Source organism: Flavobacterium sufflavum (assembly GCF_004016525.1).
In the GTDB taxonomy this organism is placed as follows: domain Bacteria; phylum Bacteroidota; class Bacteroidia; order Flavobacteriales; family Flavobacteriaceae; genus Flavobacterium; species Flavobacterium sufflavum.
The window spans coordinates 1-57,671 of the sequence record NZ_SACJ01000011.1 but is presented as its reverse complement, the minus strand read 5'-3'; the positions used below and the strand labels follow the sequence as shown (position 1 = coordinate 57,671).

The following is a 57,671-nucleotide window of genomic DNA, read 5'->3' as shown; positions in this document are numbered from 1 at the left end:
AATCCAGCCGAAGAAACAGGCAAAAAATGGTTTAGAGAATACAACTTTGGACACTCCGTTTTAAATTTTGGGATAAATTATCCATTCTAATGCTAATAAATTCTTATTTTTGCGGTCTTAATCTAAAAACTAAAAATCTAACTAAAAACAAAAAACAAAATGGGACACAACATTAAAGCTGGTGTAGCAACTGGTGATCAAGTACAGGAAATTTTCAATTATGCCAAAGAAAAAGGATTTGCACTTCCTGCTGTAAACGTTACAGGATCTGACACAATTAATGGTGTACTTGAAACAGCTGCAAAATTAAACGCACCGGTTATTATCCAATTCTCAAACGGAGGAGCACAATTTAATGCGGGAAAAGGACTTTCTAATGCGGGAGAAAAAGCAGCGATTGCCGGAGCGATTGCCGGAGCAAAAAGCATCCACACTTTAGCAGAAGCTTACGGAGCAACTGTAATTTTACATACTGACCACTGTGCAAAAAAATTATTGCCTTGGATTGATGGTTTATTAGATGCATCTGAAGAGCATTTTGCTGCAACTGGAAAATCATTATTCAGTTCTCACATGATTGACTTATCAGAAGAGCCAATCGAAGAAAACATCGAAATTTGCAAAACTTACTTAGAAAGAATGAGCAAAATAGGGATGACATTAGAAATCGAACTTGGAATTACAGGTGGTGAGGAAGATGGTGTTGACAACTCTGATGTAGACAGCTCAAAATTATACACTCAACCAGAAGAAGTAGCTTATGCTTACGAAGAATTATCTAAAGTAAGTCCTAAATTCACTATTGCTGCTGCTTTTGGAAACGTTCACGGGGTTTACAAACCAGGAAACGTAAAATTGACTCCAAAAATCTTAAAAAACTCTCAAGATTTCGTTCAAGCTAAATTCAACACTGGACACAACCCGGTTGATTTTGTTTTCCACGGTGGATCAGGTTCAACTCTAGAGGAAATCAGAGAAGGAATTAGCTACGGTGTAATCAAAATGAACATTGATACTGACTTACAATTTGCTTTCACTGAAGGAATTCGTGATTTCATGGTAAACAACATTGATTACTTAAAAACTCAAATTGGTAACCCAACTGGTGCTGATGCTCCAAACAAAAAATATTACGATCCAAGAAAATGGTTACGTGAAGGAGAAGTTACTTTCAATGCGAGACTTGAGCAAGCTTTTGCTGACTTGAACAACGTAAATACACTATAAATTTTAGATTGCAGATTTTAGATTTTAGATTTCTTGAAGTCTAAAATCTAAAATCTTAAGTCTAAAATCTAAAATCTAAAAAAATGGCTTGGTTTAAAAGACACGAAAAAGGAATCACAACTCCTACCGAACAGAAAATGGATGTTCCAAAAGGACTTTGGTACAAATCTCCTACTGGAAAAATTATTGATGCCGAAGAGCTGGAACGTAACTTATTTGTAAGCCCTGAAGATGGTTTTCACGTAAGAATAAGTAGTGCTACTTATTTCCAAATCTTATTCGACAACAATGAGTTTACTGAATTAGACCCAAACATCACTTCTAAAGATCCTTTGCACTTTGTGGATACAAAGAAATACTCGGAGCGTTTAAAAGATGTTATGGAAAAAACCAAACTGAAAGACGCTGTGCGTACCGGAGTTGGAAAATCCAAAGGGAAAGATGTAGTAATTTGTTGTATGGACTTTGCCTTTATCGGAGGTTCTATGGGAGCTGTAGTAGGTGAAAAAATCGCCAGAGGTATTGATTATGCCATCAAACACAAATTACCTTTTGTGATGATATCAAAATCAGGAGGAGCCAGAATGATGGAAGCTGCTTATTCTTTAATGCAATTAGCCAAAACATCTGTAAAACTAGCTCAATTATCTGAAGCGAAATTACCTTACATTTCTTTGTGTACCGACCCAACTACTGGAGGAACAACTGCTTCTTACGCTATGTTAGGAGACATCAACATCGCTGAACCTGGTGCCTTAATTGGATTTGCCGGACCACGTGTTGTAAAAGATACTACAGGTAAAGATTTACCGGAAGGTTTCCAAACTGCAGAATTCCTTTTAGAACACGGTTTCTTAGACTTTATCACGCCTAGAAAAGAATTAAAAGACAAGATCAACTTGTATATTGATTTGATTCAAAACAACGAAATTAGATAATTTTCGAATTTCTATAAATACAAAATCCCATTTGCTAAAATAATTGCAGATGGGATTTTTTATATTCAAAACAAATCAAAGATTAATTCCCAAATAAAGATTCTGCTTTCTGAAATCTAATCCCGAAGCTATCGGGACTGCAATCTAAAATCACATCCCCGTTCTAATTGCCTCTACAGGATCTAGTCTTGAAGCCGAAATAGCTGGTAAAATACCGGAAATCAACCCTATAATTCCGGCTAATCCGGTTCCTAAAAGTATATTACCCAAGCTTAAAACAAATTCAAAATCCAAAGCTTTGGTTAAACCAAAGGCAATTCCCCAAACCAACAATAAACCGATTGCCCCACCGATAACCGACAAAATAATCGCTTCGAATAAAAACTGAAACAGGATGAATCTATTTTTAGCACCTAATGATTTTTGGATTCCAATTAAATGTGTGCGTTCTTTTACCGAAACAAACATAATATTTGCAATTCCGAAACCACCTACCAAAAGAGAAAAACCACTTATCACCCAACCTCCCAACTTCATACTGCCAATGATCCCATCTATCAAATCAGTAAATCCAGAAAAAACATTAATGAAAAAATTGTCAATTTCTCCAGCTTTAACTCCTCTATAAGCACGGAGTTTTTGCGAAATCTCAGCCTTATACTCCTCCATATCCACCCCATCAACCGGCTTGAAAATAATCACATTGGTGAGTGAAGTATTATTGTCTCCAAACTTTTGTCGGACAAAATTAACCGGAATAAATACCGCCGAATCATTACTATTACCAAAAAGTCCCGCTCCTTTTTTAGCGAGAACCCCAATAACAGTAAAGCGCTGCCCATAAAGCCTCACATCTTTTCCTATTGGATCAGCATCTTCAAATAAATTAGTCGCAATATCATTTCCCAGCACAATAACCTTAGTTGCTGAATTAGCCTCCGATTCAGTATAAAATCGTCCTTTTTCAAATTCAAGTCCCTGAATATCTATAAATTCATGAGAAACCGGAACAATATTTACATCGCTCACAATCTTAGAATCGTATTTAATATTTTCCATCTTGGTGAAAATTTGATAACCCAATTCGGCAGTATTAGTCATTGCGCCTTTCAGATAAATATACTCATCATATTTCACATTTGGGAACTGTTCTCTTTTCCATTTTGGAATATCTGAAGGCCCAAAAGAGAATTTCATTAAATAAATAGTATTCTTGTCCAGACCACTCAAGTCACTGGCAATTCTTCTGTCTAATGAATCCACGGCAGCCAATACGGCTATAATAGAAAAGATTCCAATAGTCACCCCAAGCAAAGAAAGAAGCGTTCTTAACTTATTATTTCGCAGTGCATTTAGCGCAAAAGCAAAACTTTCTTTCAACAATCGAAGATATAGCAGCATAAAAACTATTTTTAACAAGGTAAAATTCTGTAAATATTATTCAAAAACCTAATACAAAAGACATTTAACATCATAAAACACAGCTATTTTGCTATGATTTTAAAAAAGCACAACTAAATGCAAATTATCTCTTTTCCAGATAGCTTAATTTTCACATTAAAAAACTATTTTTGCATTTTATAATTAAAACTATACATGAGCACATCTAAAACAATTCAATCTGCATTAATTTCGGTTTTTTCGAAAGAAGGTCTTGAGCCTATTGTTAAATTTTTACACAGTCAAAATGTTACTCTTTATTCAACAGGAGGAACAGAAGACTTTATAAAGAATTTAGGCATTCCTGTAGTACCAGTTGAAGAGGTTACTTCTTACCCATCAATCCTTGGAGGAAGAGTAAAAACATTACACCCTAAAGTTTTTGGAGGAATCCTAAACCGTCAGGACAATGAAAGTGATGTGCAACAAATGGAAGAATTCAACATTCCACAAATTGATTTAGTTATAGTTGACTTGTATCCATTCGAAAAAACAGTTGCTTCAGGAGCTAGTGAAGCTGATATCATTGAAAAAATTGACATCGGTGGAATTTCATTAATCCGTGCTGCTGCTAAAAATTTCAAAGACACTGTAATTGTGCCTTCAATGAATGAATACAGCTTGTTCTTAGACTTGATTACAAAACAAAACGGAGCAACAACTCTTGAAGACAGAAAATTATTAGCTACTAAAGCTTTCCACGTATCTTCTCATTACGATGGAGCTATTTTCAGCTATTTTAATACTGACGAAACTATCTATAAAGCAAGTATTGCTAATGGTCAGGTATTGCGTTACGGAGAAAACCCACACCAAAAAGGATTCTTCTTTGGAGATTTTGACGCCATGTTCCAAAAATTACACGGAAAAGAATTATCATACAACAACTTATTAGATGTAGATGCTGCAGTTAATTTGATTAACGAATTCAAAACTGACGGACCTACATTTGCCATATTAAAACACAACAATGCTTGCGGATTAGCTTCAAGAAAAACAATTAGCGAAGCTTACTTAGCAGCATTAGCTTGCGACCCTACATCAGCCTTTGGAGGAGTATTAATTTCGAATACTACAATTGATGTAGCAACAGCAGCAGAAATCAACAAATTATTCTGTGAGGTTGTAATTGCTCCGGCTTATGATGCTGAGGCTGTAACTATTTTACAAGAAAAGAAAAACAGAATTATTTTAGTTCAAAATGATGTTGAATTACCACAAAAACAAGTTCGTACTTGTCTTAACGGATTGTTAATTCAAGAAAGAAACAACATCACAGACAATAAAAAAGATTTAACTACCGTTACCATTACAAGTCCAACCGAACAGGAAATCGAAGATTTAATTTTTGCTTCTAAAATTTGTAAAAACACTAAATCTAACACAATTGTTTTCGCTAAAAACGGAACTTTAATCTCATCTGGAACAGGTCAAACTTCAAGAGTAGACGCTCTACAACAAGCTGTTGAAAAAGCAAAACATTTTGGATTTGATTTAACTGGAGCTTCTATGGCAAGTGATGCCTTCTTCCCTTTCCCAGACTGTGTAGCTCTTGCAAAAGAGGCTGGGATCACAGCGGTTATTCAACCAGGAGGTTCAATTAAAGACCAATTAAGCATTGACTATTGTAACGAAAATAATTTGGCAATGGTATTTACAGGAACGCGTCATTTCAAACATTAATTTGATTAACTTTGTACGCTCCTAATTTTTAACTTATAAACCCTTAAAAAACTTATGGGATTTTTTGATTTCATGACCGAGGATATTGCGATAGACCTTGGTACCGCAAACACACTAATCATTCACAATGACAAGGTAGTTATTGATAGCCCGTCAATCGTTGCCAGAAACCGAATAACGGGAAAAATCATTGCTGTTGGTAAAGAAGCCAACCTAATGCAAGGTAAAACGCATGAAAACATTAAGACGATAAGGCCTTTAAAAGACGGTGTAATTGCTGATTTTGATGCATCAGAGCAAATGATAAAAATGTTTATCAACAGTATCCCTGCATTGAAAAAAAGAATGTTTACTCCTGCTTTAAGAATGGTGGTTTGTATTCCTTCCGGAATTACCGAAGTTGAGATGAGAGCCGTAAAAGAATCTTGTGAGCGTGTAAACGGAAAAGAAGTTTACCTGATTCATGAGCCAATGGCAGCCGCAATCGGTATTGGAATAGACATCATGCAACCTAAAGGAAACATGATTGTTGACATCGGAGGTGGTACTACTGAAATTGCTGTAATTGCTTTAGGTGGGATTGTATGTGATAAATCAGTAAAAATTGCCGGTGACGTTTTCACTAATGATATCGTTTACTATATGCGTACGCAACATAACTTATTTGTTGGAGAAAGTACTGCTGAAAAAATAAAAATACAAATTGGTGCTGCCATTGAAGATTTAGAAACTCCTCCAGAAGATATGTCTGTACAAGGTCGAGATTTGTTAACTGGAAAACCAAAACAAGTGGATGTTTCTTATAGAGAAATTGCTAAAGCTTTAGACAAATCTATCCAAAGGATTGAAGATGCTGTAATGGAAACTTTGTCTCAAACCCCTCCTGAATTAGCTGCTGACATCTACAACACAGGGATTTACCTTGCGGGTGGAGGTTCTATGCTTAGAGGATTAGACAAACGTATTTCTCAAAAAACTGACTTACCTGTATACATTGCAGAAGATCCATTAAGAGCAGTAGTTAGAGGAACAGGAATGGCGTTGAAAAACATTGGAAAATTCAAAAGTATTTTAATAAAATAAAATTTCTAAAGTAATTTTATAGCTTAATAATTTATAAGATTAACATTGAAATACATTATTAGCATATCCTGAAATTAATAATCAAACAAGAGAATGCAGCAAATATTTAATTTTATATTCAAAAACAGTACTGGAATACTGTTTTTGCTGTTATTAAGCATATCGTTATCACTTACGATACAGTCTCATTCTTTTCATAAAAGCAGAATCATTAGTTCTGCAAATTTCTTAACAGGAGGTGTTTATGAAGAAATCAATAGCTTTACCGAATACTTAAATCTTAAAACAGAAAACGATGCTCTGGCACTTGAAAACGCCAGACTTAAAAGCATCCTTTTCAACACTAAAGATACCACAACTATAGAAAAACCACAGAACCTTAAAGGTGTTGCCCCGGATGACATTGTAGTATCAAAAGTGATTCACAACTCTTATAATACCCATGAAAACTTCCTGACTTTAAACTCCGGCGCAAACGACGGGGTTAAACCAGATATGGGAGTTATCAATAGTTTAGGTATTGTTGGTATTATTGACAGAACCTCTGCTAAATACTCAACTGTTGTAAGTATCTTAAATACTAAATCACAGATTAATGCCAAAATCAAAAAATCAAATCACTTTGGCTCATTAACCTGGAATGGCAAAAGCACTGGTTATGTTCAATTAGTTGATGTTCCCAGACTGGCTTCAGTTAGAAAAGGAGATACAATTGTAACCGGAGGACAATCGGTAATTTTCCCTGAAGGAATAAACATTGGAACAGTTGACAAAGTTTACAAGGAAGAGGAAACTAATTATTACGTTTTAAATATTAAACTATTTAATGATATGACTAATTTAGGTCATGTTTACATCATTAAAAGCAAAGACAGGGACGAAGTTAATAATTTAGAAAAAGAAATTAAAAAAGATGAGTAGCACTTTTTTCATCAATATTTTAAGGTTTATTTTATTATTAACCCTTCAAATAGTCATATTCAACAACATGACTTTTTTAGGTTTTATAATGCCATTACCTTATATTCTTTTTATCATTTTATACCCTGTAAACTCCAATAAACCAACTTTAATAATAAGTAGTTTTTTACTGGGTTTGATTATGGATTTATTTTCCAACTCTGGCGGAATCCATACCACAGCCTGTTTAATTTTAGCCTATTACAGACCTTATCTATTTAAATTTGCATTTGGTGTCAGTTACGAATACCAAACCATAAAACTAAACGAATCCATAACTCCCGAACGATTTTCATTTATACTTCTGGCAGTTGTAATACATCATTTTACGCTGTTCATATTAGAAGCTTTTCAAGTGACTTTCATTTTCGATATTCTAATCAGAACCTTACTGAGTACCATATTCACAATCATTAGTTGTATTATAATAATATATCTTATTAAGCCTAACAAACGATGAGAAAACTTCTGCTGCCTTCTATCATTATTGTTGCAGCATCCTTGCTACTAATTCGGATTTTTTATTTGCAGGTAATTAATGATACTTTCAAATTAAAATCAGAAAACAACGCTATTAAAATACAATACGAATATCCTGAAAGAGGCTATATCTACGATAGAAACGGGAAACTTTTAGTAGCTAACCAGGCTTCTTATGACATCATGGTCATTCCAAGGGATATAAAGAATTTAGACACCTTAGAATTTTGCCAGTTATTAGATATTACGAAAGAAGATTTTTTAAAAAAAATAGCCAAAGCTAAAATCTATAGTCCGCGACTGCCTTCAGTTTTCTTAGCGCAATTAAACAAAAGCGAATATGCCGCTTTTCAGGAAAAAATCAGAAAGTTTGAAGGTTTTTATGTCCAAAAACGTTCACTACGTGATTACGAAGTAGATTTTGGCGCTAATATCTTTGGTTCTATAGTTCAGGTAAATGACAAAATCATTGAAAAAAATCCATATTATAAAAGTGGCGATTTAATAGGAAAACAAGGAGTCGAAGAATACTACGAAGAAATTTTACGCGGAATAAAAGGAGTTAAATATTTCCAAAAAGACAAATACAACCGTGAAATAGGCTCTTATAAAAACGGTAAATACGATACCATTTCCGTACAGGGAGAAGACATCAATCTAACCATTGATGCCGAAATCCAACGCTATGGAGAACAATTGATGGTTAACAAAAGAGGAGGTATTGTAGCTATAGAACCAAAAACAGGAGAAATTCTAGCATTAGTTACTGCTCCGTCTTATGATCCGGGAATTTTGGTAGGCAGACAGCGTTCTAAAAACTATACGCTTTTGTATCACGATTCGATTGCAAAACCATTATACGACAGAGGTTTATTAGCCGAATACCCTCCAGGATCTCCATTTAAACTACTTACCGGATTAGTAGCCCTGCAAGAAGGTGCCATCGATGAGCAAACCACCGTTTTTTGTCACCATGGTTTCAGTTATGCCAGAGGACGATTTATGAGATGTCACTGTCATGGAGGTGCTTTGCAATTGCATCGCGGAATATACGAATCCTGTAATGCTTATTTTGGAACAGCTTATATGCGAACCATTAATAAGTATGTAAAACCTGCTTATGCAGTTGACGTTTGGAGCAGTCACGTTAAGAGTTTTGGTCTTGGCCAATTTATGGGCTATGACTTACCAACAGGAAGAAAAGGAAGCATTCCGACCTCAAAAACCTACAAACGTATTTATCCTAACGGAGGATGGAGAAGCACCGCCATTGTTTCGAATGCTATTGGACAAGGGGAAGTTTTGGCAACTCCAATTCAACTTGCTAATATGATGGCCACCATTGCTAACAAAGGTTATTATTACACTCCTCATATTATTAAGAAAATAAAAGGAGAACAAATTGATCCAAAATTCAAAGTTAAACACAAAGCAACTATTGATAAAAAATATTTCGACCCTATAATAAGCGGATTATTCGATGTATACAACTTAGGAACCGCAAGAGGACTTAGAGTTGATGGAATTGATATTTGTGGAAAAACAGGAACGGCTGAAAACTTTGCAAGAATCGGAGGTAAAAAAGTACAACTAGAAGATCACTCTATCTTTGTGGCATTTGCACCAAAAGACAATCCGAAAATTGCCATTGCAGTTCTTGTTGAAAACGGAGGATTTGGAGCTTCGATAGCGGGTCCAATAGCGAGTTTGATGATTGAGAAATATTTGAGAAAAAAAATCACCAGAACTGATTTAGAAAAAAGAATTCTTGAAAAAAGCTTAAGGGACGAATATGCTAAATTAGGCGGAATGAAAGAAGCTAGCACTATTGAAACCACACCAAAAGATTCGATACGCAAATACAACGAAGTTAAAACAAATTCGGCAATAGATACTACTAAGAAAAAAACTAATTAAGAGATTCATTTACTGATGAAAAATCAAAGTGTAAAAAAAAATATTGACTGGATATGTGTTATTATTTATAGCACCTTGGTGATTTTAGGATGGTTGAATATCTATTCTTCGTCTCTATCATCTCTTGAAGACACTTTTCAAAAGCAATTAATATTTATTGCATTAACAATTCCTTTGATTTTCGTAATCGTATCTGTCGATGCTAAATTTTATGAAAAATATGCCAGTGTTATTTATATCATAGGTTTACTATCACTTGCAGGTTTATTTGTTTTTGGTAAAACAATTAAAGGACAAACTAACTGGTATTCATTTGGATCCTTTGGTTTACAGCCATCTGAATTTGTAAAAACAGCAACAGCATTGGCAATTGCCAAATATTTAAGTGATAGCCAGATCAATTTAAAAGACACCAACAAGCAAATGCAGGTTCTTGCTATCTTAGGCTTACCTATATTGCTGATAATTCCTCATGACCCCGGGAGTGCATTAATCTATACCATTTTCCTAATTGTTTTGTATCGCGAAGGTTTACCGGCCTGGTACATCTGGACCGGATTTATAGCTATCACCTTATTTGTATTCACCTTAATATTCGAACCACAATATGTTATATTAATGGCTTTAATAGGCATACTTCTTGTTTATTGGAGGTCAAGATTAGCCGATAGAAACATTATAGCTAGCAGTATTATATTTGTACTTATTTCAGGTTTCGTCTTGTCAGTAAACTATGTTTTCGAAAATGTTTTTAAACAACACCACAGGGATCGTTTTAACATCTTACTTGGTAAAACCGTCGATTTAAAAGGTATTGGTTATAACACCAATCAATCTGAAATTGCCATTGGATCAGGTGGGTTATTTGGGAAAGGCTTTCTCGAAGGAACACAAACTAAGGGAGGTTTTGTCCCTGAACAGCACACCGATTATATCTTTACCACTGTAGGTGAAGAATGGGGCTTTATAGGTTCATTAGTTGTAATTGGGTTATTTGTAACCTTATTTCTAAGAATTATTTTTTTAGCAGAGAGACAAAAAACAAAATTCAGTAGAGTATACGGTTATTGTACCGCCGGAATTTTATTCATCCACTTCTTTGTAAATATCGCTATGGTAATTGGAATTTTCCCGACTATTGGTGTACCGTTGCCTTTCTTTTCGTATGGTGGTTCCGGTCTGTGGGGATTTACAATTTTACTTTTTATATTCCTTAAAATGGACGCTAATAAGGTAAACGAATGGTAATTATTTCTTGGCTAACAAATCTATTTTGAAAGCCAGGAATTCAAATTCACATTCTTCTCTAAGCTATTTTCTAATCGATCTTCCAGCCTAGGAAAAAAATCAATTCCAGTAATCGATTCTAATTTATCAACGGAAACTACATATTCAAAAATGGCTTTGCTACTTTTTTCATTGGGCACCAAGAAAGCAATCATCTTGTAATTCCCATTTGAGTTGCTAAGCAAGACTTTATAAAAGTATTTCGGAACAAGAACATCTTCTTTACCAATTGATTCCAAATTGCCTTTTAAAACACCACCTGTAACCACGAACAGACCATCATACTTAACAGCCCAAAAGCGAGTTTTTTGTTCTAATCTGTTCCAAATACCGCCGTTAAAATCACGATTTTGCGGACTTATATTTGAAGTAAAAAAAGTATCGTTATAAGCGTTTATATTAAATTCCATATCGGCAGCCGGACATAAATGCCCTTTATCATAACCTGATTTTTTATAGTTTCTCCAATCGGCTGATTGAGTTGTCACCTTTGGATCTTCAATAAAAAAAGGACGTTTAAAATCGCTCCTTTTGATATAATCCTTCTTTAACTCATAAGCCACCCACTCTGCCTGTTCTGCTTTTTCGTTATATGATAAAGTATAATATCGATGCTTTACAATTTGCGAAGTAGTCGATGTAGGCAAATAGAAATTCAAATCTTTATTAGTTTTATTCGAATCAGAATTTTGCACTTCTACATTTGTCGAACTCAAAAAAACAACTCCTAAAACAATTGTACTCAAAAAAATTCTACTATTCATTGGATTAATTTTAATAAAAAACGCTCTGAAAATTAAATTAATTCCCAGAGCGGTTTTCCTTTATCGCTAAAAGTTTTCTAAAATGTTTTAGCCAACTTTTCTTTTTTTAATTTACTTACCGGAAGTGCAGTATTCTTCAAATTCACTTTAGTTTGCAAATCATCCAAAACATTCAACGCCTCTTCCACATAAATATCTTTAGACAAACTTTCGTGCCAACGATCTCTCTTTTCTTTCAAAACATTGTCCTTAGTTATTTGCTCCATTTCATAAGGCAAGGAAGTAAACTTCAATTCATTTTTATAATCAAAAATAGGTTTGAATTTTTTAGCTTTCTCTTCAATCGCAGTTTGAGCTTTTCTAAACTTATCAATGTTTAAACTATATTCATTTTCCTCGCTTCTGGTATCAATCCATTTTGCATTTTCCTCAATCAATTTAAACTGTGGATTAGCAGCAATACGTTCTTTACTTTGTAAAATAGCTTTAGCAAAATTGGCGTTATTTTTCCAAACTGTATAATCAGCAGGATCTATTTTATCCCAAGGCATAGCATTTTCTACATCGCGTTCTCCCATTTTCAAATAAGAATAACGATCCGGCATCACCACATCACTGCTCACACCTTCTAATTGTGTAGAACCACCATTGATTCTATAAAATTTTTGAGTAGTTGTTTTAAGCGCTCCTAAATCGCCTAATTCATTGCTACGTACAAACTGATTCAAATCGATTACATTTTGAACTGTTCCTTTTCCATAGGTCTGTTTGCTACCAATAATAACTCCACGTTTATAGTCTTGAATTGCCGCTGCTAAAATCTCTGAAGCAGAAGCAGAAAAACTGTTTACCATAATTACTAAAGGCCCGTCCCACTCTATTTTTTTGTCCTTATCATACAAAACTTCTTTCTTTCTTCCAGCTGATTTAATCTGAACAATTGGCCCTTGCTCAATAAACAATCCCGCAATATCCACAACTGTAGACAAAGATCCACCACCATCATCACGAACGTCTAAAACAATTCCATCTACCTTAGCCTGTTTTAATCTCTCTACTTCTAAAGCAATATCTTTACCTGCGTCTCTACCGTCTTTGTTTTCAAAGTTGATATAAAATTTAGGCAAATAAATGATTCCGTATTTCAATCCGTTTTTATTAACGATACTTGATTTAGCATAAGTTTCTTCAATTTCAACAATATCTCTGATAATTGAAATTACTTTAATTGTCCCATCAACTTTTTTAATAGTTAAACGTACTTCAGTACCTTTTGGACCTTTGATTTTCTTCACTACATCATCAAGACGCATTCCTACAACATCAACTGGCTCAGCATTTCCCTGGGCTACTTTCATAACCAAATCCCCAGCTTCTAATTGTTTTCCTCTCCAGGCTGGTCCTCCCGAAATCAATTCAGAAATTTCAGTATACTCGTTTTTCTTTTGCAAACGGGCACCAATACCTTCCAATGTTCCGCTAATACTTACATCAAAACGCTCTTTTTCTTCTGGCGCAAAATAATTAGTATGAGGATCAAAACGAGCTGTAATAGAATTAATATAAACCGAAAACCAATCATTACGATCTAAATCTTTCATAAACCCAAAATATTCATCCAAAGATTTAGAAGTACTTTCACGCGTACTTTTTTCTAATTCTTCAAACGATTTTGGCTTACTATCCTCCTTAGAAACTTCTTTTTTAGTTGTTTCCACTGCATTGTCTTCAACTTCTTCTAAAGGGTTTAACGGAATTGAAGTCGCATCATTAGAAACTTTCCCTTTGTTTTCCTGCATTTTTAAACGATCCGTCAATGAAGAAAGAGTTGTCAATTTTAATTGTTTTCTCCAACGTTCTTTTAATTCGGCATTAGTTTTAGCATAAGGTGCTTTTTCATAATCCGTATTAAAACTTTCATCTACAGTATAATCAAAAGGAGTTTTTAAAATCTCTTTATACAAGCCTTGACTTTCCTTCATTCTTTGCATCAAACGCTCATAAGTCAAATTAAAAAAGGTCAAATCTTTATTAATTAACTCATCGTCTAACTCTAATTCATACTTCGAAAACTCATCAATATCCGATTGTAAAAAGAAACGCTTTGATGGATCTAAGGCCTGAATGTAATCTTTGTAAATTCCCTTAGAAAGATTATCATCAATAGTGGCAGGATTATAATGTCCTTTTTCAAGTACAAAAGTCAATAATTCTAAAAGTAATTTATCTTTATCAGGATCAGCCTCAGAAGCCGACTTTAATTTAAATGCAAACAGTGTTACCGATAAAAAAACAACGGCAAGAAGTATTTTATAATTTCTCTTCATAAGACTAATAATAGTATTCATCCAAAATTTTTAAACTAAGTTACGGGAAAAACCAAGTCAACAATGACAAGCCCTGCATAATTTTTTGTTAAAGATATAAAATTGTTTTTTTCTTAATCACAATAATCATGCAACTAAATAAAATTTGTTTACTTTGTTTAAAAAAAGTAGTATTTCATCTATTTATAAATTCGAAAAATCCTTTTTTCTCATAATAAACTCGCCATGAATAAAACCAAACCCTTAATACTGATTACTAATGACGATGGCGTAGCTGCTCCAGGAATCAAGGCCTTAATTGAAGTTATGGCTCAAATTGGAGAAATTGTGGTTGTCGCCCCAGACAAACCACAAAGCGGAATGGGACATGCAATTACCACTAATGAGACCTTGTATCTCAACAAAATTTCGACAGAAAACGACACAATTACCATTTACAGCTGTTCAGGAACTCCTGCTGATTGTGTAAAAATAGCCACTAACGAAGTCCTGAAAAGGAAACCTGATTTATGTGTTTCGGGTATCAATCATGGTTCTAATTCTTCGATAAACGTTATTTATTCGGGAACAATGAGTGCCGCAATTGAAGCTGGAATTGAAGGAATTCCAGCTATTGGTTTTTCGCTTCTAGACTTTGACTGGAATGCCAATTTTGAAGAAATCAAACCTTTCATTCGAAAAATAGTTTTAGAAGCATTAAAAAACAAACTTCCGCAAGATGTAGTTTTGAATGTTAATTTTCCAAAATTAGAACAAGAGCAAATCAAAGGAATTAAAATTTGTCGTCAGGCCAAAGCACTTTGGATGGAAAAATTCCACAAGAGAAAAACACCACAGGGACGTGATTATTACTGGTTGTCGGGCGAATTTGTAAACCAGGACCAGGGCGAAGACACCGATGAATGGGCATTGAAAAACGGATACATTTCTATTGTTCCGGTACAATTTGACTTAACAGCATATCATGCCACAAAACAACTCAACACCTGGAACTGGAACGAATAAATTAAAATTAGCTTTATTTGATTCCTCAATATGGAATGGTTAATTTTGGTTGGCATAAAAAAAGAAACTGTATAAAATGAAATACTACATTATAGCCGGAGAGGCATCAGGTGACTTACATGGTTCTAATTTAATGAAATCACTTTTGAAAGAAGATCCCAATGCCGAAATCCGTTTTTGGGGTGGTGATTTAATGCAGGCTGTAGGCGGTACTTTGGTCAAACATTACCGCGATTTGGCTTTCATGGGTTTCGTAGAAGTGCTGTTTAACCTGAAAACAATCTTAGGAAATATTAAAATTTGCAAAGAAGATATTGGCAAATTTCAGCCCGATGTAATTATTTTTATTGATTATCCCGGTTTTAATATGCGCATTGCCAAATGGGCTAAAGAAATTGGAATTAAAACCCATTATTATATTTCACCACAAATTTGGGCCTGGAAAGAAAACCGAATCAAAGCCATTAAAAGAGATGTGGACAAAATGTATGTGATTTTGCCTTTCGAAAAAAAATTCTACGAAGACAAACATCATTATCCAGTGGAATTTGTGGGACATCCATTGATTGATGCCATTCAAAATCTAAAACCAATTGAAGCAGTAACTTTTAGAGCCGAAAATAATTTAGACGAGAAACCTATTATTGCCTTACTTCCGGGAAGTAGAAAACAGGAAATTACTAAAATGCTTTCGGTAATGCTGAGCGTAGTTGATGATTTCCCTGATTATCAATTTGTCATTGCTGGCGCTCCCAGTCAGGAATTTGCTTTTTACGAGACTTTCATCACCAATAAAAACATTAAATTCATCTCCAATAAAACCTACGATTTATTAAAAATTGCTCACGCAGCCTTAGTCACTTCTGGAACAGCTACTTTAGAAACGGCTCTTTTTAAAATTCCTGAAGTGGTATGCTATAAAGGGAGTTCGATTTCGTACCAAATTGCAAAACGCATTATTACCTTAAAATACATCTCATTAGTCAATCTAATTATGGATGAAGAAGTGGTTACGGAACTAATTCAAGATAACTGCAATACTAAAACCATAAAAAAGGAGTTAAATAAAATACTGGATCCCGAATACCGCAAAAATCTTTTGGCTAAATACGACGCTTTAGAACAAAAATTAGGCGGAGCTGGAGCCAGCGAAAAAACAGCTCAATTAATTATTGCCAATTTGAATGCGTAGAACAGCCCTTTTAAAACATTTTCTATTCTTAGTCCTAATAACATTATTTTTTGTTTCCTGTAAATCTACAGCGGTATCAACCAACGGAAGCAATAAACTTGCCGAACAAATAATTGAATCGGCATCTAAAAACCTTGGCGCACCTTATAAGTATGCAGGAACCACTAAATCGGGATTTGATTGTTCGGGCTTAGTTTTTACAATCTTCAATCAATTTGATATTAAATTACCCCGAAGCTCTGCAGAACAAGCCAAAGTGGGAATTGATTTAGGCAAAAACATTTCGAAAGCTCATAAAGGCGATTTAATTTTTTTTAAAACCAATAATCGAAGCCAAATCAATCATGTGGGAATTGTAGTTGAAACCAAAGATGATGAACTGCAATTCATCCATTCTTCTACTTCTAAAGGCGTTATAATATCCTCAACTAAAGAGGCTTATTACGAAAAAACCTTTAGTCAACTCAACAGAATTTTACCCTAAAAAAATACTTTGTTGCCGAAAATTCGTACTTTAGAATAATGAAAGTACTCGAATTTCCTTTGGCAAAAATCACATTAGCTTTCCTGCTGGGAATCCTAATTGCTTTCTATATCCATCCCAATCCGAAATTAGTTTTCGGGCTTCTTTTTATTTCCTTAGCATTATTAGCTGTTTTATTTTTTGGGTCAAAAACTAATCAGAATACTAAATTTTGTTTTTCCACACTCAGCTATTTTGCTTCCTTTTTAATCGGGATGAGTAGCTTGATTATCCAAACCGATTCTTTTCAAAAAAATAATTACAGTAATTTCAACGCTGCTTTTGAAAAAGAACACAACATCACGCTAATTCTTAGGGAAAAATTAAAAAACAGCATGTACAATGAACGCTACATTGCCTTAGTACAAACTATAGACAACAAAAACTACAGCGGAAGAATTCTATTAAATATCCCAAAAAACACAACTTCCAAGTCCTTTGGAATTGGAACAATGGTAAGCATTAAAGGGAATTTACAGAAAAACAAAAGGCCTGACAATCCTAATCAATTTGACTACAGCAGCTATCTCAACAGCAAACAAATTTATGCACAGCTATATGCCAATTCAGAAAACATAAAAATAAGTCCTGAACCTCAAAAAGACATTTGGTTTTACATTGCCAAAATCAATTCCCGGATTATCCATAATTTAGAAAAATCGCATTTTAACAACTCGGCTTTAGCAGTTGCAACAGCCTTAATTTTAGGACAACGGCAGGATATTTCTCCCGAAATAATACAAGACTATCAATATGCTGGAGCCGTACATATTTTATCAGTTTCGGGTTTGCATGTAGGTTTTATTTTTCTGTTCTTAAACTTCATACTAAAACCGATTCCAAATACCCGAAAAGGTTCATTTATAAAACTAACAATCCTGCTAACAAGCTTATTCTTTTTTGCATTACTAGCCGGACTGTCTCCTTCTATTGTTCGTTCAGTTGTGATGTTTTCCTTTGTTGCCATAGGATTGCACCTTCGAAGAAGCGTCAATATTTACCACACCTTATTAGTTTCAATACTATTGATTTTACTTTTTCAAGCCTATTTTCTATTTGATGTCGGTTTCCAACTCAGCTATCTTGCCGTATTTTTCATTGTTTGGTTCCAACCCATTCTGGCTTCTTATTGGAAACCAAAAAACAAAATATTGAAATACTGCTGGGACATTCTGACAGTTTCATTTGCGGCTCAAATAGGCACTTTGCCATTAAGTCTGTATTACTTTCATCAATTTCCCGGATTGTTTTTCATTACTAATCTAGCGGTCATTCCACTACTCAGCATAATCATGTTTTTAGGCGTTGTTGTTATGTCATTTGCCGCAATGGGATTTACAGCTTTTTGGTTGACAAAACCTTTAGAATGGAGCATTCTATTGTTAAACAAAATCATCAATACCATTGCCTCTTTCGAACAATTTATCATCAAAGACATTCCATTTAACTTTGTCCTGCTTAGTTTTTCTTATGTTCTGATTATTTCAACCATTATTTGGCTAAAAAAACCTCATTTCAACAAACTTGTTTTTGTTCTAATATCAATCATCACACTGCAATTGGCCTTTTTGTTTAACCAATGGCATATTCAAAATCAAGAAGAATGGATTGTTTTTAATTCGAAAAGAAAGACACTAATCGTTCAACGTCACGGCAATGAAGTTTGTCTTTACGCTAATGATAGTGCTTCCGCAAAAAACAAAATGCTGAATTCCTATTTAGTTGGTAATTTCAGCCACATACAAAAACAGGAATCGTTAAGTCACACGGCTTATTTTAAGGGAAATAAAATTCTGATTTTGGACAGCATTGGTATTTTTCCAAAAAATGCAAATCCAGATATTGTATTACTTACTCAAACACCAAAAATCAATCTGGAGCGAATGCTATTATCCTTAAAACCAAAATTAGTTATTGCAGATGGTTCTAATTACAAATACATTTTAAAACAATGGAAGCTGAGTTGTGAAAAACAGAAAATCCCTTTTCACGCTACTGCCGAAAAGGGATTCTATAAATTAAACTAAATTGTTTCTAATTTTATTTTTGATTTAAAATTCCATTAGCCACTTCTAACCAGGCCACTGGACCACCAGGAACGTATCCTGTTTTCCCTAAGCCTCCAAAAGCTGGTTTCCCATCTTTAATTTGAGCAGTCGCAAACCAAACTGTTGGATAACCTTGAACCCCAAAAGCATTTTGCAATTCGTAATTTTGTTGTTTAATTGCCGGAGTTTGCGGCACAGCTCTAGGATAATCTAATTCCACTAATATCACTTTCTCTTTTGCCCACTTCCTGAATTCTGGTGTCGTTAAGACTTCTTTTTGCAAACGAATACACCATCCACACCAGTCACTTCCTGTAAAAAACAACAACAAAGGTTTATGTTCTTTGCTCCCAATAGCCATCGCTTCTTTAACATCCGTATGCCATTTTAGTTCTTGAGCTTGCGTTGAAACAAGACCGATAAAGAAAACAAGGATTAAATATATTTTTCCCATTTGATTTTATTTTTCTGTAATTAACAACAAATATAATACCTAAATTCTATTTCACACCGTGCATTAACTTTTTCATAAGAGGATTCAATGCTATAACTAACAGCCCTGCAACTGTGGGCACTACTGTAAAAATTAAAAAGAAAGTAGATAATGAATAAGTATTGGTAATATTCTCGATTTGTCCTCCCAAAACTGCTGCCAATTTACTACCTATTGCAATGGCCAAATACCACATACCAAACATGAAAGCAACCATTCGAGCCGGTACCAATTTAGAGACGTAAGAAAGTCCTACAGGAGACAAAAACAATTCCCCTATTGTATGGAACAAATAAGCCAGCACCAACCAAATCATCGAAACTTTCACACCTGTACTTATCTCATAAGAACCATAAGCTAATAAACCAAAACCAATAGCCATAATAATTAATCCTAAACCATATTTGGCCGCAGCAGGCGGATTGTACTTACTTTCCCAAATTTTAGAAACATTCGATGCTAAGGCAATAATAAAAAAGGAATTCAAAATAGAAAACCAACTCGGATCAATTTCAGAGGCTTCTTTACTAAACTCGTTATTCAGCATCCATATTGAAATACCCCAAACCATAAAAAAAGTAATGGCTAATACAATATTAGATACTGTTATCTTTTTCCAAGTTTCTTTAGCCAATAAAAACAAAACCCACGATATGATTATTAATGGAACTACGGTTAATAAAGTATTAATAGAATTAAAAACAGTTAAAGAAGTTCCCTTTAAAGTTCTATCCACATTGTCTCTGGCAAAAATAACCAGTGAAGAAGCTGCTTGCTCAAAAGACATCCAGAAAAAAATAGTAAAAAATGCAAATACAATTACAGCAATCATTCTATCACGTACTATTTTTGTATAACGCAACAACCTTGAAATTACCAAATATAAGAACAAAGCTAAACCAATAAGTACCACAAAAATAGAACCATCAAGTTCGCCAACTTGAAAAGGAAATAAATTAATATGACCAATTTTTGAAAGCGGATCATTAAAAGCATACAACAAACCAATTGTTGTTGAAACAACTATTAAAACATAATCTACAATTACAAAAGGATTAGGTGTATCTTCAGCATCATTAGAAAGTCTTGATTTTGCAATGGCTGCCTCTCTTTTTTCTTTTGAAGGAACATTTCCAACATCACCAAATAATGGTTTAGCCATCCAAAACTGTAACGTCCCTAATAGCATAAAAACACCTGCTAAACCAAATCCCCAGCGCCATCCTAAATGAGCAGCTAAATAACCGCAAAGCATCATCCCGAAAAAAGCTCCTGCATTAACTCCCATATAAAAAATGGTATAAGCACTGTCTTTTCTTTCTGGGAATCCTTTATATATTTCGGATAATATTGAAGTCATATTGGGTTTAAAAAAACCAGTTCCAATTACCAATAAACTCAACCCAACATACAACATAAAAGGTGTATCCAAAAACATAGCAACATGCCCTAAAGTCATAATAATAGAGCCTACTACCACTGCCCTATTGTACCCAATATATCTATCGGCTATAATCCCTCCATATATAGGTGTGATATACAATAACAAAGCATAGGTCCCATATAAAGACCCCGCTTTTTCAGCATCCCAACCCCATCCCGGATTTATCCCTGTAATTGGAGCAGTTAAAAATAAAATCAACAACACTCTCATTCCGTAAAACGAAAAACGCTCCCACATTTCAGTAAAAAAAAGAACAAATAAACCCGCCGGATGTCCTAAAACGGAGCTTTTAAAAAAATTATCTTGAGTATCCTGATTCATAAATGAGATGTTAGTGGGTTGGTATTTCTAATGGTATTTTTTGGGGAATTAAAAATTCTAATCCAAATATACTTCTAAAATTCAAACTTCTTAATTTGATTTATAGATTTTCCTTTATAAAATTAGTCATCTTATTAAACAATTGAATTCGGGTCATTCCACCATAAATCCCATGATTGCAATCGGGATAAATTTGGGAATCAAATTGTTTATTCGCTTTAATTAAGGCATTCATCATTTCCATCGAATTTTGAACATGCACATTATCATCGGCACTTCCATGAATTAAAAGGTACTTTCCTTTTAGCTTAGCAGCAAAATTAATTGGCGAATTATCATCATAACCACTGGCATTTTCCTGCGGTGTATGCATGTATCTTTCGGTATAAACCGAATCATAAAATCTCCAATTGGTAACGGGAGCCACGGCAATAGCCATTTTAAAAATATCATTTCCTTTTAAAAGACAATTGGAAGCCATAAATCCGCCGTAAGACCAACCAAAGATCCCGATTCTGGATTTGTCGACATAAGGATAATTCCCAATAACTTTTGCAGCATCAATCTGATCTTCCACTTCGTATTTTCCTAGTTGCAATTGCGTTACTTTCTTAAATGCAGCACCTTTAAAACCGGTTCCTCTACCATCAACACAGGCCACAATATAACCTTGTTGTGAAAGCATTAAACACCAATAATCATCTATCGAATTCCATTGATTAGCCACTTGTTGCGAAGCCGGCCCTGAATATTGTGTCATAAAGACCGGATATTTTTTAGAAGCATCAAAATTTTTCGGTTTTATTATCCAGGCATTCAATTCGTTTCCTTTCTCGGTTTTTAAAACAAAAAACTCTTTTGTTGGCAAATTATATTCTTTTAATCGGTTTGCTAAAGCGGCATTATTCTCAATCACTTTCAATTCTTTCCCCGACTTCACTTCATTCAAAGTATAAGTTGTAGGCTGAATCACGCTGGAAAAAGTGCGGATATAATAATCGAAATTAGGACTAAAAGTTGCTTCATTAGTTCCTAATTCATTAGACAAAGCCACTTTATTAGTTCCTTTCAATCCTATTTTATAAACTCCTCTGTTGATCGAACCATTTTCGGTAGACTGATAAAAAACTGTATTTGTTTTCTCATCCAATCCATAAAATTTGGTCACTTCCCAGTTCCCTTTGGTCACCTGATTCTTTAATTTTCCTGTCTTATCATAATAGTAAATATGATTAAAACCATCTTTTTCGCTGGTCCAAATAAAACTATTGTCTTTTAGAAAAGTAAGATTATCGGTAACATCAATGTAAGCCTTGTCTTTTTCATTCAAAACCACATTTTTAGCTGCCGAATTCCCATCAATAAAAAGCAGGTCTAAATTATCCTGATGACGATTTAAAACCTGAGCCGACAACACATTGGCATCATTAGTCCATTGTATTCTGGCAATATAAAAATCAGTATAATTGCTCAAATTCACCGTCTTAGAATCTTTAGACGCAACATCATAAATATGTAAAGACACCTCCGAATTTTTCTCACCAGCTTTTGGGTATTTAAAAGTTTCCACCGCAGGATATAACTGCTGATTGAAAACAGTCATAGAAAATTCAGGCACTTCCAACTCGTCAAATCGAATGAAAGCTATTTTTTTACTGTCTTTTGACCAATCAAAAGCGCGAACAAAAGAAAATTCCTCTTCATAAACCCAATCACAAATTCCGTTGATAATGGCATTTTTCTTTCCATCAGTCGTAATCTGCGTTGTTGTTTTTGATTCTATATCATAAACATATAAATTATTCTCTCTGGCAAAAGCAATCTTCTTCCCATCAGGAGAAAAAGTAGGTTCCTGAATTTGGAAATCGAATAATGGTACCAATTCTTTCTTCGAAATATCATACAAATAATAATCAGCAGTAAATGAATGACGATAGATTTGACTGGAGTTACAAGCCAGTAACAACATTTTCTCACTCGAATCGAAAGTATAACTATCAATCGCCGGCATGCCTTTATGGTCTTTAGTATCGATAATGGTGGCTGTTTTTTGCAAAGTCTCAAAATCAAACAAATCAATCTGTGTGGACTGTGCCGCCTGATTGTAATTCAAAACCGTGTATTGATTCGATTTTTTTAACGAATGCAACTCATCCATATCCTGAGTTCGGAACATTCCCCGATAGATCGATTCGACAGAAATTTTTTGTTGTCCAAAAACACTAAGAGTCAACAAAAACAAAACGAAGGGTAGCAACTTATGCTTCATAAATTTGGAGGTATAAATAAAAGTATCCCAATTTTAATAAAAAAATCACAATTATCTCACATTTAATTGATTTAAATGTGTTTCACAAAATAACAACAATCCCATTTATTGACACTAAATTAATGGCAAATAAAAAGCTGAAAACGTATCTTTGCGCCACATTATACTATAATCCATTGAAAATGAACAAAGCCGTAGCAGGATTCTCTAAATTATCAAAAGAAGAAAAAATAAACTGGATAGCCTCAGCCTATTTTTCAAATCCGGAAAATGCCATCCAATTATTAAAAAAATACTGGAATAGCGACGAAAAACTCCAAAAACTACACGATGAATTTATAGAAAACACCATCAGTAATTTCTACATTCCACTTGGTGTTGCGCCAAATTTCCTTATCAACGGGAAATACCACACTATTCCAATGGCTATCGAAGAAAGCTCTGTGGTGGCAGCTGCTTCTAAATCGGCTAAATTCTGGGCAAGCAGAGGCGGTTTTAAAACTACAGTTATCAATACCGAAAAAATAGGTCAGGTACATTTTATCTTCAAAGGAGATGTTTCTAAACTGGAATTATTTTTTGTACAAACCAAAGCTAAGTTTTTCTCGGAAACAGAAAATCTTACCAAAAACATGCAACTACGCGGCGGTGGAATTCTGGACATTACACTGGAAGACAAAACGATATTGTTGCCTAATTATTTCCAACTTCATGCTACTTTTGAGACTAAAGACAGCATGGGAGCTAATTTTATCAACTCCTGTTTAGAGCAATTTGCCAATATATTAAAATCAGAAGCACAGGCTTACGAAATCTTTACCGAAGAAGAAAAAAACATCGAAGTGGTGATGAGTATTCTTTCGAACTATGTTCCTAATTGCGTTGTGCGAGCCGAAGTTTCTTGTCCTCTAGAAGAACTGGCCGAAAAACACATCCCAAATCCGGAAGCATTTGCCGAGCGTTTTGTTCGAGCGGTACAAATTGCCGAAGTAGAACCCTTTCGTGCCGTAACCCACAACAAAGGAATCATGAACGGTATTGACGCCGTAATCTTAGCTACAGGAAATGACTTTAGAGCCGTAGAAGCCGGAGTTCATGCTTATGCTGCCAAAGCCGGTCAATACAGTAGTTTGTCTCATGCTAAAATAGAAAACGGTATTTTCAGCTTTTGGCTCGAAGTTCCTTTAGCCTTAGGGACTGTTGGCGGATTAACGAGTTTACATCCTTTGGTTAAACTTTCATTGGAAATGCTCGAAAACCCATCAGCCAGTGAATTAATGGAAATTGTTGTCGTTGCGGGATTAGCACAAAATTTTGCTGCTTTACGTTCATTGACTACAACAGGAATTCAGGACGGACACATGAAAATGCACCTGAACAATATCCTGAATCAATTTGAAGCTACAACTGAAGAACGTCATTTGATACAAAAACACTTTAAAAATCATGTGGTATCACATAGTGGAGTTGTAAACTTTATTGAAAACTTAAGGCAAAAAATATAGTAGAACGAATTCTAATTCAATTCGAAAATGGATACAAAAAAAACATTTTACAGCAACGGAAAATTACTAATTACCGCTGAATATTTGGTATTAGACGGAGCTAAAGCATTTGCATTGCCTACTAAATTTGGTCAAAATCTAATTATTGAAGAAGGCGACTATCAGGAAATAAAATGGACCAGTTATGATGCCGATGGAAGTATCTGGTTTGAAGAGGAAATTCTTTTTTCGGAAATAAAAGAGCCTAAAAATCACGAAGTTGAATCTATAAAAAACACTTTAATACAGATTCTAAACGAAGCTTACTTTTTAAATCCTGTCTTCCTAAATCAGGAAAAAGGATATAAAATAAGTACCGAGTTAAGCTTTCCAAAAAAATGGGGATTAGGCACTTCTTCAACACTTATCAATAATATCGCCCAATGGTTAGACATTAATGCGTTTGAATTACTGAATAATAGTTTTGGCGGCAGCGGTTATGACATTGCCTGTGCGCAAAATAACAAACCAATTACATACCAATTAAAACACGGCAAACCAAAGGTGGAGACCATTAGTTTTCATCCTAATTTTACCGATAGCATTTACTTTGTGTATTTGAATAAAAAACAAAGCAGCAAAACTGCTATAGCCAAATACCAAAACAACAAATCCAGCGAGATAGAAAAAGACATTTCTAAAATAGACAAACTAACCCAGGAAATTATTCATGCTAAAAGCAGTGCTGCTTTGGCTCACGCCATTGCTAAACATGAGGCTACAATGAGTTATATTTTAGAAACAACTACCGTAAAGGAAAATTTATTTTCTGATTTTATGGGCGAAATAAAAAGCCTGGGAGCTTGGGGAGGCGATTTTATCATGGTGGTTTCTGAAGTGAACCCTATAACTTATTTTACTTCTAAAGGTTTTACGACAATTATACCTTATAAGGAAATGATATTGGAATAATACCCAAAAAACATAAAAAAAGTCCCGAAATTTTCATTTCGGGACTTTTTTATGAAATTAAAATTAATCTATACTATAAAACTAGTAATTAAATTGTTTTCTATTGTCTTTAATATCAGCAATATCTTTAAGAGCTGGCAACACTCTATTTACATCTCCAGCCGATTGTGCTTTTAATTTAGCAACATAAGGAGCAACATCTTTTACTGCCGGAGCTTTAACAATACTTGTAGTTTTCACTACATAAACACCTGTATTTCCTTCAATAGGAGCTGATATTTTGTTAGCAGCTAAAGCAAATGCATTTCCTACTACTCTTGGCTCTTGACCAACACCACCATTCAATACCGGATTTTCTAAAGTAACATTAGCTGCTTGCTCTACTTTAGATCCTGTAGCTTTAGCAATAGCTTCAAGAGAACTTCCGTTCATTTTAGCTTTAAGTATTTCAGCTTTCTTAGCATTTTTTAACTTAGTTTCGATAAATGGTCTTACCTGATCAATTGGAGCTAGTCCTGAATCGTCAATATTTTTAACTTTTGCAATTACGTGACCTAAATTAGCTACTTCAAAACGTTTTACCGAACCTACTTTAGTATCATCTTCAAATGCCCATCTTACAATATTTCTTTGATTTCCTAAAGCCCCAAATGTCTCATCCATTGCTTTTACTGAAACCGCAGGAGTTACAGTCAATTTCATTTCTTTTGCCACTTTATTGAAGTCTTTATCAGCAGCTTCCATTTCGAATTTAGTTGCCTGAGTAAAGATTTTGTCTGAAGTAGCTTCTGAAGCCTCTAATTTTTGAGCTACGGTAGCCAAACGAATTCCGTCTTGTTTATCAGTAACTTTAATGATATGGAATCCAAAAGGAGTTTCTACTAAACCAATTTTTCCAATAGGATTAGTGAAAACAAAATCGCTAAAAGGTTTCACCATTTGACCAGGTCCAAAATAACCTAAATCACCACCTTGCTGTGCAGATGAATCATCAGAATACTGGAATGCCAACATCATGAAACTATCCGGATTAGCATTAACCTGAGCTAATACTTCTTCAGCTTTAGCCTTAGCCTCTTCTTTAGTTCTTTTTTCTCTTTGGTTAGGAACCTGTGCTCCTTCATAACTAATCAAGATATGACTTGCCTTAGCATTTACACCTAATTTTTTACCCAAAGATTTTGAAATACAGTAGTAATTTCCAAAAACATAAGGACCATAAACTGCACCAGGAGCCAAATTAAATAATTGCTCAGCATCTACAGCAGGTAAATCTTTCTTAGGTACATAAGTAGAATCATAAGGAACATCTGAATTTGAGTTTACAAATTCAATTGCATTAGCAGTAGTTCTAAATCCTGCTACAGTATCATTTTTACCGGTTGCCTGATTGTAAACCACACTTCCTGATAACAAAGCATTGATTTTTGATTTTACCTCAGCAACATCTTCTTTAGATGGTTTGTCTTCTATTAAAACATACTCTAAAGCACGAGACTCTTCAGCTTTGTATTTCTTTTCGTTTTTCTTCATATATTCTAAAATCTCAGCATCAGTCACTTTTACATCACTGTCTTTGATTGAAGAAAACAAAGCTCCAACATAAGAGAAATTAGCCTTATCAGCTTCCATCTTATATTTCAATTTACCTTCAGCCTTTGTTGTATAAGAAGCCGCTTTTACTAATGTGCTGTAAATTTGGTATTTTGCATTTAACTCAGCATCTTTTTCTCTTTGTTTCAAATATTCTGCCTGTGCAGGATTTGCTTTAAAGTATTCTTTAAATTTTGCCAAATCAAACATCCCTGCAGCATTCAGGAACATTGGATTTTGACCAATATTTTGATCAGCTTTTAAGATTTCGATGATGTGTTTTTCACCCACTCTTAATCCTAATTTATCAAATTCAGACGTTAATAAAGCCACAGAAACTTCTTGTTCCCAAACTCTGTTAGCCGCTGCCGTAGAACTGATCCCCTGACCACTTTTCTCAACATCACTTACTTTAAGTCTAAAATCCTCAAATGAAATATCTTTTCCATTGATGCTTCCCACATCTTTTGAAGTACTGCTTAATGTACCACTTTTGAACAAATCACCTATTAGGAATGCAAATAAAGCAAGTGCAATTACTGCAATCATTAAGGCGGATCGTTGTCTAATTTTTGATAAAACTGCCATTTTTATTGTCGTTAATTTTATATTCAGTTTGCGAAAATACAATTATCTCGCTAATAACAATACAAGTAACGTTTTATTTTAAAAGATTTTTCAATTTTCTAAAAAAATTACTCTTTTAGTGTCATTTTTACTAATTCAATTTTTTTATTTGTCGCCTCTTCAATTACGAAATGATAGCTCCCAATGGTGATTACATCGCCTTTTTGAGGAATCTCTTTTGTAAAATCGACAATAAACCCACCCAAAGTTCCATAAGAATCACTCTCTGGAATTTGCAGTTTATACGTTTGATTTAAATACTCCACATCAAAACGCGTCGAAAAAAGATACACACCATCTTCCAGTTCTTTTTCGATTAATTCTTCGTCCGAATCGTGCTCATCTTCAATTTCACCAAAAAGCTCCTCTACAATATCTTCTACTGTAATGATACCCGAAGTTCCTCCGTATTCATCCAAAACTACGGCTACACTTTTTCGCTTTTTAGTAAGCAAATCCATGACTTCTTTTATATAAATGGTCTCAGGCACGTATTCAACCGGAATAACTACCGATTTGATATGCTTGGGCTTTTTAAACAAATCAAAGGAATGCACATAACCAAGAATTTCATCCAATGAATTCTCGTAAACCACAATTTTAGAATAACCCGTTTCCACGAATAATTCTTTAAGTTCTTCAACCGAATCATACAAATCCACCGCCACAATTTCTGTTCTCGGTGTCATGACGTCTCTTGCCTTTACTCCCGAAAACTCCAATGCATTTTGAAAAATCTGAATCTCCGAATCCACCTCTTGATCATCCTCCACCGTACTCATTTGCTCAGTGATGTAATTCCCTAATTCTACCTTAGAAAAATACAATTGAATTTGGTCGCCTTCGGTTCTGAAGAATTTCTTCAAAATAAAATCAGAAACCCAAATTAAAAATGTGGAAATAAAATAAAACAACAAATAGAAACCATAAGCCGGAACGGCAAAAAACTTGATTAAGCTATTCGAATAAATTTGGAAGAAAACCTTTGGGAAAAACTCCGCTGTAATCAAAACAATCATTGTTGAGATTACAGTTTGAATAAACAAACTCAGAAAATCTGAAAAATGATAATTCAAAGAAGTTACCCATTCCATAACGAGATCTCCCATGAAAAAACCATAAACCACTATTGCAATATTGTTCCCAATAAGCATTGCAGCAATAAACTTAGACGGTTTTTCAGTAAGCTTAGTAAGTATTTTTGAAATAAAACTATCTTGTTTTTTCTCGATTTCAAGATAAATTTTATTAGAAGAGATGAATGCAATTTCCATCCCTGAAAAAAAAGCAGATAGTATTAGACATAGTATGATAATACTAACTTCCATAAATTATGATTTACGGTTACGATCCTGCATTTTTTTTGCAAATCTTCTTCTAAAGAAAAACATAAAAACTGCCAAGCCCGCTATTAAAAGACTCAAAACTGGCGTTGCATTTACATCATTCCATTTTGTAATAGCATCGTAAGCAAAAAAAACAGCGAAAAGAAGATAAAGATAAGGAGTGTATTTTAAAAAACTCATAGTGTGTAAAATTGATAATTATTCGGCTGTTTCTACCTCGCCGGTTATTCTTTGGGAATTAATTACTTTAAAATCTTTGCTAAAATCGATTCCCTGACCGTTTGAAGCTCCTTTCAAACTCGTAAATTTAAACTTTTTCTCGGTAAAAAACCATTCATTTTTCTGGTCGTAATACAATTGTTCCGTCTCTAATATTTGTCCGTCCTGAGAAACAATTTTTACTTTCCCCTGCAAATCAATAATATTTGTTTGCTTATAAGAAACAGCATAATTTGAAGTTACGCGGGTTTTCTTAGCTTTTTTATCATACAAAGTAACGTCGATTCCTTTTGGGAATTCTGTAAACGGAAAATCTACAGTGGCATAATCCAGCATTTTTGAGCTAAGCAAAACTGCTTTTATCAAACCCGAGTCGGTGTATTTTAAATTAACATTGTCTGCATCTCCTGTTGGGGTAAACTCGGTAAAATTAATTTTCTGCACTTTCTTAAAATTACTCTCGCATCCAAAAAACAGAGTCACAGCTAAGGCCGTGACTACCGCAAACATTTTATTTTTTTTTAGTAAAAACATAGTTTTAAACAAGCAAAGTGAAACTAAGCAAATTTCCCTTATGACGATTATTAATCAAACTTTCTTTTAACAAACCATCTGTCATTAAGCGAAAGTCCTACGCTAAATTTAGCATAATTTTCCTGAACTAAAGACGCCGAAGTAGTCCCTCTCTTTCCTAATTCGAAACCAAAGTTTATATTAGAAAAACTACCCGTGATAGGCAATCCAAGTCCAAGACTGAAACCGCGGTCTTTAATAGATTGAGAATTTACAATTAAACCTGTTTGCTCATACTTAATCCCCGCTCTATAAACAATTCTTTTAAAATAATTTGAAAAAGAACCATAATTAGGAATAAAATATCCCCCTAAACTATATTTCATTGCTTTTTCATAAGACACATTATTCGTCGCATTATAAGTATTTACCAAATCTCCTTTACTTGCCGAAATAATTTGTGCCCCAACTAACCATTTTTTAGATTCTCCAATCCCTAAACCCAATCGCAATTCGCTAGGTAAAGTTAATTTTTCTGAATCTGTCTCCTCATCTGATGATTCTACCGTAGCCAAATCAAATCCTGAAGTATAACTTACTACAGATACATTTCGGGTACTAGTCGATGCTAACTTGCTTTCTAATTTATAACTCAAGCTACTGTAAAGATTCAACTTCTTGCTCAATTTTGCCTGGTACAAAGCACCAAAATTAAAGTTTACTCCAGACAAGCTGGCATTATTCAACTCGCGGCTTCCGAACACCACTCCATTTTGATATTGAAAATTAGTAGTCTCGATACGACCAAAACTATAATCTACATTAGCACCTACACTAAAATTAGGAACTATTTTATAAGAAGCTGCAAAAAAAGCTTTACTTACTCCACCAGTTCCAAATTTACGGGTATTTGTCCCATATAATACATCCGAAAGCTCTTCGGTTTTATAACCTACAGAAGAATAAGGAATCAAACCAAATCCCACTCCTAATTTACCCATAGGTAATCCTACAGCCAAATAGTCAAAAGTAGTTCTCTTGGCTTTTTCAGAACCAGAATCATTTTTTAAAGTGGTCAAATTATAAGTTCCACCAACAGTAAAAGTGGTTAATTTTAGATTAGAATAACTCGCGGGATTATCTAAATTGATATGAATACTATCCTGCTCTACTTGTACCCCTGCCATAGAACGACTTTCAATCGTTCCTTTAAATCGTACATCTCCAATTCCGTAAAAAGAATAAGGTGACGCAGTCCCCTCCTGAGCAAAAGATACCAGTGATAAAAGCAAACAGAAGCTTGTTATAATTTTTCTAATCATTTTTGATTTTATATTGAAATGTTTGGTTCAAACTCTCCAAAAGGAAATTTGAATTGGCAAATATGGTATTTTTTAATCGTTTAGCCAAAAAATCTGCATCACCACCCGTTAAAATTATGATAATTTTTGTACAAGCTGCCTTATATTCATCTATGAAACCGTCAATCTCATAGACCAATCCATTGACCACACCTGAATGAATGGATTCTGTAGTTGATTTCCCGATATAATCTTCAGGGCTCTGCACAGCCAATAATGGTAGCTTTGCCGTAAACTGATGTAAAGACTCATATCTTAATCGCAATCCCGGAGCAATGGCACCGCCCTGATACACATTGTTTTCATCAACAAAGTCATAAGTAACACAGGTTCCGGCATCGATTATCAATCTGTTTTGATTTGGATATAACAAAGTAGCTCCCGCAGCAAGCACCATACGGTCAATTCCTAAAGTTTTTGGGGTTCCATAATTATTGGAAAACGGAAAAGAATCTTCATTTGAAACAAAATAAACTTTAAGCTCTGTTTCGAATGCCAGAAAAGATTGTTTTTCGACATCTCCTACCGAAGAAACAACCAAATGAGCTATTGTTTTAAATCTTTCTAAAATTTTTTTAATCTTTTTTTCAAGCTCTATTTTATCAAAAACAAAACTTTCCAAAACGGTATCACCCTCAAAAACAGCCGCTTTAATTCGGGTATTCCCCACATCAATAGTTAATATCATATTTTGACTTTTGGTGTAGCGAAGGTACGAATAGATTTTTTCATAAAAATGTTTTGGATATATTAAAAATGGTTCTATATTTGCACCCGCAACAAGCACGGTACCTTAGCTCAGATGGTAGAGCAATGGACTGAAAATCCATGTGTCCCTGGTTCGATCCCTGGAGGTACCACAAAACCCGAATTCTTAGAGTTCGGGTTTTTTGTTTTTATAAGTTTTCATAAAAAATTATTTGGAACACAGACTAAACGGATTCTAGAAATTACCACAGATTAAAAAAACTCCACTCTTATCCGCTAAATCAGAATTATTTACATTCAAAACAAAAAAAAACCTCCCGTTCCCAGGAGGTCATTTCTACTACAAATTACTATTTAAAACTAAAACTATTTCATTAAACGCACTTCATAAATACCCGTAATCGACGAATTCAGTTTGGCCTGAAATTTCACTTCTAACTGCTTTGCATTCGATTTTAAAACCTCAACCGGAATTTCAATTATTTTATCAATAAACTGATTCCCTTCTTTTCCATCCATCGCAATCGAAGCAACTAAAACGGAATTCAGATAAACATCAAAATTTCTGTTTTTATCCGAACCAAAATAAGTGATTCTCAACTTACGTGCTTCCAGTTTTGGATTTTTCAAATCATAACTAAAGAATCCCGTTCCGTTTCTATAATGACGTTCCTTATAAATTCCGGTGTCGGTTTTTTCACCTTTAAAATTATGGTCATTTTCCGGTTGTTGTTCACCAGCCGTAACTAAATCTACTGTTAGCGCTTCCAATTTCATTTTAGCATCTTCTCTTTCTTTCATTGCAGCCTGCAACTCAGGTAACTTTTCCTTTGTGGTATAAGGCCAATACAACATGTATCGCGCATCGTGAATTTGGAAAAAAGGCACTAATTGCAAATTCTTAAATTGATCCTGATAAATAATATCCGAAGCAGAATAACTAAAAGGTTTGTCTTTTATCTCTTTTAAAGATTGTGCCAAATCATTTGAATTAGAAACCAACATTGGTGCTTCTTCAATTGGATAAATTGGCCCGCTGGCAATATGTCCCATTCGGCTTCCATCAGCTCTTAAACCTGTTAAATCGGTCTCACCTGTAACAGCAGCTAAAACAATTGGTCCATGTACAAAAGAAACCCAGGCTGACTTATCCGGAAGTTGTTCTGCGGTATTGTGCATTGGCAGCACCACCGAAATCACATCTCCCGATTTCCATTTTCGATTAATTGAAACATAAGAATTCGCATCTTTTTCAATCGCTACTTCTTTGCCATTTACCTTAATTTTCATTTCTCCGTTCGTTATCCAGGAAGGATATCTAAACTTTACAGCAAATTTTTGTGCTTTTTTCAAATCCAATGTAAAGACTGATTGCTCTTCGAAAGGAAACTTTGTATTTTGCGTTAGCTTCAAACCTTTTTCTTTCCATTCTAAAGTAGAAGGAATAAAAAGATTCACATACAAATTGGTCGCATCATGGGCGTAAATCATTTCGCCATATTTTCCGTGATTTTCTAAACCCGAACCCACACAACACCAAAAAGATTCCTGTGGCTCCGAATACACACGGTAATGACGCGGACGGATAGGCGTAAAATACACAAAACCGCCATCAGGATGCTGCGATGATAAAATATGATTGTAAGTGGTACGTTCGTAATAATCCATGTATTTTGCCTTAGGATGTGCCAGAAACAAATGCTTACTCAATTTAAGCATATTGTAACTGTTACAGGTTTCCGGTCCTTCCCTAGATTCTAACATCGACGAAAAATCATTCGAAGGATTAAAATGTTCTCTCACACTATTTCCTCCTATAGAAATGGTTCTGTTATCCACTACTGTATTCCAAAAAAAGTTAGCCGCATCAACCCATTTTGCATCACCACCTACTTCTGCAACACGCATAAAACCGATAACTTTAGGAATTTGTGTATTGGCATGAATGCCATTTAACTTGTCTTCATTTTTCAACAAAGGATCTAAAATGGTCTTGTGCGAGAATTTCTCAGCCAAAACCAAATATTTTTTATCGCCCGTAATTGCAGCCACATCAGCAAAAACTTCGTTCATTCCGCCATGCTCGCTTTTTAGCATCAATTGGATTTGCTCATCCGAAAGATTAGCCACTAATTTCAAACACCAATCAGATAATTTGATTAGCATCTTTTTAGCTTTTTCATTCCCCGTTAGCTTATAAGCATCCACAAGACCCGCGTAAACCTTATGAACATTGTACCAAGGCACCCATTTTCCGTTTAACGAAAAACCACCTGCATCAATCTTGCCTTTAGCAATATCTGCCCATAACGCCTTACTTCCCGGAACACCACCTACATAACCATCCCCGTTTTTCAACTGGCATTTTTCCAACCAATCCAACATGTAATCCAAACGTTCTTTTATTTGTTGGTTTCCGGTTGCGGCATACATCTCCGACAAAGCCGAAAGATAATGTCCGCCAATATGCCCATCCAATCCCGTATTTTCCCAATTGCCATAATTGTCTTTTAAAGGCGTGATTCCAGCTTCTTTTAAATAAGGCGCCAACAATCTATCGGCATCGAGTGACAAGATATATTTCATATCCGTTTGTTGCGCCTTTTGAAAAGGACTTTCTAACAAACGAACAGAAGTTAACGGAAAAGATTGCAATTGTCCCGACTGCCCATAAGAAGTAGCGCTTAGTGTCAGTAAAACAACTGACCACAAGTTGTTTTTCATTTTGTTTAATATCATATCTTTTGTTTTTGGTTGGTTTATAAAACAAACTCCTCCTTGGTTTGTTTCTTAAATTATTATAAAGCTTTCAAGCTTAATTGAAAATATTTCTTAGTCAGTCTGAGCCTGTCGAAGACCTCTTTAAAACAATAAACAAACACTTCGACAAACTAGCAACTACATTTTTCATTAAAAGTGAAAAATTAGATTCACTAATTTTCTTTTTTGCTTGATCAAAAAAGAAACAAAAAAATCAAGTCTTACGCTTCCTCGTCGGTCAAATTAGTTTTCGAATGCTAAAAGAAAAGAACTCGCTAACGCTCAAACAACTTTTCTTTTTACGCATTCTTCAAACATTTGACGCTCGACTGCGAAAGCTAAGGACAACAGAAAAGAAAATTATTTCGATTTCATACGAATAAGTGTAAACGAATACGCAGGCATAACCGCCGAAAAGGATTCACTTATAGCAATGCTATCCGTTTTTGGCAAAGCTGTTTTGCTGTCTGGTGTTCCAGTTAATAAAGTACGACTTGCCTGTGAAGCTATTACTCCTAAATTTTTCAAATTCAATTGCGTACTCACCTCAACAGGAAGGATATTAACCAATTTCAAAATCAAATCATTGCTTTTAGTATCGCGCACTACCGAAACCCCGATACGTTTTCGAACCGATTCATTGGTGTCCGAAAGGGTAATGTTATTTGGCAAATAAACATCTCCTGCATTATTTCCGTACATTTTTTGGACCTGATAACCCACCGTTGGTTTTACTTCCGAATTATTAAAATAGATAATATCCGGATTCCATTGTGTATGCCCTTCTTTAGCAAGCATTGGTGCAATAGACGCCATACTTACCACATCGCCATTGCGTTCAATTGATGTTAAATATAGGGCTTCCGCCAAAGCAGTTTCGATATTATTAGGACGTCCCGGTAAAAAAGCAGCATATTCTCCAAGATATACTTTTGATTTCGAACGATCGTATTTATCATAAAAATCCTGATTATTGATAAACCAACCCACCGATTCATAATAATGTTCGTCCACCATTGGGATATTTAATTTATCGGCAAGAGCCCAACCTTCGTTATAATCTGTTCCTTCATAAAAAGGTCCAACCGTACCAATAACTGTAATTTCGGGATGTTTTGCTTTTACAGCATTAAAAATCATTGTAAAACGCTCTTCAAAAATATCTGTTATCAAATCTTCATTTCCTATCCCAACATATTTAAGATTAAATGGTTTTGAATGTCCTGCTTCAGCTCTTTTCTTTCCCCATTTGGTATTCACATCTCCATTGGCATATTCGATTAAATCCAAAATATCCTGAACATATTCATCCATCTCACTCATCGGAATTCCACCTTGTTGTCCTGCTCCTCCCGTTCCTGAATTCTGACATGGAACTCCAGCCGAAACTACCGGTAAAGGCACTGCTCCCATATCTTCACAAAACTGAAAATACTCAAAATAACCCAATCCCATCGATTGATGATAACCCCAAAGATTGCGTTGTGGTTTTCTGGATTCTAATGGGCCGATAGTATTTTTCCAATGATAAATATTTTCCAATCCATCACCATGAGCCACACATCCACCAGGGAAACGCATGAATTTTGGCTGAATGTCAGCAATAGTTTGAGCCAAATCGGCACGCAAACCGTTTTTACGTCCTTTGAATGTTTTTTGTGGAAATAACGAAATTATATCTAAGGCGATATTTCCTTTATTTTGAGGCACAATCTCCAATTTTGCATCGGCTACTGTTTTATTGGAAACCAAAACAGTGCTGTATTTTTTCCAATTTGCACTATTCGAATTAATTGTCGTTTCGGCATATTTCTCTCCATTCTTACCAACTAAACGGATGAGTAGTTTTGTATTGGCTCCAGCCAAATTTCGAGTAAACAATGAAAAATCATATTTCTCCCCTACTTTTAAAGCAATGCCATCAAAACCTTCATTGCTGAATCCTTTTCCAATTTCAGTTGTTTTCAAAACAGCATAATGCTTATTGTTTTCATGAATTGGCGAAAGCGAATCAATACTAAATGTATTTTGACTACCGGAAACACTCCATGCTTTAGTACTATTCCATGATTTATCGCGACCTTCTTTATCACTCAAAGCATATTCAAAATCACGATTCTGAATCAACTCAGCATACAATCCGCCATCGGCAGCATAATTGATATCTTCAAAAAACACCCCCGTAAGCATGTTACTTATTTTTTTACTTTGGGAAGCCTCTACAGTAATAGTTGCATTTAAGGCTTTTAGCGAAGCAAAACGACTAGCGTCAGTTTTTGAAGTTTCTCCATTTAATTGATTTTTATAAACTACCAATTGTTCATTCTTAATCAAATCATTAACCATATCCCAGGAAACTTTGTGTACAGTTCCGTTTTGAACAATCCCGGCAATGGCAATAGCCTCTCTTAAATCGGCACGCTCTGATTCCTGAATTGTTTTTGTAGTAGCATAATTCACAAAATTGCTTGTGGTTACAGCAAACAATCCATTTGCAGCATTAGCTGAACTCTTCCATGACACCGTAAAAACCCCATTATTTTGAGAAACTATCGGTTTCAGACAATTGTTATCTTGCATGACTGGAGGATACGATTGACGCCCCCATGTAATCAAATCTTTAGAAGCAGCATGAGCAAAAGTGCCATCTTTATCATTCAAACTCCATACGCAATGCCACATTCCGTCAGAAGCTTGAAAAAGATAAGGCGCTATCATCTTTTTTTGCGAACCCCATCTTCCATAATCAGAATATAAAAAATTATAATTCTGCCCTACCGAATGCCAATTTTTTCTATCGACGCTCCACGCAAATTGCAATCCTGTTCTTCCCGATAAATTTTCCGGTGTATAGGCAAATAAATATACTGAACCCGGATGGGCTAACTTTCTATTGTTGTTTGCAAAGGCCGGTAAGACCATTACAAAACTCATTATAAATGCAACAATTTTCAGTTTCATTTTATTTTTCATTGGTTTTATTCTTTATAAAATTTTGATTGGAATTAACAAATGTAAAAAAAACATTTATTAATTCAGGCTTTAATATCTAAAAATCTCGACTATCAAACAAACTAAAAAAAATACCCCCAAATAGTATCAAACTATTTGGGGGCAACTCTCATTTTAACCGTTATTCTATAATGTACAATTTACCAACCATTAATTTGTTTAGCTGCTGGATTTTTATCAAACTCTGATTGCGGAATTGGTAACACATATAATTTAGAAGGAAAACTTCGTGTTTCAAACGCATAACGGGTATATGTAATAGTATTTCCTGACTTAGTCATTTTCACCCCATATAAAGGCCCGTTAAGCAAATTTTCAGCGATTTTCCATCTGCGAATATCAAAAAAACGATGTTCTTCAAAGGCTAATTCTACCCTACGTTCATTTCTAATTTTGATTCGCATTTGGTCTTTTGTAAGACCGGTTGGTAAGAAAGGCATATCAACTCTATCCCTTATCTCATTTATAGCATCATAAACCGTTTGATCTGGTCCAGATTGTTCGTTTTTAGCCTCCGCATAATTTAACAATACTTCTGCATATCTGATAAAAATCCAATCTTGATCACAACTTTTAGAATAAATTGGATATTGTTCTTCATGAAACTTACGAAGAGCATAACCCGTTTTTGTATCCTCCGGTTTTCCTGTTATATCGGCACCTCCAGCATATAACTCCATAACATGTCCACGGAAGGTAGACCCATTATGAACTACAGTTGCTTCAAAACGAGGATCAAGGTTCACATAAGGATTACTTGCATTATATAAAGGAGAAGTTGATTGGGATTTCCCGTCAATCATTTCATAGCAATCAACAAAATTTTGGGTAGGAACATTACCTCCCCATCCAGCGTCACTACCTCCTTTAAAAGATGGTTGAGTATTAATAACATCAAAGCCGTTATTTACCCAAAAATGGGTTTTATCTGGAGCTTGAAATTTCTTTGCAAAAATTATTTCTTGATTATTTTTAGTTAGAAATAAGGTTCTATAATCCGCAAACAAGGTATACTCCTTATTTATCACTTTATTGGCAGCTTCTGCAGCAGCCGACCAACGCTCAGCATAAAGCAAAACACGACTTTCTAATGCGTATGCAGCACCCGAAGTAGCTCTTCCTGCTTCAATTTGTCCTTTTTTAGGAAGCATAGAAGCAGCCTTATCTAAATCACTTACAATAAAATCAACTACTTCATCATAAGTAGATCGGGGTATTTGAAAATCATCTTGCAACGTTAAGCTTTTATTTATAAGAGGCACCCCTGTTGGATCCACTCCCGTTGCTTTCATCCCATATAATCTTAAAAGTTCATGATAAATAAATCCTCTTAAAAAATAAGCCTCTCCCATAAGTCGATTTCTAAGAGACTCATCTCCAAGTCTTCCTAAATTCTCCAGAGCAACATTTGTTTTTCGAATCAAATTATAATAATCGCCCCATGTTTCACCCCAAGGTGTTCCTGAAGGTAAAAAATTTCCTGTTTGCATCTCATTTGAATGTGTCCAAGGCATACAAACGTCACCATCATCAGAAACACCGTCTAATAAATAGAGTCCCTTACCCCATCCTTGATAATTACGATCAAATCCCGATGGCATTTGTCCATAAATAGCATTAATAAACTGTGTTGCTCCTTGTGGATCTGTCCAAACTGTTTCTTCTGTAAGAGAATCTTTAGGTGTTTGATCTAAAATATCTTTTTCACAGCTTAATAATATTGTGATGCACATTAATACGCATCCAAACCATAATGATTTTTTAATTATTCTGTTCATTTTAATGCTTTTTTAAAATTTAAAGTTTACTCCAGCGTTCCAAATTCTAAACTGAGGATAATCCCATCCTCTTCCATTTGCATTCTCTGGATCATAATTTTTTATCTTTGACCATGTAGCCACATTATTTGCATTAACATAAATACGCATTCCTTGTATAAAATGCAGCTTTAATACCTCTACAGGAATATTATATGCTAATTCTATATTTTTAAGACGTAGGTAAGATGCATCTTTCATCCAAAATGAAGATTCAGCATGGTTAAGATTGCTTACATCGATTAGTACACGTGGTTCACTTGCATTAGTATTTGTTGGAGTCCAACGGTCTAAATTTGCTTTCAAAGCTCCAGAGCCAACAAAAAATGGCCATGCTCCTTCTCCTGCATAATATTGATTTACATTGGTAGCACCTTGTAATAAGAATGAAAACTCAAAATCTTTATATTGCAAATTTCCTGTATAACCAAAGATAATTTCAGGAGTATTAGATTTCCCAATAGCAACCCTATCTAGATCGTTTATTTTACCATCTTTGTTAATGTCTTCGTAACGAATATCTCCTGGTGCCGTATTACCAATTTGTGTAGGTGCACTATTTACTTCTTCTTGAGTTTGGAACAACCCAATAGCTTTGAATCCAAATGCAGTACCAAGGGGTAATCCCGTTCTTCTGATATTTGGATTTGTAGATGCAGCTTCATCAATAAAAACAATTTTGTTTTTCGCATAAGTGAAGTTTGCACTCATTGAATAGCGTAAATCGTCAGTTATAGTATTCTTATGCCCTAAGGTTAATTCAATCCCTCTATTATTAACTTTTGCTAAGTTTTCAATAGGTAACCCAACACCAAGAAGACTAGGAACAGAAAGATTTCTATCTGCCAAAATATCACTTCTTTTATCGAAAAAATAATCAATAGTAGCGGTTAGTTTCCCTTTCCAAAGAGTAGCATCTACACCAATATTAAGTTTTTTAACGGTTTCCCAAGTTACATCAGGATTTGACAAACGCCCCTCAACAATAGTTGGTTGGACATTTGCATTACCAAAAACTGCTGAACCATTTACATTATAAGACTGTAAATAAAGGAATCTTTGATTACCTAAACGGTCATTTCCTAATATCCCATAGGAACCACGAAGTTTTAAATAATTAACTATAGTAGAATTTTTTAAGAAAGATTCTTCGGAAATTATGTAACCTGCTGAAAAAGATGGAAAAAAACCCCAACGTTTACCTGGAGCAAATTGTTCCGAACCATCAGCTCTAAAACTACCTTCAAGAACATATTTGTTGTCATAAGACCAGTTAACCCTTCCAACAACACCTTGTCTTCCACTACTTCCTGAATAGCCATTATTATTACGGTTTACAGCAGCACCAAAATTCAATTCATCAATCCCTAAGGTATAACCATCTCTAGAAGCCCCTATAGAATTCCAAAGTTGTTTTGTCTGGGTATATAAAATTAACCCTGATATCTCATTTACCCCAATAGCTTTTTTGTAATTTAAATGGGTTTCTAAAGTAACAGCCTGATCATCAAAATGATCTTGAAATAATGAACTAGCACCTCTAGTTCCTTCTACAAAAGTTCCATCATTAAGTCTAATATAAAAAGGTGTTCTAGTAAAAGTCCAGTTCTTATTATCTGTAAAAGTTTTGTCATAAGCAGCAATAGCTTTTATTGACATGCCTTCGATAAACGGTAATTGTTGTTCTAATTCCACTCGGCCTCTAAATGCCTGTACACCTGTTTTTCTATATCCGTTTTCAGGTAAAGTTAAATATGACGGACCATTAGAATATTCTCCGTTTGACCATTTTATAGGACCTCTATTTGGTGGTGTTCCTGACATCCATCTAAACACTTCTGTTGATGCTACATTATTAGTTCGTTCATCTCTACCAGAAAGATCAAACGATAGTTTGGTTGTTTTTGTAACATTGGCATCTATGTTAGATCTAAAATTATATCTTTTAAAGTCGTTTGAAGGAATAATCCCTTCTTGTTTTAAATACCCCAGCGAAGTTGCATAACGCACTTTGTCTGTTCCACCAGTAGCAGAAAGGTTATAATTACGCATTATAGCCGTTTTCTTTAAAACAGAAAACCAATCAGAATCAGGATGTGTATCCGGACTAGAATGCGTAAGATACTTTTGAAGGTCATCTTGCGAATAAAGTGGTGCTTTCCCTTCATTTGCTAATGCTTCATTATATAACGATGCAAATTCATAGGAATTCAAAAATTCAGGATTTCGAGTTCTCTCTTGTACTCCAATATTACTGGAAAAATCGATTTGCATTTTTCCCTCAGCACCTCTCTTGGTTGTAACAAGAATTACACCGTTACCAGCACGAATTCCAAAAACTGCAGCACTTGCGGCATCTTTTAATATAGAAAAAGATTGAATTTCACTTGAGTTTATTTGAGCAAAGTCACTAGAAGAACGAACTATACCGTCTATAACATATATTGGTGATGAATCTCCTGTTGTGCCAATACCCCTGATAAAAATATTTGAAGCATCTTTTCCTGGTTCACCTGAACGTTGCGTGGCAATTATACCAGTAGCTTGTCCTACTAAAGAGTTACTTAAATTCGGTGATGGATTTCTAGCAATTGCTTTTTGATTAATCTCAGAAACAGAACCTGATATTTTACTACGTTTTTGTTCTCCATATCCAACTACAACAACTTCTTCCAGTTTAGATATATCTTCTTTCAAAGTTATATTGATCGTTTTTTGACCTGAAACCACTATTTCTTTAGTCGTATATCCAATATAGGAAATTACCAGAACATCAGTTTCGGAAGCAGTAATAGTATAATTCCCGTCAAAATCTGTAGTAGTGCTTTTATTGGTGTTTTTTATAAGTACTGTGGCGCCAGGTAAAGGAGATCCCTGTTCGTCTGTGATTTTACCTTTAATAGTAATTTCTGCTGCGACAGCATTCAATAATTTTCCATCCGATTGATTTTCGGAAGCTCTTTCTTTTTGCAACACAATTTGATTGCTTACTACAGAATAATTAATATTAAAAGGTTTTAACACTTTATCCAATATATCAGATAATGACTCGTCATTGGCATCTATACTTACCTTTTGGTTTAATTGAGTCATCCTCGAATTGTAAGAAAATTTGACATTGCACTTTTTTTCAATTTTAGACAAAGCAATGTCCAAATTCACATCCGTAATTGTAATAGTTAATTTGGTATCTAATTTGTTTTGCCCTTTCAGACTGTTTGCCATAGTGACACTTGAAAATACAAGAGCCAAGACAAATTGGAATAATGTTATCTTCATGATTCGAATGAGTAATCGTTGTTTTACTACGGTTTTTTTCATAATTTTGGTTTGTTTTATTAATACTATTTTGAGGGTATTTAAGAAACATTTCAAACCCACTTTGCAGAGTGAGGATGAATAATTTAGACATCGGCTATGTTGCAGCATGTAGACGTTTTATGTATTTGTTTTTATTACATAGGCAATTTCAATTTAGTTACATCCATTTTGATCAAATAATTATTTGGTTTCCGCACATCACATAATTGGAATTATTTCCAGAAGAGATACAAATTATTTTTAGTTTCACGGACAGAGGTTTACAGATAATAATCTTTGAATTTTCTCTGTTAAAAAAATCAATTTCTAATAAATATGCCTGTTCAACTATTCTAAAAATTTGTATCATATGAGTATCTTTAAATTCAAAACTTTACTAATCATTAGTACTTCTTAGTTTTTAGACAGCTCTTTATCCTGAAGAACATCAGTATTTTCTACATCACAAACTATTAAGATGACTCGGGATAAGACTTCTTTTATCTTTTATCTGTTAAACAAATTATTCAAGAAGGTATTAAATTGCACTACTTTTTGAGTTGTTGTTTCACCTACAATAAGATCATAATTGATTAAAAAATCAAATAGTATTTTTAACCAAGCTTCTTTTAAGGATAAAAAAGCCCTATAAAATTCATTATAATTACATAGGGCTAATCTAAATTAGATTAATTAATTCAGTATATTACAATTAAACATACTTGAATTAGTTATTCTTAATTATATCCAGGATTTTGCTCTAATACAGCATCCTTGTTAAGATTGATTTCACTTTGAGGAATAGGCAAGAGAACGTGGAAACTTTGTAAACCATTAGTAGTTTCAATTGCACCTCCTGCAAGAGGAGCCTTTCCTGTTAAAGTAGTAGCTCTTTGAACGAGTGTTCCTGTTCTAACAAGCGTCATTCGTCTATTTTCTTCTCCTATTAATTCTCTTGCTCTTTCATCTAAAATAAAATCTAAAGTCATATCACTCTCGCTTACTGTAGATGCGTTAGCTCTATTTCTTAAAACATTAATATCATCTGCTGCACCTTTAAAATTATTTTGTTTTAAACGAGCTTCAGCTCTTAACAAATAAGTTTCAGCCAATCTCATGATTATAAAGTCTTTTCTCATAGCATATCCAAAAATATCCCTACTATCTAATTGTCCCCATTTTTGCGTATAAGGTGCATATTTAAAAATAGTGTCGCTAGCAAATATTTTCAATTGGCTATTATCTGTCAATGTAAAAGTAGCATTCTGACCATAAGGAATCGGTTTTCCATATACAGTACTATATTTCGCATCTTTATTATTAAAATAATGTTGACGATGAATATTATATTTAGAATTACGCATATCATTCCCTTTATACAATCGATAAAGAACCCAATTATTCAATCTAATCCTACCAATTCCCCTACCTCCAAGAGTATCCGCAACAACCATTCCTGGCAGGTCATAATATGCTCCTACCCAAGCTCTACGTTGCTGAGGACTTCCTGAACTTCCTCCTGGAACATCCGTAGTATTTTCCTGCTCTATTACCCAGATAACCTCTGTATTCCCTTGGCTTCTTCTTTGATTACCAAATAAAAACATGTCAGAAAAAAGATCTCCTGGTTGATTTGCTTTTACTCCAAATCTAGCTGTGATAAGTTTAAAATTTAAACTATTAAAAATAGCATCACATTGTTTTTCTGCTAAATCAGGTTTATTTAATCTTAAATATACTTCTGCCAAAAGCTGGTTTGCAACAGCTGTATGAATTCTACTTTTATGCACTAAGTTTTTAACATTTGGCAAATGATCAACAGCAAACAATAAATCACTCACAATCAAATCATTTACATCTTGAATGGGAGCCCTTACAAAATCTGTTTTAGCACCAGTTATTGGTTCAATGACTAACGGTACTCCCCCAAAAAGAGTAGCTAACATATTATAAGAATAAGCTCTAAAAAAGTAAGCTTCAGCTTTAAAAGCATCAAGTTCAGTCTGATTCATACCTATGGTTGTTCCGCTTTCTGAGGACTTAACAATGATATTGGCATTATTGATAATTTTATACAAATTAGTCCATATTTTGCTTGTCCCATTATCTGTAGAAATAAGTTGCGAATAATCAAAAAATGGACGTGCCATACCATTTGACCTACCCGCAGGAGCCCATACTTCATCTGTCCCTACCACTGATGCAACAATAAATGTCTGATCTTGATCTGTAGTATATAAAGTACTTAAACTATTATGAAGTCCTATTACTGATGACTCAAAACCTAACTTATCTGTTAATGATTCTGGAGCATATTTATCTAAAACCTTTTCGTCCAAAAAGGAATCACTACATGCTGTGGTTAGTACTATTACACTAACTATACTCGATATAAAATTTATATATTTTTTCATGCTAATTCTTAATTTAATAAATAATATTAAAGTGTGATGTTAACTCCAAATGAAAAAGATCTTACAACTGGATAATTGTTTTCCCAACCATCTGAACCTCTAGATGCATAATTATTCTCTGGATCCCAACCATACCATTTGGTAAATGTATGTAGGTTTCTAACAGCCGTATATATAGTCACCCCTCCAAGGTATTTCCCCAGCTTTTCTTTTGAAAATTGGTAACTTAATCGTACATCTTTAATTCTTATATAACTGTAATCTTCCCAAAAACCATAGCCTCTATAATTTTTATAAGCAGAAAGTGATGGCCAATAATTATCTTTATTTTCAGGTGTCCAATATCTAAAATCTTCTGGTAAGTTTCTTCTACCTGCTTCATCAGCATAAGTTAAGTCTCTATTACTTCTTAGACCTCCTTGAGAAGTTTCAATAAATATGCTAAGATTGAAGTTTTTATAGTGAAAGGTATTAGTCATTCCTCCAGTCCATTTTGGATCTCTTTGCCCAAGAATAACTTTATCATTATTATCAATTTTCCCATCTCCATTTTGATCTTTGAATTTAATATCTCCAGGCTTAGCTATAGGATCCTGTAGAGCAATTTGAGCCTCTTCACCTACCTGCCATATTCCTTCTTTTTCATAATCAAAAGCCACTCTCAAAGGCTTACCGATAAACCAATTATTCCCTAAATCATCTTTTCCATCTCCATACAAATCAGTCAATTCATTTTTGTATTTAGAAAAATTAAAATCAGTTTTCCATGAAAAATCTTCAGTACGAATATTTACTGTATTTAAAGTAATTTCAAGTCCCTTGTTTTCCATTTTTCCTAAATTATCCCATATAGTAGTATATCCAGTGATATTAGGAATGCTTCTCCGCAGTAATATATCTTTTGTCTTAGATCTATACAACTCAATAGAACCTCCTATTCTGTTTTCAAAAAACGAAAAATCTAAGCCTATATTACTCGATATTGTACTCTCCCAATTAAGATTAGCATTCCCAATATCATTATATAAAATCCCTGTTAAAGCCACTCCATCAAAAGCTTGTTGTACGGTGGTGGCTGTAGTAGCTGTTTGATTAACGCCTATAGCCTGATTTCCTGTTTCTCCATGAGAAAGTCTTAATTTTAGATTATTTACAAGACTTACATCTTTTAAGAAAGATTCATTTTTAATATTCCATCCCAAAGCAACTGATGGAAACACACCATATTTATTTGTATTAGCTCCAAAAGCAGAGTAACCATCCCTTCTAGCAGTAGCCGTAAACAAGTATCGACTGTCATAAGAATAATTTACTCTTCCCATCTGAGATAATAAGGAATAGCCATTTGCATTCGAAAAATTTGATTTTGTTGTAGCTGCACTTAAATTATTATACGATAATCCATCATTAATAAATCCCACAGCACGGCTTTCAGATTTAAAATAATCTACTTTTTGAGCACTGTACAATCCTGTTACATCTATATGATGTTTATTAAAATCTTTATTATAGGTTAATATATTTTCTATTACCCAATTAGTAGTTTCATCATTAGAAACAATGGCAGTTCCACTATTATCATTTGCTGGTCTACCAGTATAACTTGCAAATCGACCTAAGTTATAAGTATAAGCCCCGTTTAGTTTATAAGTCAATCCCTTTAGAGGTATTATTTCTACATAACCAGATCCAGTCAAATTTTTACCTCTGTTTAACCTATCAGTAGCTAATCCTAAAAGAGGGTTGGGGAACAATAACTCTGGAGCCATTGGAAATATTAAATAACTTCCGTTTCCATTTTTAGCTACAGAATATGGACTCATAGCAGTAGCATTTAACAAATTAGATCTTCCTCCATCGTAATTATTTTCAGTAAAAAATGCTGATGTTCCTATTTTTAAATAATCTGTTATTTGAGAATCAATATTAATTCTAAAATTAGTTTTTTGAAATTGGTAACCTTTCACTACGCCGTCTTGTTTCAATTTTGAACCAGAAATAAAATATTGAAATTTATCTGTACCGCTAGAAATACTTAAGTTATGTTCTTGAATTTGACCAGACTGAGTAGCTTCTTTGAGCCAATCGGTAGTAATTCCAGCATTATAGTTATCAACTTCTGATGAATTTGGTAATACCGCAGTTTGAGGAAGCTTATTTGCAGTCAAAAAATCAGCATATTTTTTAACATAAGCATCTGGTCCCATTGGCTTTAACGGATTGGATATTTCTTCATAACCTACATATCCACTATACTTAATAATAGGTTTTCCATTTACATTACCTCTTTTACTAGTAATTAAAATAACACCATTACTTCCCCTAGTTCCATAAATTGCAACTGCTGATGCATCTTTTAGGACTTCAATAGATTTAATATCATTTGCATTAATATCATTGGTAGTTCCAAAGAAAGGGATTCCATCTAAAACTATTAAAGGACTTGTATTTGCATTGATTGAATTAACACCTCTAACTTGCACGGAAGCTGTACTACCAGGCACAGAAGAACTCTGAGAGATTTTCAAACCGGCTGTAGTTCCTTGTATAGCCTGCATAATATTTGTAACAGGTAAGTTCTCTAAACGTTCTTTAGGAACAGAAGCAACAGAACCAGTAATGTCAGAACGCTTTTGAGTTCCATATCCCACAACCACAACTTCGTTAAGTGCCTGTGAAGATTCTTTTAAAATAATTTTAAAATCGGTTTTATTCCCGATTGGAATTTCGGCAGTATCAAAACCAATAAAAGAAACCACTAAAGTTACGGCTGTATTATCAACAACTCTAATAGAAAACTTTCCATCCATATCAGTGGAAGTACTATTATTAGTTCCTTTTACAAGAACACTTGCGCCAGGTAACGAAAGTCCCTTAGCATCAACAACAACTCCACTAAGTGTCTTTTGTTGTTGCTCAGAAATCAACAAATAATTATCGTTAGCATCCTTTTCTTTTTCGTTAACTTTTTCTAATATAATTTGATTACTGACCACTGCATAAGTAATATTAAGTGGTTTTAATATTTTCGAAAGCACTACCGACAAGGCTTCATTAGTAGCCTTAACACTCACTTTTTGATCAAAAGGAACCATTCTCGAATTATAAGAGAACTTCACGTCGGCTGATTTACCCAGTTCAGTCAATGCTTTATTTAAGTTCATATCTGTTATTGAAACAGTAACTTTAGTGTCTAATTTCCCTTGTCCGTTTAAGCTGTTTGCCATGGTAACAGTCGAAAAAATAACTGCTAATATAAATTGGTACAATGTCATCTTCATGAATCGGATTAGTAATCGTTGTTTTACTACGGTTTTTTTCATAATTTTGGTTTGTTTTGATTAATACTGTTTTGAGGGTATTTAAGAAACATTTCAAACCCACTTTGCAGAGTGAGTTTAAAACTTTAGGCGTCGATTGCTACAACAATCGACGCTTTTTTATTGATATCATAAACTATTTGATTTTAATTACATCCTTTAGACAAAATGGTTATTTGGTTTCCATTCATTGTATAACTGGAATTATTCCCAATGCTTTTACAAATAATCTTCAATTTTTCCGGCAAGGGCTGATCACTTAAAGAAGTAGTTAAATGACATTTTTCTAATTCCTGTTGTGGGAAATCTATTTCTACAGAGTAGGCCTGTTCTATTGTTTTAAAGATTTGACTAACTGGTATATCGGTAAATTCAAAACTCAACTGCTCGATACTTTTTACCGAACTACTAATAGACTTATCCATAGTAATATCAGTAATTTTATCAAAAGTTTGATCTTTTCGGGTAAAACGCAGCGCCTGATTAGGCAACAATACTATTTCTTCCTGAGATGAATTCCGGATGGCTTTTTCCGACTTTACTTTCACCTTTCCTGTTCGCACTAAAACTTCCACATTAGATTGGTTAGCATAGGCTTTTATTCGAAAACTGGTTCCTACCACCTTAGTAACAATCTCATTGGCATGAACAAAAAAAGGTTTTTTAGGATTTTTGCTAATTTCAAAAAAAGCCTCTCCTGACAAATACACATTTCGCTCATTGCCTGTGAAAATTTTAGGGTAACTCAACTTACTTTTAGGTTGCAATAATACCGAACTTCCATCTGACAAGGTTACTATTTGTGGTTTATTTGAATTATTAATTTGTTCTAACAAACCATCTTCATCAAGGTTATTCACTATTTCATCATAACTGGAATAATACGTTTTGGAAGCAAAATAATTATTATAAACATAAACTGAAAGCAATCCAAAAACCAAAACTGCAGCAATTTTTCTAACCCAGGCAGTACTCCACAATTGGATTAGCTTTAGCTCCATTTTGCTCTCCTGCTCTGTTTTTTCAATTTTCATCCAGGTGCTTTGCAAGGCAGCATTCAGTTTTTCCTGAGACATATTATTGTCCGGAACTTTCATCGCTAACAACCACAAACGGGCTTCCTCAACCAATTTGGCACGTTTAGGATGTTCTAAAGTCCATTCTTCCCAACCGCTTAAATCTTTTTTTGACCTCATCCACAATCGGAATGACTCGTCAGCCAAAAAATCTTCTATTTCTCTATATTGATTACGTTCTTTCATTTTTTTTAAAAGTGTTTCTGCTATCTTAAAAGGACAGCCATCAACTTACATACTCACTAATTCGTAACTTTATTATTAATCTAAATCCAATGGGCTAACAACATTAAAAGCAAAGCCATATTTCCCTTCCATTCCTTACGAATATTTACCAAAGCGCGATGCAATAAATTATTAGCCGATTGGTAATTAACATTCAATACCCCGGCAATTTGATCCACATTCAAACCGTGATGATATCTTAAATACAAAGCTTCTTTTTGTCTGGCAGGTAAAACATTCAACAATTTATTAAGATGAGCTACTTTTCCAGCAGTTAATTCATCGGAAATCAATTGGTGTTCTACCGAAAAATCAAACAAAAAAGCAATTGCATCTACCGATTTTGCCTTGTTAAAAACCTTATCCCTTTGTTGTAAACGCACAATACGCTTGCGTACACAAGACAACAAATAAGCCTTTACCACTACAGTATCACTAAGACTGTTTCTGTACACCCATATATCTGTAAAAACATCCTGAACACAATCCTGAATTTTTTCAGAATGCGGAGAAAACGAATTTCCATACTGAATCAGATAACTATAGTATCTTTTGAAAAGTGTCGAAAAAGCTTTTTCATCTCCAGCCTTCATCTCCGCCCATAACTCACAGTCATCAACAACATCGTTATTTAAAATTTGATTTTTCAAATTCAAAAAATTTATTATTCTTTTCTATTCATTTAAAAAACTCCCACTCTTTCTTTTTACTTTAAAATAAGAGTTGCTATTTTAAATAGCAACTCTTACACACCAAACTAACATGACTAACCAAAATCACATTTAAAAAAACCCTTTCATACATAAAGGACCTTTTTTTTATTATATACTCATTAAATTACAACTTTTTTTTATTTAGCATAAAAATACCCGCCATTACTTTTATTACACACAAAAACCAAGTCGTTTACTTATAAAATCCATTCATTTTAAAAGTAAAAATAGTTGCTAATTAAAACATAATTGCTAATTTAGTATATTTATGCAAATTTTATATACATGGAAACAATAGTATGTCCAAAATGCCAAGACAGTAAAATAGTGAAAAGCGGGGTTATAAACCAAAAACAAAGGTATTTATGCAAAAACTGCAACTATTTCTTTACTGTAAACAAAATAGGAAAGAAAATAGACGACTACTATGTTACCAAAGCTTTACAACTTTATCTGGAAGGTTTGAGCTATAGGGAAATAGAACGAATCATAGGTGTTTCGCACGTAAGCATTAGCAATTGGATAAAATCTTTCAATATAAAAAAGCCTGTAAACACTAACTACCACCCAACTTACAAAATTCTAAACCACTTAGAACTAATAGAATATATAAAAAACAAAGAAACCATATCAGGAGCAGGAATGATTATCACCGAACTTGGAGATAAATTCATGCTTATAAAATGGGAACGTTTTAAAAAATAACTATAGCATTAACACATATATATATCTTATTTTTTTTTACAAACAAAAAATCTGAATTTGCTGCTCTATTTAACCTTAATTAACCTTAATTAACCTTAATTTTTTTAAACCAAAATGGAACAAATATTGAAAGACACTACTGCCAACCCAGCACCACTAGGACTTTTTGGCTTCGGAATGACAACTATTTTATTAAATATTCACAATGCAGGATTCTTTGAGCTTAATGCAATGATTATGGGAATGGGAATGTTTTTTGGAGGAATACAACAGGTTATTGCCGGAATTATGGAATGGAAAAAAGGAAATGGTTTTGCCATGGCAGCATTTACTTCATATGGTTTCTTCTGGTTGTCTCTTGTTGCCTTATGGTTACTTCCTTTAGTAGGAGGCACAAAACCTGACGGAGCTTCAATGGGATGCTATTTAGGAATGTGGGGATTATTCACACTAGCTTTCTTCATAGGAACATTAAATGGAAACACTATTGGAAAACTTATTTTTGGCTCACTTGTTATTCTGTTTGCACTATTGTCTGCAGCCAGTTTTACAGGAAGTGAAGAAATTCATACCATTGCAGGTTACGAAGGAATTTTATGTGGCTTTTTCGCTTTTTATGAAGCAGCTGCAATTGTAATTAATGAAAAATTAGGTAGACAGGTATTACCATTATAAAATTATATAACATACAATAGCTTTATTAATTTAAGGCTATTGTATTTTTCATTTCAATGAAAAAAAGACATGAACAAAAATTAATTATCCTTTCAATGCTTATGATTTTAGCATTGAACATTCCGCTTATTCTATTATTTGATAGTTCAAAACCCTTATTTGGTTTTCCAATTATCTACATCTATCTCTTTTCGGCTTGGTTATTCTCAATTGGCACAACCTACTTAATTGTAAAAAAATATTATGAGTAGCCTTGGTCTTTTATTGATTTTAGCCATCTATTTAGTAATGCTTTTTTACATTGCTCATTGGTCAGAAAAAAGAAGCCATTCTAAATGGACTAACAATCCTTACATCTATTCCTTTTCATTAGCAGTTTACTGTACTGCATGGACTTATTACGGAAGTATAGGATTAGCCGCTAAATCAGGATTAGACTATTTACCCATTTATCTGGGGCCAATAATTATCATTCCTACCTGGATTATTATCCTTAAAAGAATTATTCGAATATCGCGGGTCAATAAAATAACCAGCATTGCCGATTTTATTTCCCTGCGTTACGGCAACAGCCGTTCATTAGGAGCTTTAGTTACTTTGATTTCTATTTTCGGAATCGTACCTTATATTGCTTTACAACTTAAAGCAATTTCAGATACTTTTCATATTGTAACCAAAACACATGCGAGTTCTAATATTTTCACAGACAACACTACTTATATTTGTATTGCCTTAGCCTTATTTGCTTCTTACTACGGGAATAAATATGTGGACGCTTCCGAAAAAAGACGCGGAATAGTGACCGCCATAGCCATTGAATCTATTTTAAAATTAGTATTCTTTTTGATTATCGGAATCTATGTAACTTACTTTGTTTTTGACGGTTTTGAAGACATTTATACTAAAGCATCAGTCTTAGAAAATTTCGATAAAAAAAATACAATTGGCGGTTTAAACAATGGACTCAACTGGTTTTTCCTGTGTCTGATTTCTATGTTTGCCATCTTTATTTTACCAAGGCAATTTCACACCGCTATTGTCGAAAACAATCAGGAAAAACACATCCGAACAGCTATTTGGTTGCTCCCACTCTACTTATTGCTTTTTAACATTTTTGTTTTCCCAATAGCCTGGGGAGGAAACATTCTTTTTGAAACTCAAGGCCTTAATTCCGATACCTATTCACTACTGATTCCGCAACATCTCAACAATAATTTCTTAACTGTAATAGTTTTTTTGGGCGGATTCTCGGCAGCCATTTCGATGATTATTGTTTCTTCAATAACATTGGCAACCATGCTTAGTAACAACCTCTTGATTCCTTATGGTTTTATTGGTTCATTAGAAAACACTTCGCAAGAAAAAAACACCAAAAGAATTGTTCTAAGTCGTAAAATAGGAATCTTTTCATTGATAATATTAGCTTACATAATCTATCGCGTTTTTGTTTTAGACTATACTTTGGTTTCAATTGGATTAGTTTCCTTTGTTATCATTGCTCAATTAGCGCCCGCCTTTTTCGGTGCTTTATTCTGGAAACGAGGTTCTAAAAAAGGAGCTGTAACAGGAATTGTCCTTGGATTTTTAATTTGTTTTTACACCCTGTTAATTCCTTACGCCCTTGGAACCACAAAATCAGCAAGCACCTTTGTACAAGAAGGTCCGTGGGGAATTGCGTTATTAAAGCCTTTTCAACTTTTTGGATTGGATTATTTAGATCCTATTCCGCAAGCGGTTTTCTGGAGTTTATTGGTCAATTTTCTTAGTTATCTTGCGGTTTCGGTAAGTTTTAGCGGGAATTATAGAGAGCGTAATTATGCCGAAATGTTTGTCGACATCGATGAATACATCACCAATCATGAGAATGCGTATGTATGGAAAGGGACAGCCAATATTTCGGATATTGAAAAAATTCTGGAACGTTTTCTTGGTATCGAAAGAACAAAACGCGCGCTGACGATTTTTAATTTAAAATACAATATTGATAAGGACAATAAGATTGCCGATGCCCGTTTTATCAAATTTGCCGAAAATTTATTAACGGGACACATTGGTACGGCTTCCGCCAAAATAGTAATTGCCAGTGTTGCCAAAGAAGACAAAATAAGTCTGCCTGAAGTATTGCGTATTCTGGAAGAATCCAAAGAAAATATTGTCATCAATAAAAAACTGACTGAAAGTTCGAATGAATTAAAAAAAATATCTGAACAACTTCAGGTTGCAAATCAGGAACTCATTAATAAAGACATTCAAAAAGATGAATTTCTAGACACGGTAACTCACGAGCTAAGAACGCCAATCACAGCAATAAGAGCAGCTACCGAAATTCTGCATGACGATGAGAACATTCCTGCCGATGTTCGTCAAAAATTTCTACAAAATATCATTTCCGAATCGGATAGACTTAACCGTTTGATTGACAAAATATTGGATTTAGAAAAATTTGAAACAGGAAAACAAAAAATTTATCTTTCTAAAAACAATATTTCCAAAACCATCAACAATACGTTAGAGTCACTTCAACAATTAATTGTAAACAAAAATATAAGCGTTGAATTTGAAAAAAAATCCCATGAGATAAAAGCCTTTTATGACGAAGAACGCATCATTCAGGTACTTCATAATTTATTTTCGAATGCCATAAAATTTTGTGCTGATACTGATGGAAAAATTAGCGTCAAAATTAACGAAGACAGTGAATTTATATCTGTTAGCATTCACAACAACGGAAAAGAAATAAAACCCGAAGAGTTTGAAGCCATCTTTGATAAATTTTACCAGGCCAGAAATCAAAATGTAAAAAAACCAATTGGAAGCGGCTTAGGATTAGCTATTTGCAAAAAAATAATTGAACATCACAAAGGAAAAATATGGGTTGAGAGTTCATCAGATAACGGAACAACCATTATTTTTACATTACCCAATTACAATACTACTGAAAAATGAAGAAAATATTAATTGTCGATGACGAACCTAATATTGTAATGTCACTGGAATACACTTTCAAAAAGAACAATTTTGAGGTATTCATAGCTCGGGATGGACAAGAAGCATTGGATATTTTAAAAAACCAACTGCCTGACATCATTATTCTCGATGTCATGATGCCTATGGTTGACGGTTACAGCACATTGGAACAAATAAAAAAAGAGCCTCGATTAGAACATTGTAAAGTAATTTTCATTTCGGCAAAAAACAAAGAAAAAGACATAGAAAAAGGACTTTCACTAGGAGCTAATTTATATGTCACCAAACCTTTTTCATTAAAAAAACTCGTTGAACAAGCACAAGAATTAATAAACTAACAAAACTAAATACATACAAAAAATCATGAGTCGTTACAAAATAAGCAATTTAGAAGAATACTTCAAAGAGTACAAAAAATCAATCAAAGACCCGAAGAAATTTTGGGACAAAATTGCCTCAGAAAACTTTACCTGGTATCAGGAATGGGACAAAGTAGTTGATTTCAACATGGCAGAAGCCGAAATAAAATGGTTTGTAGATGCCAAGGTAAACATTACCAAAAACTGTATCGATCGTCACCTTGCTAAAAAAGGAGATAAAGTCGCTATTGTTTTTGAACCTAACAATCCTGACGAAGCTTCACTATCTATCACTTACAATGAATTACACCAACGTGTAAGCAAAATGGCTAATGTTTTATTGAGCCAGGGCATTAAAAAAGGAGATCGCGTATGTATTTATTTACCTATGATTCCTGAATTAGCCATCACAACTCTTGCTTGCGCCCGTATTGGAGCGATTCACTCGGTAGTTTTTGCCGGATTTTCAGCATCGGCTGTTGCTGCCAGAATCAACGATAGTGAATGTAAAATGGTTATTACATCTGACGGTGGGTATCGCGGTAACAAAACAATTGACTTAAAAGGAATTGTAGACGAAGCATTGGCTAACTGCCCTTCAGTTGAAACTGTTTTAGTTGTTGAAAGAACTAACACTGATATCCAAATGAAAGAAGGTCGCGACCAATGGTTAGCACCTCTTTTAGAAAAAGCTTCAGATAACAATACTGCCGAAATCATGGATGCCGAAGATCCTTTGTTTATCCTTTATACTTCGGGTTCAACAGGAAAACCAAAAGGAATGGTACACACCACAGCAGGCTATATGGTTTATACTGCTTATACTTTCCAAAATGTTTTTAACTACGAAGAAAACGATATTTTCTGGTGTACTGCCGATATTGGCTGGATTACTGGACATTCGTACATTTTATACGGTCCATTATTGAATGGAGCTACAACTGTTATTTTTGAAGGCGTTCCTTCTTACCCTGATTTCAGTCGTTTTTGGCAAATTATAGAAAAACATAAAGTAAACCAATTCTATACTGCACCAACAGCTATCAGAGCTTTGGCTAAAGAAAGTTTAGATTATGTACAAAAATACCCTTTAAGTTCGCTAAAAGTAATTGGTTCAGTAGGAGAACCTATTAACGAAGAAGCCTGGCACTGGTACAATGACCATGTGGGTGGAAAACGTTGCCCGGTTGTGGATACCTGGTGGCAAACCGAAACCGGAGGAATTCTTATCTCACCTATTCCTTTCATAACACCAACAAAACCAACTTATGCTACCTTACCTCTTCCAGGTATTCAAGCCGTTTTGATGGACGAAAAACGCAATGAAATTGAAGACAATCAAGTAGTAGGAAGTTTGTGTATTAAATTTCCTTGGCCAGGAATTGCCAGAACTATTTGGGGAGATCACAAGCGTTATAAAGAAACGTATTTCTCTACTTTCCCTGGTAAATATTTCAGTGGTGACGGGGCTTTACGTGACGAAGTAGGTTATTACAGAATCACAGGTCGTGTGGACGACGTAATTATCGTTTCAGGACATAATTTAGGAACAGCTCCAATTGAAGATGCCATCAACGAACATCCGGCAGTTGCAGAAAGTGCCATTGTAGGTTTCCCTCATGACATTAAAGGAAATGCTCTGTATGGTTTTGTGATTCTTAAAGAAACAGGTGAAAAACGTGATAAAGCAAACCTGGCGAAAGAAATCAACCAACATATTTCAGATCACATTGGACCTATCGCAAAATTAGATAAGATTCAGTTTGTAGCCGGTTTACCAAAAACCCGTTCGGGAAAAATCATGCGAAGAATTCTTCGTAAGATTGCCGAAGGGGATTATTCTAATTTTGGAGACACTACAACCCTGTTAAATCCAGAAATTGTGGAGGAAATAAAAAACGGAAAACTATAATTTTTAATTCAAATAATTGCAAAAAAAGCCCCGTGAAAATAATTCCACGGGGCTTTTCCATTTACTTAAATAACGTGAGTTCGATATAAACTTATTGAAAAAGTACTAATTGTTTTGTGTCTAGGAAATTATTTTTCAAAGACGGTTTTTTGTCTGCAAAGTTGTAAGCAATCAGAGCGGAAAAAATATTAT

Annotated in this window: 40 protein-coding genes, 1 tRNA gene and 1 pseudogene (1 of these 42 running past the window's edge); 21 read left to right on the top strand and 21 right to left on the bottom strand. The window is 34.3% G+C overall.

Annotation, left to right across the window (positions count from 1 at the left end; all coding sequences use genetic code 11):
- The 3 genes from tamL to accD form a co-directional block, all read left to right on the top strand.
- Positions 1–90 carry the 3' portion of a translocation and assembly module lipoprotein TamL gene (gene tamL / locus EOD40_RS14765; protein WP_128196825.1) on the top strand. 2,466 nt of this gene lie to the left of the window's left edge, so the window shows 90 of its 2,556 coding nt (coding positions 2,467–2,556); the start codon falls outside the window, past its left edge; the stop codon is at positions 88–90.
- A gap of 69 nt (positions 91–159) precedes the next feature.
- Positions 160–1,227 carry a class II fructose-bisphosphate aldolase gene (gene fbaA, locus EOD40_RS14760; RefSeq protein ID WP_128196823.1) on the top strand — a complete coding sequence of 356 codons (1,068 nt, stop codon included), beginning with the start codon at positions 160–162 and terminating at the stop codon, positions 1,225–1,227.
- 83 nt (positions 1,228–1,310) lie between these two features.
- Positions 1,311–2,165, top strand: a complete 855-nt coding sequence (accD, locus tag EOD40_RS14755) for an acetyl-CoA carboxylase, carboxyltransferase subunit beta (RefSeq protein WP_128196821.1) — start codon at positions 1,311–1,313, stop codon at positions 2,163–2,165.
- A 150-nt stretch (positions 2,166–2,315) separates the two neighbouring features.
- Here the strand turns inward: accD and EOD40_RS14750 are convergent, their stop codons facing one another.
- Complete coding sequence (locus EOD40_RS14750) at positions 2,316–3,566, bottom strand: ABC transporter permease (RefSeq protein ID WP_128196819.1); 1,251 nt, start codon at positions 3,564–3,566, stop codon at positions 2,316–2,318.
- Between the two features lie 195 nt (positions 3,567–3,761).
- Here EOD40_RS14750 and purH point away from each other — a divergent pair, with 195 nt between their 5' ends.
- The 6 genes from purH (at position 3,762) to rodA (ending at position 10,976) form a co-directional block, all read left to right on the top strand.
- Positions 3,762–5,288 (top strand): bifunctional phosphoribosylaminoimidazolecarboxamide formyltransferase/IMP cyclohydrolase, encoded by a 1,527-nt coding sequence (gene purH, locus EOD40_RS14745; protein ID WP_128196817.1) that lies wholly within the window; start codon positions 3,762–3,764, stop codon positions 5,286–5,288.
- 54 nt (positions 5,289–5,342) lie between these two features.
- The gene (locus EOD40_RS14740) at positions 5,343–6,371 is read left to right on the top strand and encodes a rod shape-determining protein (protein ID WP_026712801.1); all 1,029 of its coding nucleotides are present in this window, start codon (positions 5,343–5,345) and stop codon (positions 6,369–6,371) included.
- Positions 6,372–6,464: 93 nt separating this feature from the next.
- Positions 6,465–7,292 (top strand): rod shape-determining protein MreC, encoded by an 828-nt coding sequence (gene mreC / locus EOD40_RS14735; protein WP_128196815.1) that lies wholly within the window; start codon positions 6,465–6,467, stop codon positions 7,290–7,292.
- Positions 7,285–7,791, top strand: coding sequence for a rod shape-determining protein MreD (locus EOD40_RS14730; protein WP_128196814.1), 507 nt, complete (start codon positions 7,285–7,287; stop codon positions 7,789–7,791). Before mreC ends, EOD40_RS14730 begins: the two co-directional genes overlap by 8 nt.
- Complete coding sequence (gene mrdA, locus EOD40_RS14725; RefSeq protein WP_128196812.1) at positions 7,788–9,728, top strand: penicillin-binding protein 2; 1,941 nt, start codon at positions 7,788–7,790, stop codon at positions 9,726–9,728. The genes EOD40_RS14730 and mrdA overlap by 4 nt, the downstream gene beginning before the upstream one ends.
- A 15-nt stretch (positions 9,729–9,743) precedes the next feature.
- Positions 9,744–10,976, top strand: coding sequence for a rod shape-determining protein RodA (rodA, locus tag EOD40_RS14720; RefSeq protein ID WP_128196810.1), 1,233 nt, complete (start codon positions 9,744–9,746; stop codon positions 10,974–10,976).
- 20 nt (positions 10,977–10,996) lie between these two features.
- Here the strand turns inward: rodA and EOD40_RS14715 are convergent, their stop codons facing one another.
- Both EOD40_RS14715 and EOD40_RS14710 read right to left on the bottom strand, forming a co-directional pair.
- Positions 10,997–11,779: a DNA/RNA non-specific endonuclease gene (locus EOD40_RS14715; protein WP_128196808.1), complete on the bottom strand. Its 783-nt coding sequence runs from the start codon at positions 11,777–11,779 to the stop codon at positions 10,997–10,999.
- A 77-nt stretch (positions 11,780–11,856) separates the two neighbouring features.
- The gene (locus EOD40_RS14710) at positions 11,857–14,127 is read right to left on the bottom strand and encodes a carboxy terminal-processing peptidase (protein ID WP_128196806.1); all 2,271 of its coding nucleotides are present in this window, start codon (positions 14,125–14,127) and stop codon (positions 11,857–11,859) included.
- Positions 14,128–14,331: 204 nt separating this feature from the next.
- Between EOD40_RS14710 and surE the strand changes: the two genes are divergently transcribed.
- The 4 genes from surE (at position 14,332) to EOD40_RS14690 (ending at position 18,853) form a co-directional block, all read left to right on the top strand.
- Positions 14,332–15,111, top strand: coding sequence for a 5'/3'-nucleotidase SurE (gene surE, locus EOD40_RS14705; protein ID WP_128196805.1), 780 nt, complete (start codon positions 14,332–14,334; stop codon positions 15,109–15,111).
- A gap of 76 nt (positions 15,112–15,187) precedes the next feature.
- Positions 15,188–16,303, top strand: a complete 1,116-nt coding sequence (gene lpxB / locus EOD40_RS14700; protein WP_128196803.1) for a lipid-A-disaccharide synthase — start codon at positions 15,188–15,190, stop codon at positions 16,301–16,303.
- Positions 16,296–16,787, top strand: a complete 492-nt coding sequence (locus tag EOD40_RS14695) for a C40 family peptidase (protein ID WP_128196801.1) — start codon at positions 16,296–16,298, stop codon at positions 16,785–16,787. The genes lpxB and EOD40_RS14695 overlap by 8 nt, the downstream gene beginning before the upstream one ends.
- Positions 16,788–16,825: 38 nt before the next feature.
- On the top strand, positions 16,826–18,853 hold the full coding sequence (locus tag EOD40_RS14690; protein ID WP_128196800.1) for a ComEC/Rec2 family competence protein: 2,028 nt from the start codon (positions 16,826–16,828) through the stop codon (positions 18,851–18,853).
- A gap of 13 nt (positions 18,854–18,866) precedes the next feature.
- On the opposite strand, the gene EOD40_RS14685 is transcribed toward EOD40_RS14690, so the two are convergent.
- From EOD40_RS14685 to EOD40_RS14675, 3 genes are all read right to left on the bottom strand, one after another.
- Positions 18,867–19,328, bottom strand: a complete 462-nt coding sequence (locus EOD40_RS14685) for a thioredoxin family protein (RefSeq protein ID WP_128196798.1) — start codon at positions 19,326–19,328, stop codon at positions 18,867–18,869.
- Positions 19,329–19,374: 46 nt separating this feature from the next.
- Complete coding sequence (locus EOD40_RS14680) at positions 19,375–21,132, bottom strand: peptide MFS transporter (protein ID WP_128196797.1); 1,758 nt, start codon at positions 21,130–21,132, stop codon at positions 19,375–19,377.
- Between the two features lie 100 nt (positions 21,133–21,232).
- Complete coding sequence (locus tag EOD40_RS14675) at positions 21,233–23,401, bottom strand: S9 family peptidase (RefSeq protein WP_128196795.1); 2,169 nt, start codon at positions 23,399–23,401, stop codon at positions 21,233–21,235.
- A 182-nt stretch (positions 23,402–23,583) separates the two neighbouring features.
- Between EOD40_RS14675 and EOD40_RS14670 the strand changes: the two genes are divergently transcribed.
- Both EOD40_RS14670 and EOD40_RS14665 read left to right on the top strand, forming a co-directional pair.
- Positions 23,584–24,906, top strand: coding sequence for a hydroxymethylglutaryl-CoA reductase, degradative (locus EOD40_RS14670; RefSeq protein ID WP_128196933.1), 1,323 nt, complete (start codon positions 23,584–23,586; stop codon positions 24,904–24,906).
- A gap of 27 nt (positions 24,907–24,933) precedes the next feature.
- Entirely contained in the window at positions 24,934–25,857 is a 924-nt protein-coding gene (locus EOD40_RS14665; RefSeq protein WP_128196793.1) for a GYDIA family GHMP kinase, read from the top strand.
- 81 nt (positions 25,858–25,938) lie between these two features.
- On the opposite strand, the gene EOD40_RS14660 is transcribed toward EOD40_RS14665, so the two are convergent.
- The 6 genes from EOD40_RS14660 to EOD40_RS14635 form a co-directional block, all read right to left on the bottom strand.
- The gene (locus EOD40_RS14660) at positions 25,939–28,038 is read right to left on the bottom strand and encodes a peptidylprolyl isomerase (protein ID WP_128196791.1); all 2,100 of its coding nucleotides are present in this window, start codon (positions 28,036–28,038) and stop codon (positions 25,939–25,941) included.
- Positions 28,039–28,145: 107 nt separating this feature from the next.
- Positions 28,146–29,405, bottom strand: coding sequence for a hemolysin family protein (locus tag EOD40_RS14655; protein ID WP_128196789.1), 1,260 nt, complete (start codon positions 29,403–29,405; stop codon positions 28,146–28,148).
- Between the two features lie 3 nt (positions 29,406–29,408).
- The gene (locus tag EOD40_RS14650) at positions 29,409–29,603 is read right to left on the bottom strand and encodes a DUF6526 family protein (RefSeq protein WP_128196788.1); all 195 of its coding nucleotides are present in this window, start codon (positions 29,601–29,603) and stop codon (positions 29,409–29,411) included.
- An 18-nt stretch (positions 29,604–29,621) separates the two neighbouring features.
- Positions 29,622–30,152: an LPS export ABC transporter periplasmic protein LptC gene (lptC, locus tag EOD40_RS14645; RefSeq protein WP_231129640.1), complete on the bottom strand. Its 531-nt coding sequence runs from the start codon at positions 30,150–30,152 to the stop codon at positions 29,622–29,624.
- 74 nt (positions 30,153–30,226) lie between these two features.
- A complete protein-coding gene (locus EOD40_RS14640; RefSeq protein WP_128196784.1) occupies positions 30,227–31,477 on the bottom strand; it encodes a hypothetical protein in 1,251 nt (416 codons plus the stop codon).
- Positions 31,470–32,204 (bottom strand): type III pantothenate kinase, encoded by a 735-nt coding sequence (locus EOD40_RS14635; protein ID WP_128196783.1) that lies wholly within the window; start codon positions 32,202–32,204, stop codon positions 31,470–31,472. Before EOD40_RS14635 ends, EOD40_RS14640 begins: the two co-directional genes overlap by 8 nt.
- A gap of 99 nt (positions 32,205–32,303) precedes the next feature.
- Between EOD40_RS14635 and EOD40_RS14630 the strand changes: the two genes are divergently transcribed.
- Positions 32,304–32,376, top strand: a tRNA-Phe gene (locus EOD40_RS14630).
- 214 nt (positions 32,377–32,590) lie between these two features.
- Here EOD40_RS14630 and EOD40_RS14625 read toward each other — a convergent pair.
- The 8 genes from EOD40_RS14625 to EOD40_RS14590 all read right to left on the bottom strand — a co-directional run bounded on the left by EOD40_RS14625 (position 32,591) and on the right by EOD40_RS14590 (position 50,798).
- A complete protein-coding gene (locus EOD40_RS14625) occupies positions 32,591–34,963 on the bottom strand; it encodes a glycoside hydrolase family 127 protein (RefSeq protein WP_231129639.1) in 2,373 nt (790 codons plus the stop codon).
- 381 nt (positions 34,964–35,344) lie between these two features.
- Positions 35,345–37,957 (bottom strand): alpha-L-arabinofuranosidase C-terminal domain-containing protein, encoded by a 2,613-nt coding sequence (locus EOD40_RS14620; RefSeq protein ID WP_231129638.1) that lies wholly within the window; start codon positions 37,955–37,957, stop codon positions 35,345–35,347.
- Between the two features lie 179 nt (positions 37,958–38,136).
- Positions 38,137–39,774: a RagB/SusD family nutrient uptake outer membrane protein gene (locus EOD40_RS14615; RefSeq protein ID WP_128196781.1), complete on the bottom strand. Its 1,638-nt coding sequence runs from the start codon at positions 39,772–39,774 to the stop codon at positions 38,137–38,139.
- A 12-nt stretch (positions 39,775–39,786) separates the two neighbouring features.
- On the bottom strand, positions 39,787–43,134 hold the full coding sequence (locus tag EOD40_RS14610; protein WP_164905489.1) for a TonB-dependent receptor: 3,348 nt from the start codon (positions 43,132–43,134) through the stop codon (positions 39,787–39,789).
- 716 nt (positions 43,135–43,850) lie between these two features.
- Positions 43,851–45,527 (bottom strand): RagB/SusD family nutrient uptake outer membrane protein, encoded by a 1,677-nt coding sequence (locus tag EOD40_RS14605; protein WP_128196778.1) that lies wholly within the window; start codon positions 45,525–45,527, stop codon positions 43,851–43,853.
- A gap of 26 nt (positions 45,528–45,553) precedes the next feature.
- Positions 45,554–48,850 carry a TonB-dependent receptor gene (locus EOD40_RS14600; RefSeq protein ID WP_231129637.1) on the bottom strand — a complete coding sequence of 1,099 codons (3,297 nt, stop codon included), beginning with the start codon at positions 48,848–48,850 and terminating at the stop codon, positions 45,554–45,556.
- Positions 48,851–48,993: 143 nt separating this feature from the next.
- Positions 48,994–50,109: a FecR family protein gene (locus EOD40_RS14595; RefSeq protein WP_128196777.1), complete on the bottom strand. Its 1,116-nt coding sequence runs from the start codon at positions 50,107–50,109 to the stop codon at positions 48,994–48,996.
- An 80-nt stretch (positions 50,110–50,189) separates the two neighbouring features.
- Positions 50,190–50,798, bottom strand: coding sequence for an RNA polymerase sigma factor (locus tag EOD40_RS14590; RefSeq protein ID WP_128196775.1), 609 nt, complete (start codon positions 50,796–50,798; stop codon positions 50,190–50,192).
- 348 nt (positions 50,799–51,146) lie between these two features.
- On the opposite strand from EOD40_RS14590, the gene EOD40_RS14585 reads away from it, so the two are divergent.
- The 5 genes from EOD40_RS14585 to acs all read left to right on the top strand — a co-directional run bounded on the left by EOD40_RS14585 (position 51,147) and on the right by acs (position 57,479).
- On the top strand, positions 51,147–51,566 hold the full coding sequence (locus EOD40_RS14585; protein ID WP_128196774.1) for an IS1 family transposase: 420 nt from the start codon (positions 51,147–51,149) through the stop codon (positions 51,564–51,566).
- Between the two features lie 114 nt (positions 51,567–51,680).
- Positions 51,681–52,241 (top strand): acetate uptake transporter, encoded by a 561-nt coding sequence (locus EOD40_RS14580; RefSeq protein ID WP_128196772.1) that lies wholly within the window; start codon positions 51,681–51,683, stop codon positions 52,239–52,241.
- Positions 52,242–52,484: 243 nt separating this feature from the next.
- Positions 52,485–55,187, top strand: a complete 2,703-nt coding sequence (locus tag EOD40_RS14570) for an ATP-binding protein (RefSeq protein WP_128196769.1) — start codon at positions 52,485–52,487, stop codon at positions 55,185–55,187.
- Positions 55,184–55,546 (top strand): response regulator transcription factor, encoded by a 363-nt coding sequence (locus tag EOD40_RS14565; RefSeq protein WP_128196767.1) that lies wholly within the window; start codon positions 55,184–55,186, stop codon positions 55,544–55,546. The genes EOD40_RS14570 and EOD40_RS14565 overlap by 4 nt, the downstream gene beginning before the upstream one ends.
- 25 nt (positions 55,547–55,571) lie before the next feature.
- On the top strand, positions 55,572–57,479 hold the full coding sequence (acs, locus tag EOD40_RS14560; RefSeq protein WP_128196765.1) for an acetate--CoA ligase: 1,908 nt from the start codon (positions 55,572–55,574) through the stop codon (positions 57,477–57,479).
- 91 nt (positions 57,480–57,570) lie between these two features.
- Here acs and EOD40_RS18385 read toward each other — a convergent pair.
- Positions 57,571–57,671: pseudogene (locus EOD40_RS18385) on the bottom strand (IS982 family transposase); the annotation flags it as partial.

Bases quoted from the DNA above. Each gene is read 5' to 3' on its own strand.
- fbaA (WP_128196823.1), top strand. From the start codon at position 160: ATGGGACACAACATTAAAGCTGGTGTAGCAACTGGTGATCAAGTACAG.
- accD (WP_128196821.1), top strand. From the start codon at position 1,311: ATGGCTTGGTTTAAAAGACACGAAAAAGGAATCACAACTCCTACCGAA.
- EOD40_RS14750 (WP_128196819.1), bottom strand. From the start codon at position 3,566: ATGCTGCTATATCTTCGATTGTTGAAAGAAAGTTTTGCTTTTGCGCTA.
- purH (WP_128196817.1), top strand. From the start codon at position 3,762: ATGAGCACATCTAAAACAATTCAATCTGCATTAATTTCGGTTTTTTCG.
- EOD40_RS14740 (WP_026712801.1), top strand. From the start codon at position 5,343: ATGGGATTTTTTGATTTCATGACCGAGGATATTGCGATAGACCTTGGT.
- mreC (WP_128196815.1), top strand. From the start codon at position 6,465: ATGCAGCAAATATTTAATTTTATATTCAAAAACAGTACTGGAATACTG.
- EOD40_RS14730 (WP_128196814.1), top strand. From the start codon at position 7,285: ATGAGTAGCACTTTTTTCATCAATATTTTAAGGTTTATTTTATTATTA.
- mrdA (WP_128196812.1), top strand. From the start codon at position 7,788: ATGAGAAAACTTCTGCTGCCTTCTATCATTATTGTTGCAGCATCCTTG.
- rodA (WP_128196810.1), top strand. From the start codon at position 9,744: ATGAAAAATCAAAGTGTAAAAAAAAATATTGACTGGATATGTGTTATT.
- EOD40_RS14715 (WP_128196808.1), bottom strand. From the start codon at position 11,779: ATGAATAGTAGAATTTTTTTGAGTACAATTGTTTTAGGAGTTGTTTTT.
- EOD40_RS14710 (WP_128196806.1), bottom strand. From the start codon at position 14,127: ATGAATACTATTATTAGTCTTATGAAGAGAAATTATAAAATACTTCTT.
- surE (WP_128196805.1), top strand. From the start codon at position 14,332: ATGAATAAAACCAAACCCTTAATACTGATTACTAATGACGATGGCGTA.
- lpxB (WP_128196803.1), top strand. From the start codon at position 15,188: ATGAAATACTACATTATAGCCGGAGAGGCATCAGGTGACTTACATGGT.
- EOD40_RS14695 (WP_128196801.1), top strand. From the start codon at position 16,296: ATGCGTAGAACAGCCCTTTTAAAACATTTTCTATTCTTAGTCCTAATA.
- EOD40_RS14690 (WP_128196800.1), top strand. From the start codon at position 16,826: ATGAAAGTACTCGAATTTCCTTTGGCAAAAATCACATTAGCTTTCCTG.
- EOD40_RS14685 (WP_128196798.1), bottom strand. From the start codon at position 19,328: ATGGGAAAAATATATTTAATCCTTGTTTTCTTTATCGGTCTTGTTTCA.
- EOD40_RS14680 (WP_128196797.1), bottom strand. From the start codon at position 21,132: ATGAATCAGGATACTCAAGATAATTTTTTTAAAAGCTCCGTTTTAGGA.
- EOD40_RS14675 (WP_128196795.1), bottom strand. From the start codon at position 23,401: ATGAAGCATAAGTTGCTACCCTTCGTTTTGTTTTTGTTGACTCTTAGT.
- EOD40_RS14670 (WP_128196933.1), top strand. From the start codon at position 23,584: ATGAACAAAGCCGTAGCAGGATTCTCTAAATTATCAAAAGAAGAAAAA.
- EOD40_RS14665 (WP_128196793.1), top strand. From the start codon at position 24,934: ATGGATACAAAAAAAACATTTTACAGCAACGGAAAATTACTAATTACC.
- EOD40_RS14660 (WP_128196791.1), bottom strand. From the start codon at position 28,038: ATGGCAGTTTTATCAAAAATTAGACAACGATCCGCCTTAATGATTGCA.
- EOD40_RS14655 (WP_128196789.1), bottom strand. From the start codon at position 29,405: ATGGAAGTTAGTATTATCATACTATGTCTAATACTATCTGCTTTTTTT.
- EOD40_RS14650 (WP_128196788.1), bottom strand. From the start codon at position 29,603: ATGAGTTTTTTAAAATACACTCCTTATCTTTATCTTCTTTTCGCTGTT.
- lptC (WP_231129640.1), bottom strand. From the start codon at position 30,152: ATGTTTGCGGTAGTCACGGCCTTAGCTGTGACTCTGTTTTTTGGATGC.
- EOD40_RS14640 (WP_128196784.1), bottom strand. From the start codon at position 31,477: ATGATTAGAAAAATTATAACAAGCTTCTGTTTGCTTTTATCACTGGTA.
- EOD40_RS14635 (WP_128196783.1), bottom strand. From the start codon at position 32,204: ATGATATTAACTATTGATGTGGGGAATACCCGAATTAAAGCGGCTGTT.
- EOD40_RS14625 (WP_231129639.1), bottom strand. From the start codon at position 34,963: ATGATATTAAACAAAATGAAAAACAACTTGTGGTCAGTTGTTTTACTG.
- EOD40_RS14620 (WP_231129638.1), bottom strand. From the start codon at position 37,957: ATGAAAAATAAAATGAAACTGAAAATTGTTGCATTTATAATGAGTTTT.
- EOD40_RS14615 (WP_128196781.1), bottom strand. From the start codon at position 39,774: ATGAACAGAATAATTAAAAAATCATTATGGTTTGGATGCGTATTAATG.
- EOD40_RS14610 (WP_164905489.1), bottom strand. From the start codon at position 43,134: ATGAAAAAAACCGTAGTAAAACAACGATTACTCATTCGAATCATGAAG.
- EOD40_RS14605 (WP_128196778.1), bottom strand. From the start codon at position 45,527: ATGAAAAAATATATAAATTTTATATCGAGTATAGTTAGTGTAATAGTA.
- EOD40_RS14600 (WP_231129637.1), bottom strand. From the start codon at position 48,850: ATGAAAAAAACCGTAGTAAAACAACGATTACTAATCCGATTCATGAAG.
- EOD40_RS14595 (WP_128196777.1), bottom strand. From the start codon at position 50,109: ATGAAAGAACGTAATCAATATAGAGAAATAGAAGATTTTTTGGCTGAC.
- EOD40_RS14585 (WP_128196774.1), top strand. From the start codon at position 51,147: ATGGAAACAATAGTATGTCCAAAATGCCAAGACAGTAAAATAGTGAAA.
- EOD40_RS14580 (WP_128196772.1), top strand. From the start codon at position 51,681: ATGGAACAAATATTGAAAGACACTACTGCCAACCCAGCACCACTAGGA.
- EOD40_RS14570 (WP_128196769.1), top strand. From the start codon at position 52,485: ATGAGTAGCCTTGGTCTTTTATTGATTTTAGCCATCTATTTAGTAATG.
- EOD40_RS14565 (WP_128196767.1), top strand. From the start codon at position 55,184: ATGAAGAAAATATTAATTGTCGATGACGAACCTAATATTGTAATGTCA.
- acs (WP_128196765.1), top strand. From the start codon at position 55,572: ATGAGTCGTTACAAAATAAGCAATTTAGAAGAATACTTCAAAGAGTAC.